65 protein-coding genes and 6 pseudogenes (2 of these 71 running past the window's edge) are annotated in these 57528 nt (G+C 33.2%); 2 read left to right on the forward strand and 69 right to left on the reverse strand.

What is annotated here, in order from left to right; translation table 11 throughout:
* From GAN53_RS05190 to GAN53_RS05265, 16 genes and pseudogenes are all read right to left on the reverse strand, one after another.
* A protein-coding gene (locus GAN53_RS05190) for a VirB4-like conjugal transfer ATPase, CD1110 family (RefSeq protein WP_412835130.1) crosses the window boundary here: on the reverse strand, positions 1 to 439 show its start. Its footprint begins 1964 nt before the window's first position; the window shows 439 of its 2403 coding nt (coding positions 1–439); the start codon lies at positions 437 to 439; the stop codon falls past the left edge of the window.
* Positions 351 to 761, reverse strand: coding sequence for a PrgI family protein (locus tag GAN53_RS05195; protein WP_000332188.1), 411 nt, complete (start codon positions 759 to 761; stop codon positions 351 to 353). Before GAN53_RS05195 ends, GAN53_RS05190 begins: the two co-directional genes overlap by 89 nt.
* A 1-nt stretch (position 762) precedes the next feature.
* On the reverse strand, positions 763 to 1053 hold the full coding sequence (locus GAN53_RS05200) for a hypothetical protein (RefSeq protein ID WP_004837741.1): 291 nt from the start codon (positions 1051 to 1053) through the stop codon (positions 763 to 765).
* 9 nt (positions 1054 to 1062) lie between these two features.
* Positions 1063 to 1926, reverse strand: a complete 864-nt coding sequence (locus GAN53_RS05205) for a VirB6/TrbL-like conjugal transfer protein, CD1112 family (protein WP_151409857.1) — start codon at positions 1924 to 1926, stop codon at positions 1063 to 1065.
* 10 nt (positions 1927 to 1936) lie between these two features.
* Positions 1937 to 2020: pseudogene (locus GAN53_RS05210) on the reverse strand (Maff2 family mobile element protein); the annotation flags it as partial.
* A 3-nt stretch (positions 2021 to 2023) separates the two neighbouring features.
* Positions 2024 to 3670: a recombinase family protein gene (locus tag GAN53_RS05215; RefSeq protein ID WP_007516570.1), complete on the reverse strand. Its 1647-nt coding sequence runs from the start codon at positions 3668 to 3670 to the stop codon at positions 2024 to 2026.
* A 3-nt stretch (positions 3671 to 3673) separates the two neighbouring features.
* Positions 3674 to 3898: a hypothetical protein gene (locus tag GAN53_RS05220; protein WP_007516568.1), complete on the reverse strand. Its 225-nt coding sequence runs from the start codon at positions 3896 to 3898 to the stop codon at positions 3674 to 3676.
* Between the two features lie 154 nt (positions 3899 to 4052).
* Positions 4053 to 4766 carry a hypothetical protein gene (locus GAN53_RS05225; RefSeq protein WP_009345654.1) on the reverse strand — a complete coding sequence of 238 codons (714 nt, stop codon included), beginning with the start codon at positions 4764 to 4766 and terminating at the stop codon, positions 4053 to 4055.
* 82 nt (positions 4767 to 4848) lie between these two features.
* A complete protein-coding gene (locus tag GAN53_RS05230; protein WP_007516562.1) occupies positions 4849 to 5919 on the reverse strand; it encodes a PDDEXK nuclease domain-containing protein in 1071 nt (356 codons plus the stop codon).
* A 443-nt stretch (positions 5920 to 6362) separates the two neighbouring features.
* The gene (locus GAN53_RS05240) at positions 6363 to 6890 is read right to left on the reverse strand and encodes a PcfB family protein (protein WP_009345651.1); all 528 of its coding nucleotides are present in this window, start codon (positions 6888 to 6890) and stop codon (positions 6363 to 6365) included.
* Between the two features lie 180 nt (positions 6891 to 7070).
* Positions 7071 to 7244, reverse strand: coding sequence for a hypothetical protein (locus GAN53_RS09760; RefSeq protein WP_019035175.1), 174 nt, complete (start codon positions 7242 to 7244; stop codon positions 7071 to 7073).
* Positions 7245 to 7317: 73 nt separating this feature from the next.
* On the reverse strand, positions 7318 to 8958 hold the full coding sequence (gene mobQ, locus GAN53_RS05245) for a MobQ family relaxase (protein ID WP_060793391.1): 1641 nt from the start codon (positions 8956 to 8958) through the stop codon (positions 7318 to 7320).
* A gap of 333 nt (positions 8959 to 9291) precedes the next feature.
* Positions 9292 to 9582: a DUF3847 domain-containing protein gene (locus tag GAN53_RS05250; protein WP_009346049.1), complete on the reverse strand. Its 291-nt coding sequence runs from the start codon at positions 9580 to 9582 to the stop codon at positions 9292 to 9294.
* Positions 9583 to 9822: 240 nt separating this feature from the next.
* On the reverse strand, positions 9823 to 11256 hold the full coding sequence (locus tag GAN53_RS05255) for an ATP-binding cassette domain-containing protein (protein WP_225791830.1): 1434 nt from the start codon (positions 11254 to 11256) through the stop codon (positions 9823 to 9825).
* A 294-nt stretch (positions 11257 to 11550) separates the two neighbouring features.
* Positions 11551 to 12768: a tyrosine-type recombinase/integrase gene (locus GAN53_RS05260; protein WP_001291561.1), complete on the reverse strand. Its 1218-nt coding sequence runs from the start codon at positions 12766 to 12768 to the stop codon at positions 11551 to 11553.
* 81 nt (positions 12769 to 12849) lie between these two features.
* Positions 12850 to 13053 (reverse strand): excisionase, encoded by a 204-nt coding sequence (locus tag GAN53_RS05265; protein WP_000814511.1) that lies wholly within the window; start codon positions 13051 to 13053, stop codon positions 12850 to 12852.
* On the opposite strand from GAN53_RS05265, the gene GAN53_RS09930 reads away from it, so the two are divergent.
* Positions 13037 to 13288: a hypothetical protein gene (locus GAN53_RS09930; protein ID WP_001845478.1), complete on the forward strand. Its 252-nt coding sequence runs from the start codon at positions 13037 to 13039 to the stop codon at positions 13286 to 13288. The two genes, GAN53_RS05265 and GAN53_RS09930, sit on opposite strands and share 17 nt — an antisense overlap.
* A 225-nt stretch (positions 13289 to 13513) precedes the next feature.
* On the opposite strand, the gene GAN53_RS05275 is transcribed toward GAN53_RS09930, so the two are convergent.
* Positions 13514 to 13744, reverse strand: coding sequence for a helix-turn-helix domain-containing protein (locus GAN53_RS05275; RefSeq protein WP_000857133.1), 231 nt, complete (start codon positions 13742 to 13744; stop codon positions 13514 to 13516).
* A complete protein-coding gene (locus GAN53_RS05280; RefSeq protein ID WP_000804885.1) occupies positions 13741 to 14163 on the reverse strand; it encodes a sigma-70 family RNA polymerase sigma factor in 423 nt (140 codons plus the stop codon). The genes GAN53_RS05275 and GAN53_RS05280 overlap by 4 nt, the downstream gene beginning before the upstream one ends.
* Positions 14164 to 14667: 504 nt before the next feature.
* Here GAN53_RS05280 and GAN53_RS05290 point away from each other — a divergent pair.
* Positions 14668 to 15021: a helix-turn-helix transcriptional regulator gene (locus GAN53_RS05290; protein WP_001227347.1), complete on the forward strand. Its 354-nt coding sequence runs from the start codon at positions 14668 to 14670 to the stop codon at positions 15019 to 15021.
* Positions 15022 to 15080: 59 nt separating this feature from the next.
* Here GAN53_RS05290 and GAN53_RS05295 read toward each other — a convergent pair whose 3' ends face one another.
* The 51 genes and pseudogenes from GAN53_RS05295 to GAN53_RS05550 all read right to left on the reverse strand — a co-directional run.
* Positions 15081 to 15248 (reverse strand): cysteine-rich KTR domain-containing protein, encoded by a 168-nt coding sequence (locus GAN53_RS05295; protein ID WP_032459511.1) that lies wholly within the window; start codon positions 15246 to 15248, stop codon positions 15081 to 15083.
* A 118-nt stretch (positions 15249 to 15366) separates the two neighbouring features.
* The gene (tet(M), locus tag GAN53_RS05300) at positions 15367 to 17286 is read right to left on the reverse strand and encodes a tetracycline resistance ribosomal protection protein Tet(M) (protein ID WP_000691727.1); all 1920 of its coding nucleotides are present in this window, start codon (positions 17284 to 17286) and stop codon (positions 15367 to 15369) included.
* A 15-nt stretch (positions 17287 to 17301) separates the two neighbouring features.
* Positions 17302 to 17418, reverse strand: coding sequence for a tetracycline resistance determinant leader peptide (locus tag GAN53_RS09935; RefSeq protein ID WP_001791010.1), 117 nt, complete (start codon positions 17416 to 17418; stop codon positions 17302 to 17304).
* Between the two features lie 244 nt (positions 17419 to 17662).
* Complete coding sequence (locus GAN53_RS05315) at positions 17663 to 18598, reverse strand: conjugal transfer protein (RefSeq protein WP_001863540.1); 936 nt, start codon at positions 18596 to 18598, stop codon at positions 17663 to 17665.
* Entirely contained in the window at positions 18595 to 19596 is a 1002-nt protein-coding gene (locus GAN53_RS05320) for a lysozyme family protein (RefSeq protein WP_000769868.1), read from the reverse strand. Before GAN53_RS05320 ends, GAN53_RS05315 begins: the two co-directional genes overlap by 4 nt.
* The gene (locus GAN53_RS05325) at positions 19593 to 21770 is read right to left on the reverse strand and encodes a CD3337/EF1877 family mobilome membrane protein (RefSeq protein WP_000804748.1); all 2178 of its coding nucleotides are present in this window, start codon (positions 21768 to 21770) and stop codon (positions 19593 to 19595) included. The genes GAN53_RS05320 and GAN53_RS05325 overlap by 4 nt, the downstream gene beginning before the upstream one ends.
* Positions 21771 to 21772: 2 nt before the next feature.
* Positions 21773 to 24220: an ATP-binding protein gene (locus tag GAN53_RS05330; RefSeq protein WP_000331160.1), complete on the reverse strand. Its 2448-nt coding sequence runs from the start codon at positions 24218 to 24220 to the stop codon at positions 21773 to 21775.
* Entirely contained in the window at positions 24204 to 24596 is a 393-nt protein-coding gene (locus tag GAN53_RS05335; RefSeq protein ID WP_000723888.1) for a conjugal transfer protein, read from the reverse strand. The genes GAN53_RS05330 and GAN53_RS05335 overlap by 17 nt, the downstream gene beginning before the upstream one ends.
* 88 nt (positions 24597 to 24684) lie before the next feature.
* On the reverse strand, positions 24685 to 25182 hold the full coding sequence (locus tag GAN53_RS05340) for an antirestriction protein ArdA (RefSeq protein WP_000342539.1): 498 nt from the start codon (positions 25180 to 25182) through the stop codon (positions 24685 to 24687).
* 116 nt (positions 25183 to 25298) lie between these two features.
* On the reverse strand, positions 25299 to 25520 hold the full coding sequence (locus tag GAN53_RS05345; protein WP_001009056.1) for a hypothetical protein: 222 nt from the start codon (positions 25518 to 25520) through the stop codon (positions 25299 to 25301).
* A 42-nt stretch (positions 25521 to 25562) separates the two neighbouring features.
* Positions 25563 to 26768 (reverse strand): MobT family relaxase, encoded by a 1206-nt coding sequence (gene mobT, locus GAN53_RS05350; RefSeq protein WP_000398284.1) that lies wholly within the window; start codon positions 26766 to 26768, stop codon positions 25563 to 25565.
* A 22-nt stretch (positions 26769 to 26790) separates the two neighbouring features.
* On the reverse strand, positions 26791 to 26943 hold the full coding sequence (locus GAN53_RS05355) for a hypothetical protein (RefSeq protein ID WP_000879507.1): 153 nt from the start codon (positions 26941 to 26943) through the stop codon (positions 26791 to 26793).
* A 2-nt stretch (positions 26944 to 26945) separates the two neighbouring features.
* On the reverse strand, positions 26946 to 28331 hold the full coding sequence (locus tag GAN53_RS05360; RefSeq protein WP_000813488.1) for an FtsK/SpoIIIE domain-containing protein: 1386 nt from the start codon (positions 28329 to 28331) through the stop codon (positions 26946 to 26948).
* A gap of 28 nt (positions 28332 to 28359) precedes the next feature.
* Complete coding sequence (locus GAN53_RS05365) at positions 28360 to 28746, reverse strand: YdcP family protein (RefSeq protein ID WP_000985015.1); 387 nt, start codon at positions 28744 to 28746, stop codon at positions 28360 to 28362.
* A 15-nt stretch (positions 28747 to 28761) separates the two neighbouring features.
* A complete protein-coding gene (locus GAN53_RS05370) occupies positions 28762 to 29076 on the reverse strand; it encodes a YdcP family protein (protein ID WP_000420682.1) in 315 nt (104 codons plus the stop codon).
* 323 nt (positions 29077 to 29399) lie between these two features.
* Entirely contained in the window at positions 29400 to 29648 is a 249-nt protein-coding gene (locus GAN53_RS05380; protein WP_009346075.1) for a hypothetical protein, read from the reverse strand.
* 79 nt (positions 29649 to 29727) lie between these two features.
* Complete coding sequence (locus GAN53_RS09765) at positions 29728 to 29877, reverse strand: hypothetical protein (RefSeq protein WP_009346097.1); 150 nt, start codon at positions 29875 to 29877, stop codon at positions 29728 to 29730.
* A 45-nt stretch (positions 29878 to 29922) separates the two neighbouring features.
* Positions 29923 to 30213, reverse strand: a complete 291-nt coding sequence (locus GAN53_RS05385) for a CXXX repeat peptide modification system protein (protein WP_009346044.1) — start codon at positions 30211 to 30213, stop codon at positions 29923 to 29925.
* Positions 30214 to 30229: 16 nt separating this feature from the next.
* Entirely contained in the window at positions 30230 to 32440 is a 2211-nt protein-coding gene (locus GAN53_RS05390) for a radical SAM peptide maturase, CXXX-repeat target family (RefSeq protein WP_009346040.1), read from the reverse strand.
* A 10-nt stretch (positions 32441 to 32450) separates the two neighbouring features.
* Positions 32451 to 33095, reverse strand: a complete 645-nt coding sequence (locus GAN53_RS05395) for an ABC-2 transporter permease (protein ID WP_009346091.1) — start codon at positions 33093 to 33095, stop codon at positions 32451 to 32453.
* Between the two features lie 3 nt (positions 33096 to 33098).
* The gene (locus GAN53_RS05400) at positions 33099 to 33980 is read right to left on the reverse strand and encodes an ABC transporter ATP-binding protein (RefSeq protein WP_151409858.1); all 882 of its coding nucleotides are present in this window, start codon (positions 33978 to 33980) and stop codon (positions 33099 to 33101) included.
* Positions 33977 to 34357, reverse strand: a complete 381-nt coding sequence (locus GAN53_RS05405; RefSeq protein WP_318655663.1) for a GntR family transcriptional regulator — start codon at positions 34355 to 34357, stop codon at positions 33977 to 33979. Before GAN53_RS05405 ends, GAN53_RS05400 begins: the two co-directional genes overlap by 4 nt.
* A 173-nt stretch (positions 34358 to 34530) precedes the next feature.
* Positions 34531 to 35049 (reverse strand): ClbS/DfsB family four-helix bundle protein, encoded by a 519-nt coding sequence (locus tag GAN53_RS05410; protein ID WP_004830103.1) that lies wholly within the window; start codon positions 35047 to 35049, stop codon positions 34531 to 34533.
* Between the two features lie 62 nt (positions 35050 to 35111).
* Positions 35112 to 35231, reverse strand: a pseudogene (locus GAN53_RS09955) (conjugal transfer protein); the annotation flags it as partial.
* Between the two features lie 73 nt (positions 35232 to 35304).
* A complete protein-coding gene (locus tag GAN53_RS05420) occupies positions 35305 to 35523 on the reverse strand; it encodes a helix-turn-helix domain-containing protein (protein WP_004830100.1) in 219 nt (72 codons plus the stop codon).
* Between the two features lie 310 nt (positions 35524 to 35833).
* Positions 35834 to 37693 carry a group II intron reverse transcriptase/maturase gene (ltrA, locus tag GAN53_RS05425; protein ID WP_151409831.1) on the reverse strand — a complete coding sequence of 620 codons (1860 nt, stop codon included), beginning with the start codon at positions 37691 to 37693 and terminating at the stop codon, positions 35834 to 35836.
* Positions 37694 to 38417: 724 nt separating this feature from the next.
* Positions 38418 to 38546, reverse strand: a pseudogene (locus GAN53_RS05430) (Maff2 family mobile element protein); the annotation flags it as partial.
* 1 nt (position 38547) lies between these two features.
* Complete coding sequence (locus GAN53_RS05435) at positions 38548 to 38859, reverse strand: single-stranded DNA-binding protein (protein WP_000373440.1); 312 nt, start codon at positions 38857 to 38859, stop codon at positions 38548 to 38550.
* Positions 38860 to 39048: 189 nt separating this feature from the next.
* Complete coding sequence (locus GAN53_RS05440; RefSeq protein WP_151409832.1) at positions 39049 to 39324, reverse strand: hypothetical protein; 276 nt, start codon at positions 39322 to 39324, stop codon at positions 39049 to 39051.
* Between the two features lie 18 nt (positions 39325 to 39342).
* Positions 39343 to 40812 (reverse strand): annotated as a pseudogene (locus tag GAN53_RS05445) (VirD4-like conjugal transfer protein, CD1115 family); the annotation flags it as partial.
* Between the two features lie 137 nt (positions 40813 to 40949).
* Complete coding sequence (locus GAN53_RS05450) at positions 40950 to 41753, reverse strand: class I SAM-dependent methyltransferase (protein WP_151409860.1); 804 nt, start codon at positions 41751 to 41753, stop codon at positions 40950 to 40952.
* Positions 41754 to 41834: 81 nt separating this feature from the next.
* Positions 41835 to 43295 (reverse strand): MobQ family relaxase, encoded by a 1461-nt coding sequence (gene mobQ / locus GAN53_RS05455; protein WP_151409861.1) that lies wholly within the window; start codon positions 43293 to 43295, stop codon positions 41835 to 41837.
* A gap of 245 nt (positions 43296 to 43540) precedes the next feature.
* Positions 43541 to 43858 carry a DUF3847 domain-containing protein gene (locus tag GAN53_RS05460; RefSeq protein ID WP_151409862.1) on the reverse strand — a complete coding sequence of 106 codons (318 nt, stop codon included), beginning with the start codon at positions 43856 to 43858 and terminating at the stop codon, positions 43541 to 43543.
* A gap of 94 nt (positions 43859 to 43952) precedes the next feature.
* Entirely contained in the window at positions 43953 to 44672 is a 720-nt protein-coding gene (locus tag GAN53_RS05465) for a class I SAM-dependent methyltransferase (protein ID WP_151409863.1), read from the reverse strand.
* 82 nt (positions 44673 to 44754) lie between these two features.
* Positions 44755 to 44946 (reverse strand): transposon-encoded TnpW family protein, encoded by a 192-nt coding sequence (locus GAN53_RS05470; RefSeq protein ID WP_151409864.1) that lies wholly within the window; start codon positions 44944 to 44946, stop codon positions 44755 to 44757.
* A gap of 80 nt (positions 44947 to 45026) precedes the next feature.
* Positions 45027 to 46865, reverse strand: a pseudogene (locus GAN53_RS05475) (recombinase family protein).
* A 60-nt stretch (positions 46866 to 46925) separates the two neighbouring features.
* Positions 46926 to 47264, reverse strand: a pseudogene (locus tag GAN53_RS05480) (type IV secretory system conjugative DNA transfer family protein); the annotation flags it as partial.
* Positions 47257 to 47991, reverse strand: a complete 735-nt coding sequence (locus GAN53_RS05485; protein ID WP_151409843.1) for a phage antirepressor KilAC domain-containing protein — start codon at positions 47989 to 47991, stop codon at positions 47257 to 47259. The gene GAN53_RS05485 and the pseudogene GAN53_RS05480, both read right to left, overlap by 8 nt.
* The gene (locus GAN53_RS05490) at positions 47988 to 48473 is read right to left on the reverse strand and encodes a PcfB family protein (protein WP_002840782.1); all 486 of its coding nucleotides are present in this window, start codon (positions 48471 to 48473) and stop codon (positions 47988 to 47990) included. The genes GAN53_RS05485 and GAN53_RS05490 overlap by 4 nt, the downstream gene beginning before the upstream one ends.
* Positions 48466 to 49293, reverse strand: a complete 828-nt coding sequence (locus tag GAN53_RS05495) for an ATP-binding protein (RefSeq protein ID WP_151409844.1) — start codon at positions 49291 to 49293, stop codon at positions 48466 to 48468. Before GAN53_RS05495 ends, GAN53_RS05490 begins: the two co-directional genes overlap by 8 nt.
* Positions 49290 to 50063, reverse strand: a complete 774-nt coding sequence (locus tag GAN53_RS05500; RefSeq protein WP_151409845.1) for a replication initiator protein A — start codon at positions 50061 to 50063, stop codon at positions 49290 to 49292. Before GAN53_RS05500 ends, GAN53_RS05495 begins: the two co-directional genes overlap by 4 nt.
* Positions 50064 to 50146: 83 nt before the next feature.
* A complete protein-coding gene (locus GAN53_RS05505) occupies positions 50147 to 50428 on the reverse strand; it encodes a CD1845 family protein (protein WP_001267200.1) in 282 nt (93 codons plus the stop codon).
* A gap of 63 nt (positions 50429 to 50491) precedes the next feature.
* Positions 50492 to 52405: a lysine--tRNA ligase gene (gene lysS, locus GAN53_RS05510; RefSeq protein ID WP_151409865.1), complete on the reverse strand. Its 1914-nt coding sequence runs from the start codon at positions 52403 to 52405 to the stop codon at positions 50492 to 50494.
* A gap of 11 nt (positions 52406 to 52416) precedes the next feature.
* Positions 52417 to 52890, reverse strand: a complete 474-nt coding sequence (gene greA / locus GAN53_RS05515; protein ID WP_151409866.1) for a transcription elongation factor GreA — start codon at positions 52888 to 52890, stop codon at positions 52417 to 52419.
* Positions 52877 to 53854 carry a tRNA dihydrouridine synthase DusB gene (gene dusB, locus GAN53_RS05520; protein ID WP_151409867.1) on the reverse strand — a complete coding sequence of 326 codons (978 nt, stop codon included), beginning with the start codon at positions 53852 to 53854 and terminating at the stop codon, positions 52877 to 52879. Before dusB ends, greA begins: the two co-directional genes overlap by 14 nt.
* Positions 53835 to 54620: a type III pantothenate kinase gene (locus GAN53_RS05525; protein WP_151409868.1), complete on the reverse strand. Its 786-nt coding sequence runs from the start codon at positions 54618 to 54620 to the stop codon at positions 53835 to 53837. The genes dusB and GAN53_RS05525 overlap by 20 nt, the downstream gene beginning before the upstream one ends.
* A gap of 69 nt (positions 54621 to 54689) precedes the next feature.
* On the reverse strand, positions 54690 to 55187 hold the full coding sequence (locus GAN53_RS05530) for a DUF5673 domain-containing protein (protein ID WP_151409869.1): 498 nt from the start codon (positions 55185 to 55187) through the stop codon (positions 54690 to 54692).
* Between the two features lie 28 nt (positions 55188 to 55215).
* A complete protein-coding gene (hpt, locus tag GAN53_RS05535) occupies positions 55216 to 55770 on the reverse strand; it encodes a hypoxanthine phosphoribosyltransferase (RefSeq protein WP_151409870.1) in 555 nt (184 codons plus the stop codon).
* Positions 55760 to 57139: a tRNA lysidine(34) synthetase TilS gene (gene tilS / locus GAN53_RS05540; protein WP_225791831.1), complete on the reverse strand. Its 1380-nt coding sequence runs from the start codon at positions 57137 to 57139 to the stop codon at positions 55760 to 55762. The genes hpt and tilS overlap by 11 nt, the downstream gene beginning before the upstream one ends.
* Entirely contained in the window at positions 57108 to 57428 is a 321-nt protein-coding gene (locus GAN53_RS05545) for an FtsB family cell division protein (RefSeq protein ID WP_151409871.1), read from the reverse strand. The genes tilS and GAN53_RS05545 overlap by 32 nt, the downstream gene beginning before the upstream one ends.
* Positions 57421 to 57528: the final stretch of an RNA-binding S4 domain-containing protein gene (locus GAN53_RS05550; protein ID WP_151409872.1), read on the reverse strand. It continues 138 nt past the right edge of the window; only the last 108 of its 246 coding nucleotides appear in the window; its start codon lies beyond the right edge, outside the window; it ends in the stop codon at positions 57421 to 57423. The genes GAN53_RS05545 and GAN53_RS05550 overlap by 8 nt, the downstream gene beginning before the upstream one ends.

Here is a 57528-nt window from a genome sequence, read left to right on the forward strand (position 1 = left end):
GAAGCTTTAACATCTCCCTAAACTCTTTTCTTACATCGTCATAGAAATCTCCCTTATCAGCAATTTTAATTGCATCTTGTAGGTCTTTATTTCTTCCTAATTGATTTACATATGAAAGTTCAATGTGGACACTCGGATCAAAAGAATTTAAAAAGTTGGCAAATTGGTTAAAGATTAAATCTCTATCTTCTTCCAATGCCAACTGGTAATTTATATCTTGAAATGAAATTGTCTTTGAATAATTTTTTTCATCTAACTGGCAAATGCCCTCTGGTAACATTCTTATATATGGAATAGTATCTTCAACAGTAAATCTCTTTTTCTCTTTATTTAAAATTACACTTAGAAGACTATTTGTTGGATCTTTCTTTGTTTTTAGCTTTCTTACTTCCTTTCGGTCTTTTTTTAATTGTTTTTCCCTTAGATTTAAGTCGCTGATTTGCTTTTTTCTTTGCTTCAAGGTATGCCTCCTTTCTTATTCTCTTAGTTGGTTGATAAAACTTATGAAGATAGAAAAACTTAAAATATTTTTCAAAGGTTAAGGTGTCTTTTTCATATAAGGTTATAAAAAAGATTGGCAGAGTTACTATTAACATTACAATAATAGAAACATCATTAGGTAGATATTTCTTCATAAATATATAGGTTGGTATGCCAATTAGTCCTGCCACAGAAAAGCCTATAAGTTGTCTTTTAGTTAAGTTAAAGGCAACCTTTGTTTTAATCTTGTCCAAATCTTTTGGTATTGGTACATATGCCATTTTAATCTCCCTCTACTTCTTCTTTGGAAAGTTCAAGTATATGGTCATAATTAGATATTGTTTCTTCTTCTAGGTAGCTAATTCTTTCTTCTAATTCTTCTTGTTTTTCTTCATTTCTATCATTGTATTCTCCTTGATACATAACAAATTCATTGTGACATCTTCCGAGTCTATTTATTCTCCTCTTTAAGTTTCTAATTTCTTCATTTCTTTTCTTCTCTTTTAAGATTTCATAAGTTCCTCCCAATAAAATTCCAAGTCCCAATAAAGCACAATTTTTCTTTTTTAACATTTATTCCTCCTAGTGCGTATTCATAATACTTTTTGCAACTGTTCCACTCTTAAACATCATAAGTCCAAGTAGTAGAGCATATCCTAATATACTAAACAAGCTTGCGTGAATATCTGTAATCTGTACCGTTCTAATTAAAACGGTGTAGATACCTAAACATATCATCAAAAACAAACCTTGTAGTCCCAAGGCAAAAAGTCCCTTGATATAATTTGTTCCAATCTGACCCCATTCTTTATTTCCCATAGTCGCAAATGGTATGGATGATACTGATGAGTAGACATATATTTCAAACATACGCCCATATACTATTAAGGTAATAGTTAAAGATATACATTGAATTGCAATCCTCACTAGGCTTGTTTCAACTAATATCATTAAAAGCTCACCTATTTCTTTTTCTTTTAATGTATCAACCATTGTAACTATTTGATCTCCTGAAACAGTGGCAGAAGTAGTGATTACCCCTGCCGCTTTGTTTACAAGATTTTGTGCCACATCAAAGACTGCCATTGAAAATTCAAAGGCATGGCTTGCAAGGTAGACTGCTATAAACATCTTTATAATGTATTTGAAAAACTCAAAAGTATCTGTATCGTGCATATTATTCTTTTGCATAACCATATTTATGAGTTCAATACATAAAACTGCTGTTATGATAAGACCTGCTATTGGAACGATCACATTATCATTAATGTTTTTTATGAAGTTATACACTTCTCCATTCCAACCCATTGGTGTCTTCCCAACATCAGTTGCAATAACTCCTACCTTGTCATTTATATCTAAGAACATGGACTCAAGATTTGCTTTGATACCTCCGAGTAGCATATCCTTAAAAAATTCAGTTAGCTTGTCAAAGATACCAAACATAGACTTTCTCCTAATTTAAAGCATTTGCAAGTAGTGGAATTAATTTGATACCAATTAGTACAATTCCTCCACCAGCCATAAGCTGCTTTATGCCTAATTAGAGATTGTAAAATACTTGTAGTGTGTCTGTATTTCCTATGAAATTGTAGTAAATATCAATTGTTTGGGTGATTTCTCCATTCACTACTTCTTTTTCGTGAACATAGATTTTTGAGATGAGTTCGTTTAAGGTTTCTTTGTCCAGCTTCTTTATATCCCTATGTTTTTTTATGAGTTCAATCCATTTTTTAACATTAATATCTTCAAGATCTTCTTTAACAATCAATTTTTGATTATCTTCTATTCTTTGGTTAAGATAGTCTTGTTCGTTTTGTGATTTTTCAAGAATTTTTTGGAAGTTACTTTCACTTATCTTATTGTCTAGCCAGTCATCATATAATCTTTCAATCTTTTTAGTTAAGTCTTCTACTCTTATTTGATCTTCGTAAATCTTATCCATAATAAATTTTTGTTCTTCTTCATTATCAATTTCTCGTGATTTTTCAAGTGCTTTTATAATTTCTTTTTCATCTTTTAATGCTATTTCTGCATTTTTTCTAATATCCTTAAGCACTATCTCATAAAGAGTATCGTAATAAATTCTATGTTGACTACATAATGATTTTCCATATCTTCTATAAGTGTTACAAGTGAGTAACTTTTCTCTTTTTTTCGATTTGTTTCTTCCAAGATTTAAAGATTTTCCACAATCGGGACATTTCACAATTCCTGCAAATATACTTTCTTCTCCATTTTTAAATGGTCTTCTCCTGCTCTTTAATTTTTCATTTGCTATATTATAAATATCTTCAGAAATAATTGGTTCGTGTGTATTTTCTACTATTATCCATTCCTCTTTGGGTTTATCGGATAACCAACCTACTTTGAATTTATAATTAACTTTTTGACTAGCAATATGACCAATATAAACTGGGTTTTCAATAATTTCTTTTAGGGTTGTGCAGTCCCACCAATACTCTCCACCATCTACGGTCATTTCTAACTTAGTTTTTTTATTTCTAAGTCCTTTTTTTCTATTCCACCAGGTAGGTGTAGGTATTTTTTCTTCAAATAGTCTTCTTCTAATTGCTTGTACTCCATAACCACTAAAAGCAAGATCAAAAATTTTTTCAACAATCCATGAAGTTTCATCATCGATTACTAATTTATGTGGATCTTCATTGTCTTTCCTATATCCTATTGGAGCAAGACAACCAATAAATTTTCCTTGCCTTGCTCTTGTCATATAGGCAGATTTCATCTTTTTAGAAACATCTCTTGAATAAAACTCGTTTAAAACATTTTTAAAAGGAACTATTTCGTTGTTTTCTTGAAAGGTATCTACTCCATCATTTAAAGCTATATATCTGACATTGTTCTTTGGGAAGAAATTTTCTGTATAGTACCCAGTCTGCAAATAGTTTCTTCCAAGTCTTGATAAGTCCTTAGTGATTACTATATCCACTTTTTTATTTTCAATATCTCTAATTAGTCTTTGAAATGATGGTCTATTTGTATTTAATCCAGTATATCCATCATCTATATATACATCGTAAATACTCCAACCCCTTGATTTTACATAGTTTTCTAAAAGTTCCTTTTGGTTTTGTATGCTGGCACTCTCTCCTTTCTGCTCATCATCTTTAGATAGTCTGCAATAAATTGCAGCTTTGAATGAAAAGTGATTTGAATTTGTTTGTATCATTTCCTATTCCTCCTTATTTGAGTTTTCAGAAATAACACAACTTTCTCTAAAACTATTTTTATTATAGCACTCTTTTTTATTACTATCAATATTATATTTGTTATACTCAATTTCATTAGTATTATTTAATTTGCTTGATTTTTTTATTAGTCTTAGAAAAGCGTCCGTATCTGTTCTTCTATCATCATAATTTCTTTTTACAATGTATTTTGTTTGTCTTTTTGTCATAGCTTATCCTTTCATACAATAAAAAAAAGGCGATTAGATTTTTAATTTTCTAATCGCCTTTTAAGTGTCATATTTACATTTTTATTATCTCTGGCATACTTTGATACCTTTTTAGACTTAAAGTCTTTAATAATGCCTTTCCACCTCTTTTTACCTATAAAGATTCTCCTACGTCATAGTTCATTTTTTTATTCCCTCCTTGATGTCTTAGTTTTTCTTTGTCTTCTTCATACCATTTTAAGATTGTCGCATAGTGGTTTTGATAGGTCTTGCCACTACTTTTCATGTATCTTGATAGTTTATTTATCATTATTTCTGTGTGTGAGTTTAATTTTTCTTTAAGGGTCTTATATTCTTCTTTGCTTAACCTTACATTTTTGAATTCTCCATAAAAAATGGGGGTGGACTTTTTATCTATCTCTCCCTCTCTCCCCTTATCTATACTAACCTTATCTAATCTACCCTTATCTATACTGGGTTGACCACTTGACAACCTTTGGTTAACCAGATGACAACCAACTTTTTCTTCTGAAATATATGCTCCATTGTCCGTTTGATAAAGCTGCTGTTTCTGATCGATATACATTGTTGGCTTATATCTGTCTTTTCTAATAAAGTTATTTATCTTCCAATGAGTAATGACGATAATTCCCTGATCAAAGACTATCACAAAGCCTTTGGCAATAAGTATTTTTAGGTCATCTTCATTTGCTCCGATAATCTTGATGATTTTCTTAGGGTTATTTACAAAACCGTCATCATCTGCTCGCATTGATAAATGAAAATACAGACATTGACTACTTAGTGGCATATCCAAAAATAAGTCGCTATCCACTATCTTTAGTGAAAACATTCTTTTATCTGCCATGCTCTCCTACCTTTCTTCAAATAAAAAAAGACGATAGTTTTTACTTCTACCGCCTTGTGTACATTTATTATGTTTTTAAAATTTATTTTAGTTCGTTTTCAATTTCTTCTATGGTTGGTAATGCTCCCTTTAAACTTTCAGGAATTAAGTTTTGTAGATGATATTCTGAAATTCCAATAGGCTCTCTGGAGCTTTCAGAAGCATATTTTGCCAATACATTATCCTTTGTCTTACAGATTAAAAGACCTATTGTTTGATTATCCCCATCTCCCTTTAATATATGGTTTACAGATGTTACATAGGTTCCAAGTTGTCCTATATCCGCAGGTTTAAATGCGGAAATTTTAACCTCCACAACTACATAGCAATGTAGCTTAATGTTGTAGAATAACATATCAATAAATTCTTCTGAATTTCCAACTACAAGTCTATATTCTCTGCCCACGAACGAAAAACCTGTCCCTAGCTCCAATAAGAATTTTTGAATATTATCCATCAAAGCGTCTTTCAATTCTTTTTCATCATAATTTTGCCTTATAGATATAAAGTCAAAATTATACGGATCTCTCGTCATTTCATTGGCTAAATCACTTTGTGTAGCAGGCAAATTATTTGTGAAATTTGTTATTGCTTTTCCTTGTCTTTCAAATAGATCTGTATCCAAGAAATTTAAAAGCACCGCTCTACTCCAGCTATTTTCTAATGTTTTAGATATAAAGAAAAATGCTTTATTCAAATTTCCCTCACATCTATCCATAATATATCTTTGATGTCCCCATGGGATACTAAAAATCATATTAAAATCTCCACCGACTTTAGATATTTGTAAATCGTCCACAAGCTGTGGACGATTTAATGGCGAATACATTTCATAAAATTTCTTCATATATTTTAAATTAGTAACAGAAAATCCTTTAACATTGGGAATTTCATTTTTTAAATCCGAACTTAATTTTTTATAGAATCCGCTTCCCCATCTGCTTTCTGCCTTTAAGTTAATAATTTCTTCTCCTAAACTATAATAAAACTTTAGCATTTCAGAATTGACCGAAACTGCTGCTTTAAGTTGTCTGCTTGTATATGATCTTTTTATTTTCTCAAGCATTTTTATATATTCACCATCTCCTATAATATCTAAATCTTTTTTATCCATTCTAATCACTCCAATCTGATTCTTTTTATTTTATTCTATCTCTTTCACCAATGGTGGGAGTTTTAATCTTTTTATCACAATCAGCTTACGGTAAACAAGCTCATTTTATCATTACACATTTAGTTTAATTAATGTGATTATACCAAAAATGTTAAATCTTTTCTATCTCTCCCTCTCTCTCTTTATCTATCTCTATATCTTTCTCTATCTCTTGTCGGACATGGGTTGGACTCATTAAGGACAATGTCCTCTGTTTATTTTGTCTGTAAAAAATTCTTTTTTTAATTTTATCCAATAATATCTTTTGTTTGTTGCCATATCTGCTCCTTTCTTGATTTTCGATAATCGAAATTCTTGATTTCCGATTTTCGGAATTCTTGATTTCCGATTTTCGGAAGTCTTGTTATTTTAGTTATTTAAGGGTGTAACTTTTCGTTACTCCCTTAGATTTCTCTGGTCATATCTTTTTTACTTGGTTTTACTTTTTCTTTTACTTTTCTTTTGACTTTTTCTTTTGTCTTATCCTTGTTCTTGGATAGGTCTTTGTATTTCTTTATTTGTTTTAGGATACTTTCTTTTTCTTTTTTATTTTCCTTGGCTATGACTTGCTTAAAGGCATATTCCATTACTTTTATGTCTTTGGCTTGGAAGAATATTTCATAGTTTTTGCTTTCTTTGTTTTTCATTACTGAGAAACTTACTCCAAGTTTGTTTAGTTCTTTTCTTAAGTCTTTGAGGTTGCTTTGATCTATGCTTATATTTTCTAGTTGTCCTTTTTTGTAGAGGTCTTTTATTTTTATTTCATCGCCAATAAGGCTTTTTAGGTTTCCATTTGCTTTTTCTAAAGTATCATTCATCTTTTTTCTAATTTCTTTGTCTAATTTAATTGATTCTTTTGCTGCCTTTATTGTGTATGATATTATGGTTTGTGCTGCTTGCCCTGCTTCTTTGCTTATTTCTTCGTTTATCATGCTTTATCTCCTTTGTTTGAATTAAAAAAAGGGAAGTATAGGCTTTAATTTTTCTATACTTCCCTTTGATTGTTTTTATTTTATTGTTCTTGGTGGTGGAATGCTTTATTTTGATGTTTTTATAGCTTACTTAGGTATTTGTACCTTTTCTTTAAAATAGCTTACAATGCCTTTCCACCTTTAGTAGTTTATGTGCGTTCTTTTGTCTGATAGATAGTTTTTCATGTTGGAATATATAATCTGTATTTCTTCATTGTTCATCGCTTTTATTTCTTCTGTGCTTTTATAGGTTTTGTATGTTCCATCTTGATCTGCTTTTATGAGTTCATCTATTAGCTCTTGCCTTTTATTCATCTCTATTACCTCCTAGATCTGCCTTTAGTTGTTTGGTCATATTATAGCTTGGATAAGATATTTTTACCAGGTCTTATCTTTCTTGATCCATTTTCTTGTTTTTCATCATTTCTCTGTATTCATTATCTTTAATAACTTGGTCTTGGAATTTTTTAATCTGTGCTATTACACTTGGTTTTTCACCTTGTTTTATTAGCTTATCTATTTCTATGGATAAATCTATGCCAAGTTCTTTGTTTACAAAATCTACTGAATATTTTATATGATTAATTTCCTGGTATTCATCTTTTATCTTGTCTTTTTCTCTATTTATTTCTTCAAGATTTGCCATTAAAAGATTTTTTTCTTCATTCCATTTTTTAGGACTTAGTTTTTCCTTATCTGATAGGAGTTTTTTTAATTTCTCGCTTACTACCTTATATTGGTCTATATCTTTCTTATGTTTGTTATAGAATGTGTCTTTTGTGAATATATTTTTCTTTTGATATTCTTCATAAACTCCTTTTTTGTCTTTGTATATTTCATAGTATAGAATTTTCTTTTCTACATCTTCCATTTCTTTATGGATTGTCTTTGCTTTTTTATTTATTTTGTAACTATTAGACTTTAAAGTTTCTATTTTTGTTTGTAACTGACCTATGGTTTCTATGTTGTTTTTTCTTAAATAGCTATATGCACTCGTTAGCTTTTTGAAGTCATACTTTTCTTTATTGGTTTTGGCATATCCTTTTAGATATTTACTTTTTTCTTTTTGAATTTCTGAATAAGTTAATAGATAATTTGTTAGATTAAAAAGTTTAGGGTTGTCTATTACCTTATCTCTTTCTATATCCTTAAATTTTTCATAAGCAGTAGACAAGTTATCTAATAGATTTCCTATCCAATCCTTTAATGTTTTTATCTCTTCTTTTATTGTTTTTACAAGTTCATTATATTTTCTTATTTCTCTATTATAGTTTCCCTTGTCAGTTTCTATTCCCTTTCTTTCCATTGCACTTGCTGCTGATCCTAAATGGATTGTCGGTAGATAATCAGAATTTTGTCTTTTAAAACTCCTATGGTCTACTCTTTTTTCTATCTTGTTTTTTGCAAGATATTCATTACAAAGGTCTGAAAAATTTTCTCTCCATTTTTCTACATTGCCTTTATCGTTCCATGTTGTTAGTTCTACTTTTCTTGTCTTTGGTTTTCCATTTTTGTTTAAAATCTTTTCTCCTTGTTCATCTAGGATATATTCTTTTTTTGACTTTGCTAAGAACTCTCCTTTTTCGTTTATGGGTCGCATTATGGTCATTATATGACAATGAATATTTCCATTTTTATCTTGACTCTCATCATGAATTGCATAATCTACTATCATTCCTTGTGATGTTAGATTTTCTTTTATAAATCTTTCAACCAGGTTTTTATTTTCACTTAAAGTTAATTCTTTTGGTAGTCCTATTATGAATTGTCTTGCTAGTTGTGCATTAGAATTTTTTTCTGCCATTTCTACTTTATTCCATAAGGTAGACCTATCATTAAATTCTTTTGGTATATGATCAGGCAATATTATATTTTTTACTAATACTTTTTCTTTTCTTGTATAGTCATGGGTTACTCCGTCCCATTCATTTTTTATTTTTTCTCCACTTATATATGCTGCACTTGCTACTGCACTTTTGCCTTTTCCTCTTGATATTATGTTTACTGAAAAATGAAAACTGTCTGCCATTTTTATCACTTCCTTTCTTTTTTGTTGTTTTAGGTGGAGGCTTAATAGATTTTTTATAGCCACCTTGTGAATGAGCGTTTTGAAATGATAGAATAGAAAAAGCCGACTACTGAATTAATTTTTGTTGTTTCAGTATGTCGGCTTAATTGTTACTTTCATTTCAAATTTTAAAAGTCAAGGGCGAGCGTTAGCGAGTTTATTTACCCTTGACTTTTAAAAAGCGAATGGTTGTTGCTCCCTGCAAGGGTTTGGCTCCGCAGGACGCAAGCACCCTTTAGGGTGTATAATTGCGCCCTTAGAAAATCTAAGGGATATTTGATTATTTTATTTTTCTTAATTTTCTCTCATTATTTTTAGTGTTTCTTTGAATTCTTTTGTCTTTGTTGCTTCTTCTAGTAGGATTTTTATTTCTTCATCTGTTAGTTCTTCTGCATTTTCTATAAGGCTTTCTAATATTGCTCCTCTAGTTATTAGCCTATGAGTTCTTTCTTTTCTTCTTTTTATTATGTCTTGTTTTAATATCTTCTTTTCTTGATTTTTTAGTTGCCTTAATCTTTCTTCTGTATCATCAATTTTATCTTTTATTTCTTTTGACTCTTGTCTTATTTGATCTAAATTTTTCATACTGATCTCCTTTCTTGTATTAAAAAAGAGATAACATTTCTGCTATCCCTTTCAAAGTTTCACTATTAAAATTTTATGTCTTTTGAAATATCATCTATGTATCTATAATGATTTTCTATTTTTTATTCTTTCTCCATTTGTTCCATTATTTTTTTATTATTTTATAATAATTTCCTCAAATTTAAGATTTAAAAAGGCTAAGTTTTTCTTACCAATATATCTTATATTGAATTAAAATTGCTACCTTAAATATCTTTCCGATTGTCGCATATACATATTATAATACTCTCCTTTTTTTGCCATCAATTGTTCATGTGAACCACTTTCTTTTATTTTACCATTTTCTAAGAAGTATATTGTATCCATTTTATATAAATTAGACAGATGATGAGATATTAATATTAGAGTCTTATCAGAGCATTTCTCCATCAATAAATCAAATATTTCACTCTCAGCAAGAGGGTCTATATTACTTAATGGTTCATCAAAAATGTATATTTTTTTGTCTTGAGAAAAAATTCTCGCTATTGCAATACGTTGCTCCTCTCCTCCCGAAAATAAAGTCCCTTTATTACTAAATTCTCTAGATATTTCTGTGAATATCCCGTTATCACAATTTTCTATCCTTTGCAACATTCTTAGTACTCGTAGCACTTCTATTACATTCCCAAAATCAACATCTTTCTCTGTTACTTCTTTCATTAAAACATTATCAATTATAGGTAACGAATACATTTTGAAATCCTGAAAAAGAACACTTATATTGTCCCTTATAATATTTATTTTTAAATCTTTATATAATTCATTTTTAAAATATAAACGACCCGATGTGGGATCATATAATCTACACAATAATTTTATTAATGTAGATTTACCTGCTCCATTTTCACCAACTATAGCAACTTTCTCTCCTTGCCTTATTTTCATATTTAGGTTTTCTATGGCATATACATTTGTTTCTGGATACATATAACTAACATTTTCTAACTGTATCTCAAGATTTTTCTCATCAACATAATCTACTTCACCATCATATACTTTTACATTGTATTCCAAAAAATTGAATAGATTTTCTAAATACAAACCATGTTCATATATTTCTGGAATAACCCTGAATAATGTGCTGATATACTCAATCAATCGCTGGTTACTGCCGGCTAGTGCTACAAAATCTCCTATAGAAATTAATTTAAAGAAAACTTTTCGTACAATATAAATTACTGTAATCAGATTAACGCCTTGAACAATCAAGTTCTGAAACACTAATACATATGAGTATTTTTTAGAAAAACTTTTAATTATTTTAATTATATTTGACAAATTATAGTTAAATTTCATTTTAATCAAAGATACGAATCCAGAGTGCATTCTTACATCCTTAGCATATTCTCTATCAGTACTAATTTTAAGAAAATAATCCACTTTTCGCTCTAATGGTGTTATTTTTTCATAAAAATCATATTGCATACTTATAGCTTTTTTATTTAAAAATAAGGACATTAATACACTTGAAAATGAAAATATAATTACAATTGGTTCCATAGTTATTATTAAACCAATAAATGCACCAATTCCTAAAATTGATGTCACAAAATTTGAAAGTGTTTCTTGAATATCTTCTATTCTTTTCTCTATCTGATCTTTAGATTTTTTAAATTCATCGTAATATTCCATTTTTTCAAAACACTCTAGCTCAAATTTAACACTCTTATCAAGCAGTAATTTTTGAAAATGACCCACTATAATTCTTTTGTTTTTAGCTATAAAAAACTGCTCTATAAATATATTTCAAATAAACAAAGTATAAATTTCTAATTATCTTTTTATATTTTCTTAAATGCTCGTAAAGCCTTATTCTATGTGCTTTCGAGTATTTTTACTGTAGGAAGATACTTCACGTTTCTTTGCATATTTCCTCATGTCTTAGCTGTCAGAAGTGGTAAATAAGTAGTAAATTCATTTGTACTACTAAGCAACAAGACGCTCCTGTTGCTTCTCTTTATTCAAGCGTTTCATTTCTGCCATTGCAGAATCGAATGTTGCATGTGCGTAATAGTTCAGCGTCATGGCTATATTAGCATGTCCCATAATGTACTGTAATGCCTTTGGATTCATTCCTGCATTTGCATAGTTGGTACAGAATGTATGTCGCAAACTATGTGGAGTGATGTGTGGCAATTTATCCTCGTTATACTTATTGTATTTCTTAACAAGACCTTTCATCATGCCGTTGTAATCACTTGCCACTTTTGGATAGTTCTTTCTATTAAGAAAGAGGAAATCACTATATCCATCAATCTCAACACGCTTATCATTCTTTCGATTCGCTAACACTCGCTTAAATGCTTGATAGGCTTCTTCAACCATAGGAACTTGACGTTCGCCACTTTTGGTCTTTGGTGTTTCAATGTAGTACCCAATTTCAGTATCTCTCAATAGCTGATGGTCTATATTGACAAGACGATTCTCAAAATCTAAATCTGGAAGTGTCAAACCACCAAACTCTGAAATACGAAGACCTGTTTTTAAGAGTATCAGAATTTCATCATAATTTTTGCTGTAGGTTTTATCAGCTTTTGCAAAGGCTAACAGTTTTTCTTCCTGTTCTTCTGTTAGTACGGTCTTAGGGACAGTATCATCATCAAGAACTGCTTTCAGTTGAAAGTCAAATGGATTCTTCCGAACACAATCATCTTGTATAGCAATATAGAATGAAGCCTTTAAAGAACGTTTGTAGTTATTGATGGTTTGATAAGCATAACCATTTTCACTCATTCTAATAGCCCATTCTTTAGCGTCTGATGGCTTAATACTGTCAATACTTCTTACACCTAACTTGTCTTTCTTCAAAATATCCATAAGATATTTGCGTCCAGTTTCAGTGTTTTTTCTAACCTTTGGTCTTTGAGCGTTCTGTTTTGCGTAAAGCTGGCAGAGTGTCATTTTCTTTCCTACAACATCAATACCATCATGAATGTCTTTCTGTAACTCTGCGATTTTCTCTCTAAGTGAGATACAATCACGCTTTCCTGCTGGTACTCGGTCTGTAGCCACAAGTTTCCACGAGTAAACAAATTGCGGTTCTCCAAATGAATCTATATATTTGTATAAGTATCTTCCGTCTTTTCGTTGGCTCTCTCCAGTCTTTAAGATTCGACCTTTATTGTCACGTCTTTTTTCTGACATGGCATTTGCTCCTTTCCTTTATGGAAAGAGCCTTGATACGACTTAATACTATTTTATCATATACAAGACCCTTTGGCGACGCTAGATTGCGTCCAATGTATCTATAATTTTTTCAAATTGTTTTCGTTTAATCTGAATACGATTGCCATTCATAATCAGCCAATTTGCATTTTTATTTTCCTCTGCCAAGCGTCGTAGCTTGTTTTCGCCAATACGAAAATATTTTGACGCTTCTTCAATGGTTAGGGTATAACGTTCCCAAATAGGAATGTCAGTCTGCTTCATAAAATCCTCCTTTCCAAATCACTTATTTGGATTTCATAAAAGTTGTTTTACCAGCAATCGAACAGCTTTAGCAAAGCTCACGGGAGTTCCACCCCTGCATGGTTCTCATGTAGCCATACTCATTGCCTGCGACGGTTTTATCACGCTCGGACTATTGACTGTATGGGAGTATCATTATCACGATAAGAATGTCGTTGCAGGCAATCCTGCTAAAGATTGCTTCTCGGATCACTAACATGAATCGCTCGCTATCTTTATAAGATAGGTCATGGCGGTTAGTTCCGTTGGCTCTTTTCTTATCGAAACGTATTCGATTACTTTTATTCAGTTTTCAAAGAACAATGGCTCGTTAGCCTATCAAAACACATTGAAAGCTCAATATGCTTTGGTGGAATAACAAACCTCCCTGTTCGGGAAGCGTGGAATGGTTTAGCACGCTTCCACGAAAGGAGAGAGGATATTACTTAATTTCAAATGACAAAATCTTTGTAATCAGTCTGGTTTCCATTCTTCCACGTAAGACTTCATCAACGACCATACTTTGATTGCCATATTCATCTTTCATAAGTCGTAGGGAACGCTTCGTTATGTACCCTCTGTAATGATGTAGAATCTGGTTAATCGCTTCGGTATCGCCATCTGTTGCCTTTACAATGAGAGGAAAGGGAATCATAGGATATTGTGTTTTCATTCTTCAAATTCCTCCATAAACTTTTTAATTAAGGCTAGTCCACTGGTTCTATGCCGATAGACAGTAGAACGGTTCAATTTCAACAGGTCTGCAATTTCTGAATCGCTCATGTCCATAAAGTAAAACAGCAGTAGAATTTCACGTTTCTTGTCTGGCAACTCACGTAATGCTTCACTCAACAAATCATTTTCAACGCCTACTGATAACCCATTGAGTGTAAAAATCTGAAAGTCAGTTGAATAGTTATCTGTTGTCGCAAACTGGCTAACAAGATAATCGCCAACATCCGAAAAGGACACCTCACGCTTTGCAATCCTTGAAAGATAAAGCATATAATTCTTTCGCTCGTCTTCCATAGCACGTTTACAGATATAGTCAAACTGATTTTCTATTGTGGTCTGAAAAGAAGATGGTTTCATGTTTCTCACCCCCTTTCTGTCTAGGAAAGGAAGTGAGCCTTGCTCGTTTATCTCCTTTCACTCTTAGTCCCAATGTGAAAGGGGGATTTGTTGCATTACTGATAAATAAACTTTGTAAAAAAGTTCTGAATAGCCAAAAAAGCATATAAACAGATTTATTTCTCTGTTTACATGCTTCTGTTATTCTATCTATATGATTTATAAAACCACATTGGTGGACGTACTTATCTATTGCAGATAGACGACTTTTTTTGACAAGAACCCAATGTAAGGAAATTTATTGTATATGATGTACTTCATGGCGACGTTGACCTCCAACAAACCGCCATTTGGAAGTAATATACAATATTTTAACAGCGTAAATAGCACTACCATATAACGGTTTTTTTTATTGGCGTTTAGTAGTGCTTTTTATTAAATATAAACCTATAAACCATATAACACGTTTTTCTATACCTGTTTTTAATTCAGTAGGAACAATAAAATGTATAGAGGTGGTCTACTATGCGTAAAAAAGAAGATAAATATGATTTTAGAGCCTTTGGTTTAGCCATTAAAGAAGCTCGATTGAAACGAGGTTTAACTCGTGAACAAGTGGGAGCATTGATTGAAATTGACCCACGGTACTTAACTAATATTGAAAATAAAGGGCAACACCCCAGCATACAAGTTCTTTATGACCTTGTATCGTTACTTCATGTTTCCGTTGATGAATTTTTCTTACCTGCTAATAACTTGGTAAAAAGCACCCGACGATTACAGATAGAGAAATACATGGATAGCTTTACAGACAAAGAACTATCCTTAATGGAATCTTTAGCCAGCGGTATCAACGAAGCAAGAAACATCGAAGACTAATTAAAAGAATCCATACATAACGGAAAGAGCCGATAAAATGAGATTGTATTAATCTCATTTTATCGGCTCTGCGTCTTTGCGTCTGGCTCTGTAATCACAGTTACTTTGAACTGCTTTATTTCAATTAAATTTTCTTGTCTGCATTTCGGACAATAGAGGAGGAATTTTTTTAATTCAGTATCTTCCCTTATCTTTAATCGTGTTTTATTTCCACATACAGGACACAATATCCACTTGTAGTTTATAATAACTATCTCCTCCTTTACACTTTAATTCAAATCTTTATTAAAAAATATTTCATCTTATTTAACAAGAAACCATATTTATATAACAACATAAAATACACTAAGTTATTTTATTGAACATATATCGTACTTTATCTATCCTACTATTTGGACGACGGGGCTGGCAAACAGGTTCACCGGTAGTAACATGGTACCCTTTTAACTCTGTTAAACAAACACTACGTCCATTTGTAAAGAAAGTTAAATCACTACGATATTCTTGAATACATCGAGCAGGGATTTCTCCACTAAGAATGACCTCATTATTTTTCAATTGAGTGTCTACGATGTTCGCACAATATTTAGGAGCATCGTTGTATGCTCGTGAAAGATATTCCTGTGGCGCATAAATTTTAAAACTAAGATATGGCTCTAACAATTCTGTTCCAGCTTTTTTTAAGACTTGTTCCAATACAATAGGAGCAAGCATTCGAAAATCTGCTGGGGTACTAACAGGGCTATAGTATAAGCCATACTTAAAACAGATTTTACAATCCGTCACATTCCAACCATATAATCCTTGTTCGCAACCATAGCGTATCCCTTCCATAACTGCATTTTGAAATGATTGATTTAAGTATCCAAGAGAAACCGAGCTCTCATACTGCATTCCACTTCCCAACGGAAGCGGTGATACAGATAAACCAATGGAAGCCCAGAAAGGATTTGGCGGCACTTCGATGTGAATGGTATATTCTGCATTTTTTAACGGTCTCTCCATATAAATGACTGTAGGCTCTTTTAGTTCTATCTCCACATGATACTTTTCTTGCAACAGTGCACTAATCACTTCCATTTGTACTTTCCCTAAGAAAGAAAGTATAATTTCATGTGTCGTAGAATCCACGTAATATCGTAGAAGCGGATCACTATCTGAGATTTCCAAAAGGGCATCAAGCAACATTTCTCTCTGTTCAGGTTTACTCGGTTCAACAGTTGTTTGTAGTAGAGGGTGCGGATTTTCAATCTTTTTTCTCTGTGGCAATAGTTTTGTATCTCCAAGAACACTATTTAACTTCAAAAACTCATTTTGCAAAATAACAATTTCTCCAGAATAAGCTCTATCAATCTTACATAATTCACCATTTATTGAAGTATACATTTCTGTAACTTTTATTTTTTCTTTTTCTGATACTCTAACCGAATCTCGTAAATGTAGTACTCCACTATAAAGGCGTATATATGCAAGACGTTGTCTTTTTTTTGTATATTCAATTTTGAAAACATTTCCGCAAAGTTCAGACGGACCTCGATGTGTTGATGAATAAAATTTATTCGTAATCACTTCTATAAGGTTATCAATCCCTATATTGTTTTTTGCACTTCCGTGATAAACAGGGAACAGGGAACAATTATGAAATCTTATGCTTTCCTCTTGTTCGAGTTCCAATGCTTCTAATGATTTACCGGACATATATTTCTCTAAAAGGTCATCGTTTCCCTCTATTACCGTATCCCATTGTTCAGATTCGGTAAAGTTCGTCACACACATATTAGGATACAGTTCTACCTTCTGTTTGATTACAATTTCGGCAGAAAGTTTCTCTTTAATATCCTGATAAACCGTTGATAAATCAATTCCATTTTGGTCAATCTTATTGATAAAAAAGATTGTGGGAATCCCCATTTTCCTAAGTGCATGAAATAATATACGAGTTTGTGCTTGTACGCCATCTTTTGCAGAAATCAGTAGAATTGCCCCATCTAAAACTGATAATGAACGATATACTTCTGCTAAGAAATCCATATGTCCTGGCGTGTCTATGATGTTCACCTTCGTATTTTCCCACTGAAAAGAGGTTATTCCTGTCTGAATTGTAATTCCTCTCTGACGTTCTAAAAGCGTATTATCCGTCCTCGTTGTACCTTTGTCCACGCTTCCTAATTCTGTAATCGCTCCACTGTTATATAATAAGCTTTCTGTTAAGGTAGTTTTTCCTGCATCAACATGAGCTAAAACTCCAATATTAATAATTTTCATGTGATTTTCCTCCATTCAAAAACCCAAAAGGGCATAAAAATCCCAGTGATAAATACTTTTATCACTGGGATTTTTATGCATAACCATAGGTATACAAAGCATACAGATATTCTCTGGATACTTTAGAATCACATGATAAAGGTATTCTTAAACTGGGTACAAAAAACTAAGCCCTCCTAAAAAAGGACATCTAATTATTTGTTCCCGCTATCAAATTGACAGTTTATTTAAGAATACCTTGCCGCATATTTATTAACTCCTTTTAAATAGTCACTTAAATAATAGCACGTAAGAGCATATTTGTAAAGGAATCTCCAATTTTTTATCAAAAAGAGTACATGATTACAAAGTATCTGTAATCATGTACCAATATTTGTTATTTTACAATCTTCCAATTACTCCCGTTCTTTTCAAGTACCAAATCAAATTGAGATACCTGCGTTGCTTTGGTCTGCTGGTCGATATACTCCACTGTCAGCGATACCGTGACTTGATTATCCTTACGATTGTGAATAGGATTTACCAGTTCTTGAAAGATGTACTCTTTTCCGATTGGTTTTAATATCCCGTCATTCACATAGTAGGAAAGTTCACTGGCTGTCGCTGTAGGATAGAGCTTGAAGAACGTCGTTAAAAACTCATTGATTTCATTGGTTGTAATGGAATCAACCGTCCCCTCACTTTCAATGGCTTTTGGTTTATAACTTGATTTCTTAGGTATGTTGGTAATGGTCGGATTCTTAACCAGTACCATATTTCCAGAACCATCTACATAGACACTCACTATATAAGCAGAGTGGACGGTCTTTGTATTTTCTCCCTCTGTAATGAGCTGGTCTACACTGTAGGTTACATTAAACTCATTGTCGCCAGTTGGCTCTACCGTCCATATCTGAAATCCTCTTACAGAAGACGATACAGGAATATCTTTGCGTACTGTATCAACATTGAGAGCTTGAAGTTCATCTGTCAGATAGCCTTTTAGACTTTCCATTCGATTATCAATGGACTTATCGGATTGCTCCCATGAATAGTAGACTTTCGCAAAGTTCTCTACAAAATTTTCTACATGATGAGTATCAACGTATTCCTTTTCTATGATAGTTGTTTCGTGAATAGTATGAGTATCTATAGCTGTAAAGTGCTTGAATATCGCAAAGCTGAAACTAAGCCCTAAAAGTACCCACAAGGCAATCACAACCTTTTTATGAGGATTGACCTTATAGTAGACACGAGGTTTCTTTTCCTTTGGTATCTGTTTTTCTTTATTCTGATTTTTTCTAAATTTCATCATTAAATCTTCCTTTCTCATTGTTTGATTCGTCCTGCTCCCACTAAATGCTGTTGCCAGTAGGGGCTTGTTAAGTCGGCATAACCGATTGGGTCGCCTGCATGAAACATACGGTTATTGCCAAGGTATATCCCAACATGAGTAATATAAGAGCCAGCGTTATAGGTAGAATGAAAGAAAACCAAATCGCCAGCTTGTGCTTCCGATAGTGGGATATGCTGGGTCACATCATATTGCTGTTGTGCGGTTCGTGGTAAGTTAATTCCAGCTTTTCCATACGTCCATTGTGTCAGTCCGCTACAATCAAAAGAAGTAGTCGGGGAAGCTCCACCGTAAACGTATCGCCAGCCCTCATATTTCAGTGCTTCGTCCATGATGGCTTGTACCGTATCATCATCAAACTCTGTTGTGACAAGATACTGCGTTACCAGTTGCACATAAAACATATTGCCATAGTTGTATCGCCAGCCCCCATTGATAGGTATGGCTATGGGATTGGGGTAAGACACTTTTTCGCCACCTGAATACTCTTTTGAGAAACTTTGAGCCAGTTCAAAGGTATATTTATTTCCACGATTAGCCACATACCCTAAGAAACCACCACCATAATTGTAGGACTGGATAACCGATTCTAAATCTACACTGAGCCTTTCGCTACTGGCTAATAATTCACTGAAATACTTCACACCTTGCTTAATGGATTCTTCTGTACTCAATGAATTAGGTGGAAGACCGAGGGATTCCGAGGACTGCATAACATCTTCCGCAGTACCGCCCGATTCCACCTGTATAATCGCAAGAAGTATGTTGACATATTCTTCAACGCCATATTCTTTGGCATATTTTTCTACCATAGGCTTATGAGCCAGCACTTCTGCGGAAACATTCACACCTCCATAATGAATATTGGAAATTCCGCTGTCCTGTTCATCTGAAAATAAAATGGCAACAAACAGAAGCAGTGAGAAGACCATCAAGAATAATCCAGAACCACCAATCACTAAAGTTTTCAACTTCATGGTTTCTTACCGACTTTCTTAATGGTGGCGGTTTTGATTGGTGGTCTACTTCTTGTATTTTGTAGTGGTACTCTTTGAACAGTAGACGGACGTTCTTTTGTGATTGGACGTTGTGAAGTTCTATCTGCTGTAGTGGTTGAAGTTGCTGGCTTTTGAACGGTTTTTTCTTGAACGGTATTGCCTTGGCGTTCCACTTTTGGACTTGAAAAATCGGACTTAACTGCTGGACGCTCTTGTTTGGCTTGTTGAGATTCCTTATATGAAGTCTGAATATTAGACTGTTTTGAGGTCTGTTCATCATGATATTGTTCTTGTCTTGTAGTCGGTCTTTCATGAACAGAAGAAGCAGGCTGTTTTTTCTGTTTGACCTGTTCCATTTCAGAGCGACGCTTCGCAATGGTTTTTCGCCTTTGTTCCTGCTGTTCCTTGCGTCCACTGGCTCTGTCCGCTTTGGTTTGAGAAATACTACTGGTTAAATCACGGACATTCTCTTTTACTTTGGATTTTCCTTGATATACTGCATATCTTGCATTGGTCGGCAAATCTTTAACCTGTTCTTTCAAACCACTAGCAGTGTCTACCATTCTGTCTTTGGTATCAGCTACTGTACCGATGGTTTGACCGATACGTTTTCCAAGTGTTGATTTTTCCTTTCCGTCTGGTCGGGAGTGATCTGCTTGTGTCCTTGCAGAACTCCCCGAACCCGACTGTCCTTTTTTACCTGTAACAATGGCAGACCCAGCCCCTAGAGTAGTCATGGAACGTCCAAGTTTCCGCTGTAGACGGTGCATGTGAGCGTGCATAAGCATACGAGGTTTTCTCATCACACGACTTCCCACACTTTGAGAATCGTTACTCTGTAGAGAAAACATACTCATTAAATCGCCCAGCTTGAAGTAGATTCCTGCAAAGGTCACAATCTGTAGAAAAGCAATCAAAAAGAACGGATAACCAGCCGATAAGGTATAGAGCATGGTTGAAATACTAAATGCTGTCGTAATAATCAATGTGATTCCAGCTCGTGTCAAAATGGTATTAAAGAGCTTTGTTATGGCTCGTTTTGACATACCATCAAATGATGGAATCATGCTTAAAATAAAGCTCACAGGCAGAAACATAGCATAGATGATAAAAAGTACCTGCGAGAAAATCATGATTCCTGTTAATAGGAATACAAATATGGAAATCCCAATATTGAAGACAAATAGGAAGAAGACTGTACCTAAACGGTTAATGGTCTTTGTAATGGTTAGATTGGTATTGCTTCTGTCTTCAATTTCTTCCGCAACAATTTTTTCTCTGTCTTCGCCATTGTTGGAATCTGGGCTGGTGGAGAGCAGGCTTTCCACACGGTCAATACCGATACTTTCAATGTCTGAACTGTTGTATTGAAGCAGTAGCCACGGTTGCTGAACCTGTATGGAAAACAGGCTATCTCTGATTAAGTCCACGCTGTCCTTGCCTTGACTATCGGAATGGGGCATGACAATCTTCGTGCCAAGTGATAAACTGGCATTACTGATGTCTGATGAAAAGTCATTGATTTTTTTAATGTAGTCGGGAGCGTAGGCAATAAAGGAAGCCGATAGGATAAACACCAGCACAAAATTCATAATGGCATGAATTGCCTTTGTGGTTTCTCTCTTTATCAGTCCCGTATAGGCAACATAAACCCCAAGAACCAAAATCAAGAGTAAGAGGAATCCAACATAGAAACCCTCTGTTGAAAATCCGTTTGCACTCACACCAGCTAAGGTCTGCATATTCTTACCAATGGAATCTGCTGTAGCGGAAATGAAGTCTAAGGAATAGGCTTCCTGTACTAAGTAACCTGTCGCATTGGAAACATACAAACTGATTGTCCAAATAAAATTGGTAATGGCATATAGTCCATACATGACCTGTTTTCCAATCCCGTCCGACCAGTTCCACGGAAGCCAGCCCCAGCTATTATCCACATAAAAATCCAGTTGATAGTTTTCAAGTGGGTATCGGCTGTATTCATTTGCCACATTGACCGTATCATCTACCAAGCCCGCAGCTTGAACCACCGTTCCCAGCATGGCTAAAAGAAAAATGGCAATCACAAGTGTGAAAGCCACTGTCATTGCCACTTTACCTAGACGTTTCAGCGTCCAGTTTGATTTTATTCTGTTTACTATTGATGGTTTCACATTTACACCTCTTTTCGCACAGGTGGTCTGGTATCAAAGGCATGGAGCAGTTCTTCAAATACAGGGTGGAACTGTATCACACCGACACGACCATATAAATCACTGATAAGGCATTGCCCGTTTTCCAAATCACGCAATCGCTTCTGATTGTTTTCGTCCTCTGGGTCTACACCAAAAAAGGCTAAGGTCTTTTTAATCTCGTTAAGGTCAGTGGAACGAAATGCAAATTTTAAGCCGAGGTTATTTTTCAGTTTTTCATCTAAGAGGTCGTCTGTATTTTGGGTCACGAAATATACCCCAGCGTTCATAGCACGACCAGCCCGAACCAGCTTCATAGATAGTGTTTTTCCTTGTGCTACCTGTAAAAAGCTCCATGCTTCGTCTAAATCTACAATCTTGAAAATGCTTCGGTCTGTATGGATAAAGTCTAAAGCAAAGGTACTAATGACAATCAGCATAGCAACGGATAAAAGCTCCATAGTGGTATATTCCTCAAAGGAAGTTTCCTTGTCGGGAAGTACCAAGTCCGCAACCTGTATAATGTTCAGTTGTTTTTCTAAGCTGATAGACTGCTCCACATAACCATTACTGAATAATAAATGTGCAAAGTCATAGTCTGTAAAACTTTCGATATGGTCGGCTATACTGGTACTTAGTGGCGTATTCTCAACCCGTAATTCCTCAATCACTTTCATCAACCCTCGTACTTCACTATTGGTTACTGCACGAATGGCTTTTCTAAGGATTGGGAAGCGTTCCCCATCACGAGAGGAAATCCCCGTAAGGAATGTCAGAATATCAATAGCCAGTGATTCAGAATCTTTGGGATTTTTCATAATCACATAAGGGTCAAGTAAGCCTTTGTTTTTCTCATCAGAAGTCAGAGTGACGATATTGATTTCATGGGAAATCTCTGGCAAGGTTTCTTTCCATCTGCCACGTTCTGCTTTTGGGTCTACAATCACTGCTTGTGCCCCATAAAGCACCGCATAATAGACGATAAGGTTATTCGCAAAGGATTTACCACCACCCAGCGAACCAACAAAAGCCGACGCTAACGCATTGGTTACTGAACCCTTAACCCCTTGACTGGCAAGAGCAGGTTTCAGATAGACATTGCGTCCAGTATCTAAGCTGTAGCCAACATAAATCCCCTCATTTTCCCCCAGCATTTGAGTAGCACCAAAACCTAAACCAGCGAGGAAATCAGAGGTCACGTATTGAATATAATCATTCATATAACGCTTGCTGGCAGGTAAAAATTCTTCATGTAAGCCGAGCATATCCCCAAATGGTCGTACCAGTTTTACGCTTAAATCGTCATAAAAATCTTTCACTTCATTACAACGACGTTTGAGTTCGTCAAGATCATTTGCTGATACCCTTACCACATAAGACAGCTTGTACATAGATTCCTTGCTTTGGTCTAAATTGGTTTCCAGCTCATTCACACTTTCCAGAGCTTCCGCCACATTGGAGCTGGTTTCATTATCACTTTGCCAAGCGTGGTTATCCAAGTCTTTCAGTTCTTTCTTTTTATTGCGGACAGTAGATAGGGCTTTACGATTCGCTACAATTTCCACATTCATTGACGTATCAATCGGGAATGTAAATTGCTGTTGCTGGTAGTAGAAGATTTCAGAGGACGGGAAGTCCAGTTCTCCGACAATGCTGTTAATGGTAAAGTAAGCTACATAGACGGTTTCATCTTCCTGCTGGATTTTCAAATATCGCTGTTTTTCTTCCACCAAACAGCGAGTAGGCTTAATCAAGTCATAGTATTTAATCAGCGTTTCATTATCCAGCTTTTTCTTTGATAGATGGTACTCATACTCTTCATAGGCAGTGCCTGTCTGTCCGTAAAGGTGTTCAATCAGATAGCCGAAGTCGTCCTTATCTAACCTGCGGATTTTGAAACGACGAGAGATTTTATTTTCTAAGAGCTTTTCCATCTTCTGAAAACGCAGGATTTCATCATTACTCATACTAACAAAATCGCCCATCAGCTTATGGTTCACATCATAGACAAAATCAGACAAAGCATTTTTTGCTTCAACGGTAAGACTTTTCATAGAAAACTCCTGATCGTTGAGAAGCAACTTAAAGCCGATAAAGAAACGGTAGTTCACTTGATTTTCGCCAATCATGGATATTAAAGCGTCTGTCTGTTGGTCGATTTTGTCATAGGCAACCGCTTTGAGCTTGCCAGTGACTTCATTTTTGGAACGCTCTTGTGCAGAACGTATGCTGGATTCTGTACTGATTTGTAAAGCATGAATTTTGCCATCACGATTTTGTGCGATAAGCTGTCTGAAAGAATCATGCACTTGTATTTTCTGTTCTGGACTTAGAAATGAGTAATTGTAAGGAACAAGCTCATAGTAAGCATAACATTCCCCGTCTTTATTCCAGACGAGATTGTTTTCAATGTATTTAATTGGATATGCCATAAAATTCACTCCTAACTGCTGTAATGGCTTCTTGTGGCTGGTTTCTGCCAAGCGTTACTTTTTTTCCTGCATAGGTCAGCTTTGGTCGCAGTGCATAAGCAATGACAGACTTCAAAAATCCATAAGGCTTTTTACCATCAAAAGTTTTTGTAGACATAAACCATGTGAAAGCCACAGGAATCCCAAAGTATTTGAGAAATGCTCCCTCTATCATGGAAAGAGGGGGCAAGTTGCCAAGTATCATCACTGCAAAGAGTGACACGACAAACCATGTCATTTGCGTAAAGGTTATGGGAAACGGAAGTCTAAAATCATTGATAGAATACAGTACCTTTTCCACAGACCAGATACTGGTATAGCTTCGTATTTTCTTCATGTAATCAATCCTTTCATAAAAAATAGGGGTAGCTGATTGAGCCACCCCGTAAAATAGAAAATCTGCCAGTAGTAATGTACCGACAGATTTAATAGACGATTTCAAAAATCCCATGATTGGTTGAGATAAACGTTCCTGAAAGGTCTAAATCCCGACCATAGGCTTGATAATCAATATAGTTTTGAAGACTAGCTGGTACTTCGCCTAAAGCACCCGTTTCTTCAATGTAGTAGCGTGCCACGTCATACATATCATCACAATCGGAATGAATGATAATATCCTCTTGATGTTCGCTTAGTTCTTCAATGCTTGAAAAATGAGTGAGCAGAGCAGATAGCTCCGATTGTAATTCTTCGGGTAATTCCGATACCATTTCCCATAGTCGATTGAGTTCGCCAATGGAAGTGTATTCGTCAACCGTAAAGGGTAACTCGTAGTCATGAATGGCGTATTCCTCATATTCATCATTCAAGCCGATTTTCTCTTTGACTTCCTCAAAGTCAATGGGAAAGGTAAACCACGCACCGACCAATTCGCCCTCATTGTATTTGCCTAAATTCGCAATATAGACTTGCATATCGTCCATATATTCACGTCCTTTCTTTGTAGAGATTCAAAAATCCCTACCGCACTTCGTTTGGTGTACCATTCCTTTGCGGAACATAAGAAAACCACTTATATTCCACAAAAGAACGGTTTTATTTAAGCACCAATAATGCGATTGAATAGCTCTAGTAAAATGTCTTTTACTCCAGCAGCGTTGAAGACTAAGCCAACCGCAATAATCGCAATAATTAAAAAGCCAATCAGTTTGCTAAACTCACGCTTGAAGCCAAGATACAAGCCAATCACAACGATTGCTAAAAGCACCAGTGATTGAGCGTTTGATAGAAACCAGTTATAAAGGTTTTGTCCAAAATTCATAAAAATGTTCTCCTCTCTATATTCAATGAATTTGTATTTGAGTTATTTTTTTGTTGTTATCACGTCCTGTTCTTTTACTGACTGTTGCTTCAAAATCTGCTTGTGTCGGTCTGTCAGTTTCGCATGGTCGAGAATGTCTTTTACAACCTGCGTCTGGTTGATTTCATCAAGTTTAATCGCAACCTTTAAGGTCGGGGCAACTTGATGAGATAGCCAGTTCAGCGTCCTTTGGAAGGAGTAAGGCTCTGGTTTTGTGGTTAGTTTTAATCGTTCACGATTGTTCCCAATAAACCAAGCCCATTCTTCATTCAGTTTCCAATCAGAACGAGGTTTGGAATCGTCTTTATCTACAAAACGGATATACCGATTGATAATTTTAAAGGCGGTATGCTCTGGATTGTCATAGACGAGTAAATCACGGACTGCATAATAGGCACGCTCATTTTTCAATCGAATCTCAAAACGGTTTTTTACTTCTGCGTCTTCAATGGGAATATCATTTTTCTTGTACTGCTCGTAGTCCTTTTCATAGATACAGAAATAAACTTCACTTTGTAATGAACCGATATAGAGGGTGTTTCCCATACATTCCTTTTCCTCTTTGCGTACCAGTTCGCCACTGCGATAGCTTTTAAAACTGCGGAAGACGGAGATACATTCTTCCTGTTGGCACTTTTCAGTGAGTACAGGGATATTCAAAATCCCTGTCTTATCGTTAATGGCAAGGTCAAGGCGTTTCATCACACCGCCAGCCACCAAAACGTCCATAAAGAACTCATACCAGCTTCTTTGTTGTGCCAGAAGATAGCTTTCAAATTGTCTGCACCCACGACCTTTCAATTCCACCAGAACTCCTTTGTCCAGTTCATGGGAGCAAAGGACGAATATGTCGCCTAAAGCATAATGCTCTGAATAAGAATAGAAACCATAGTCCTCATGAAGAAAATAGGACAGTTTCAGTTGTAAGATGTTTTCGACCACCTGCTGTACGTCTGTTGTCGGAAAGCGAATCCTTACATAATCAAACAGCATTTCAAGGGGAGCGTCGGGATTGAAGCGTTCCAGAGCTTCCCAAAGGGACTGCTGTAAATCCTCTGATGGCTTGACTTTTCCTGTTTCAATATCGCTTAGATACTGCCTTGTAATACCAGTCGCAACAGCTAAACGGTTTTGAGATAGTCCATAAGCCAAGCGTTTTTCTTTTAAATGCTGTAACCAAGTTTGTTCATTCAGTAAAAATCCCTCCAATCAAAAAGGCGTATGTCAACTTTTAAAGCCCATTTGACATACGCTGAAATTTTGTAAATCCCTTGTAACCAAAGGATTTTCTAATGTTTTTTTGACTGTTTCCTGTCGATTTGTACCCCCCTGTTAGATACGGGGGGTTAAGTGCTGGCGTGGCTATTGCCACACCAGCCAGCAAGATCAGTCCACACCTGCGACTTCCGCTTCGCACGTCGCCTGCGTGGACTGTCTGCTGTTGGATAACTTTTTAATTTCCTCCAAGAAATCATATCCTTTTGGTACAAGGGGAGTATAAAACTCTGATATGACACTTGTTCCTACATCAACATAGCCACGACCTTTGATTCGCTTTAAGAAGAAATCCTTTTGTACGTCACTGCCAAACATCATGCCATAGCCCATTTCAGACATACGACCTAAAGCCACTCTGAAATTAAACTGATCACGGATTCCGTCGCCTAAATATTTTGCGTCTGGACGTTGACAAGCCAGTATTAGAAAGAAGCCAGCTTGACGACCTAACATGACAATCTGTTTCAGCTTATTCATAACTGCGGTGTTTTCTTTTGTTCCCAGCATTTCCATGAAAGCGACGTATTCATCAAAGATTAAGAAGTGTGCCGGGAGACCTAAGTAAGCATAATTTTTGCCAGTCTTATAGTTCTTCATCTGCTTCATTTCCTCACTACGTTTCATCATTTCTTCATAGAATGTTTCAATGCAAGAAAGCAAGTCTTCTTTTCTATAGTAGACATTTGCCATCACAGAACCTAAGTCCGCAAGGTCAGCATTTTTCGGGTCAAGAATATACAGTTTTGAATCTGTATGAAGCAAGGCTTCAATCAGTGTCAGTATAAAGTAAGTTTTACCGCCACCTGTACCACCAGCAATCAACATATGAGGGAGCTTATCATATTCCCACCATACGTTTTTCATTAAGCGAAGTTTACCATCTTTAGCTTCTACTTCATCAATAGAAATACGACTGGCTATGGTGTCATAGAGCAAAGTATATTCCACATAGGAATCCTTTAACTCTTTATCCGTCAGCTCACAGTACAAGCCACTCTCTAATTTCTTTTCCAAGTGTAAGAGTTGGTCTTGATATTTTCCCAGCGTGATTTCCACCCGTATCTGTATCAAGCCATTTTTAAGTCGATAATACATTTTAGGGAAGTAGGTTATCTTTTCCTTTGTACGACCAGCACTATCTTTAAAGAAACCCTCTGTTTTGACCTGTTCAGATTCATACCACTTGTTTTCAAGTATCATCTTTGCCAGTTTTTGACGGTGGTAAAGTTGTTTAACCGTATCATAGCGAACCCGTTTGAATACAAACGCTACCAGCAAGCAGATAAGAATTGCGACACTGAAACTGATAATTAAATAGGGAATGTCAATCTTATCTGCTTGTGATAGGTTAAAATCCTGCCAGTTGATCTGCTGGATTGTCTTCACATGAAACAGTCCGACAACCAGCAGGAAAACAGGCAGGAGTGACGCTATCGTAAAATGAAAGACTAAATCTTTACCAGATGGGCGAATCCTTTTACCACGCTGTTTCATGCGAAAAAGTCTCCTTTCTACCTAGCGACTATTTGTCTTGTGTCGGTTCTTTCTTTGCTTGTGGTTGAGCTTTGAATGAACTAGAATCCTTTGTCAGCACAATATCGTCTGCCTTGATATACCAGTCAACATCTGCTCCTTGATAGGTGGCAGTAGCAACGGTGTCCGCAATGGGATTGATAAGTTCCACCCGTGCGTTATAATCAAACTCTTTCAAAGGCACGCTGGCAGGAATACTTACTTGAATCATGCGTCCTTGTCCTTTGGATTTTAAGTCATAGGTACGTTCCTTGATTTCATCTGAAACCGACCCGTCTTCATTTTGGATTCTCACTTCACGACGTAGAGCAGAGAATTTCAATTCTCCAAAAGTCGTGTCTTTATCTAATACAATGCCATTTGCTAATCTCATCATTTTTCCTCTCTTTCTTTATTCTTTTATCATGTCGTCAGCATGTAAAAGGTAATTTGTAAAACCACGAGTGCCGATTTTGTAGCCCTCTGCGGTAATACGTGGATTGACTAACTTCACACGTTCCTCAAAGCCGAAATGTTTTTCGCCAGCTTCAGCAGGAAGCACCACCACAATATCATCTGCTCTTTGAACATCAGAATAGAGATTATAGCTTCTTGATAAGACAGTTAGCCGTCCGTTGATTCTTCGCTGAACGACTTTATCCTCGCCAGCAAATTCTAAATTGCCGAATGTTTTTTCCATGTTGGGAATCACAAATTTAAGTTCCATATTTTTACCTATCCTTTCTTTTTTATTGGCTGAATGAATGTTTGATGGTCTTAAAGAGTGGGGAACGACCTTTTGATTCTTGATTTTTTGTTTTCATAAGTTCACTTCCTTTCAAAATCGGGTAAAAAAATAGACACCTCATTTTTTGAAGTGTCTACCTATTAAATATTCAAATTTTATTGGAAGTATCTTTATATCTTCACTTTTCAAGGATAAATCGTCGTATCAAAGCTCATTCATAAGTAGTAAATTAGTAGTAAATTGAGTGGTTTTGACCTTGATAAAGTGTGATAAGTCCAGTTTTTATGCGGATAACTAGATTTTTATGCTATTTTTATCATTAAAATAATCATATTAGTAAAGAAAATTATAATTATATTTGTTATCAAAGCATCGTATTCAACTTTATTTATTAACATATTAAAAACATACTTAAACAACAAAATATTTATAATGGCTTGAACACTTTTTAAAACGGCATTTGCTATAATCAATGGAATTTGACTAGGTGTACATTCTTTTATTATTTTAACCACTTTTATGTTATAAACTATGCTTTTTTTCTTTTTCATTTCCACACCACAATTATTTAATTACTTCTTAAAATGAAATAAGAAAGCTCATTTACGAGCTTTCTTATTTTTTTAACACCTAACCTATAAACCATCCACCTGTACAACCTTTGCACCCTGAGCTACAGCCTGTACAAGCATTTCTACAACCCTTACATCTGTCATGATATCCACAAGCAAAAGGTACTATGTCAGGTGTATTTGGCTTTGTGTAAAGCATAAAATCCATACAATGCCCTCCTTTCCAAATATATTTATAATTGAATTAATGCAATTATAGCAATGTTAAAACGCAGGATTCATAATCTACCCTGAACCCCAAATCTTTTTGCAATTTGTATTTTTCACAAATTTCATTCCACCATTTTCTACAATTTTTATCAGCATATAAAAGCTCAGTCTCAACATTTGCAAATATGCTTTCGTCCATATCAAATTCACCAACTATATTAGGATTATTTCTTATAATCAAGTCAATAGTTCTAATCGAATTAAATTTTTGAACTCTAATCATAAGATTTTTTACTTCTTCTGATGTTAATTCTATATTCCTCTCACAATCCATTTTTATACCTTCTCACTTAATAATTCCATTTATCAGCAATTGCTCTCTCATCATTAAAAATCATTTTTGAAACATAATCATTGTATTTCAATATCTTAAGATCATCTGGAATATATATATTTAAAACTTCATTATTTTCTTGCAATAAGTTTGCAAAGTATTTCTGTGCATTTGCCTCTACGAATGATATTTTGCATTGAGTAGATGAAGGAACATTTACCTCACCTGTTGTAATTTTATTATCTAATAAACATCTCTTACATGCATTTGCATCACATTCTAAGCACATTGCCGACTTGCCCCTAAAATATTTACGCTTTTCAGAGAAATCTATTCCATCTTTTAGATTCCCTATATTCCAGTCAGGATTAGTAAAATAGAATCCTGGGCATACATAAAATTTACCATTTGGAGCCAGTGCAACTGAATTTATCCCTGCTGCACAATCCCTAGTCTCGTTCTTTTCTAGCATTATTCTGTCACTCAAAACATTTATCTGTAGAAAAACACCTCTTTCAACAAATAAATCTACAACATACTCACATAATCCATGCAATTGATCTTCATATAGTGTAATGTCACTATCGTTCCACAAATTCATATCACTAATAAACAGATTTATTCGTTTAATTCCGTTGTTGCAAAACCTCTCAATTGTGTTTTTTAACTTTCTAATCTCATTTTTTCTCAAAATGTAGTTTATAACTGGTGTCTCTATATTTTCTGAATATTCATCAACTACAGTTATAGATCTTTGCGGATTTTTAAAAATTCTTCTCCTGTCTATTTCAAAGAACACTTTCTTTTCACTATCTAAATCAATTTCATAACTACCCAGAAAAATAGGCAATACTTCATTGTCTAGACAAAATTTCAAAGCATTATCATATAAGTCCTTAGACATATAATTCCCCTCATTATATCGCTTTGTATAATTGCAAAAAGAAGGTGCATCATCTGATGTAATAAAATAAACATATTTAAGTTCATTATGTTTTGAAAACAACACCTTTTCAATAACTCTATCTGATGTCTTCCCTGTCTCTAATTCATATCTTTTCCAAAAATATTTATTTGCCCTCACATTAGCCTTATGCATTTCGCATATATGCTTTACTCTGTTATATAAAGAGCCATTCTCCTGATAATTTTGTGCTACACACCAACCACAATCAGTTCCAACATTACAATTATTACATTCTTCATCACTTACAGAAGTCCAAGTAGTTCCACATAAAGCTCTCAAGGCATTATAATCTACACCTTTATCTATACTTCCAACTATCATTCCCTTTTTATCATCAGAACACATTTCTAAAAATCGTATACACGGATAAATATTCCCATCTGTATCAAATGCTAAGCTCTTATATCCAGCTCCACACCTATTTTGATTCAACGAATTACTAGCAAGTGGTAACCCTCTTCTTTTTTCAAAATACGCTACACTATGGGTCAAATATCTACCACTTTCAAACATGTAATCCGCAAGTTCTTTAAGTTGATTTTCAAATATACTTGGATCTTCTTCTTTCCAAACATCTTCATAAACTAAATTCGACTCAACATTTTTAAATCCAAGATCCCATAAGTGAATTATACTATCTTTTAGATATACTAAATCCTCACTTGAAAATGTCGATTTTTGAAATATTTCATCCTCATAGTCTTGTTTGTATTTGTAAAACGATTTAATAACCTTGTCATAAGAACCTTTTCCATCCCTAGTAATTCTTGTTAAATCATGTTTTTCTTTAGTTCCATCAATACTGAATCCAAATCCAGCATGATACCTGTGCTTTTTTAAATAATCTTCCATTATTTTTGAATCATATAATGTCCCATTTGTGGAAAAGGAAAATTGAAGATTATTAAACCATTTATGCCTTTTGCTATATAGCAACAGACAGATATAATCGCTTATTTTATCTATCAATTCCATTTCTAATAATGGTTCTCCACCAATAAAATCAATCAATAAATTATCTGATAAGTTATTACAATATGGATCATTCACAATAAAGTCTACTATTTTTTTGGCTGTTTCAAATGTCATCTTTTTGAAATTATTCTTCCCAACCATATAACAATATGTACATTCCAGATTACATTCTTCTGTTACACACATAGTTACATTTAAATAATTACCTTTTTCCCATGATATTTTAGAAATCCTATCATTTCGAAATGATCTACTAAGTATTGAATTTATGTCTGCTATAGCCATCATTTTCCTCCTAAGTATCTAATTTTAGATTTTCCATTCTTTTTGAATTCAATACGCATGATGTTATTAATAACATCAAATATATTACACAAAGTGCAACATTTCCACCTGACTTAGAAAATCCAAGTTTATTAACCACAAATATCTCTATAGCTACAAGCACAATAGAGCCAATTAGCCCTATTACTAACCACAAATCACCTTTATCTAAATCAATAAAGTACAAAGCCAAGTAAAATATTGATACCATTTGTAGAATAAAAGCTAACAAAATATTTAATAAAATAATAAAATCCGAAAAACCATAATCAAAATAATGCTTACCTGCATGAATTGATATATAATTCAGGATTACTAACATTAATACAGACAGAAAAATAATAACTATTTGACTTACATATTTTGACAAAATTATGTTTTTCTTTTTTATCGGTAACATGAACTCGTATTTATACAATTTTAAATCATAATCTTTTCTCTGTGATAAAAGTATTAATAAACTGTTGGAGAATATTACAACTGCGCAATATGCAAAAACAAGCATTTGCGTGCTAGAAAAAAGATTTATCAAAATCCAAATTGTAAGCAAAAACGCATTCATTACACATATGTTTTTAATATTTTTATAATATATTTCTAATAATAGACCTTTCATATATTAGGATTCTCCTCCCTCTGTCAAAATCAGCAAAATTTCATCAAAATTAGGTTTATTTACAACAAATTCTTTATACTTATTCTTTATCTTCGATATATCTTTTACTAAAATATTTACTCTCCCATATTCTCTCCTATATGAAATTATGTCTGTTTTATCGACTTTTTCTAAATCCGTATCATTACAACGAAGTATCCCATAGTTATATAACAATTCATCTTTTTCTTCGCTCAACACGACTTTACCATTATCCATAAAAACTATATAATCAGCTATTTTTTCCAAGTCTGTTGTAATATGTGATGATATATATACCGAGTGTTCTGGGTTTTCTATAAATTCTAATAATATACATAAAATCTCATCTCTACTTACTGGGTCTAACCCTGAAGTAATTTCATCTAATATGAGAAGTTTTGTTTCATGAGACAATGCTATAGCCAACGATAACTTTTTTTTCATTCCAAATGAAAATTGCTTAGTTTTCTTGTCTATTGGCAAATTAAATCGATTCAAATAATTTTTAAAACTATCTTCTTCCCAATTACTATAATTAAATTTCATTACCTCATTTATCTCATTAGGCGTTAATAATAATGAAAAGTTTGGGTCATCTAAAACAACACCTATGTGTTTTTTAATATCTACTTGATTACAATCTTCAGTACCAAATATCTCTATTTTTCCATCATCTTTTTGAAACATTCCAAGTATACAAGAAATAGTAGTACTTTTCCCCGCTCCATTTCTTCCTATATTTCCTACAATAGATCCATAAGGTACTTCAATATTTATATTTTTCAAAGAAAAATCATTTGTTTTATTCTTTTTATTTAATCCAGATACCTTTAATGCTAATTTATTTTCATATGAATCCATCATTGCCCCTCCTCATATATCTTTTTTATTAAATCTATTAAGTCATCTAACGAAATAGAACTTGATTGTATGCTCTTGACAATTTTTTTAGCTAAATCTTCCACTTCTTTATATGTTTCTATTTTTTGTAATTCAATATTTCTTGCTGATATAAAACTGCCTTTGCCGTGAATAGTTTCAATAAATCCATCTTTTTGTAAATTTTCATAAGCCTTTTGAACTGTAATCACCGCTACCTTAAGATTTCTAGCTAATACTCTCATAGATGGTATAGAATCTCCAGTTTTCAAATCTTCATTCATAATTTGTTTTTTTATCTGATTTTCGATTTGTTCATAAATCGGTTCGCTAGAATCGGTATTTATAATAATATTTATAATGCACCTCCTGTTTCAGAAGTGTACTTATGTGTACTTATCGATTTAATAATACCACCAATAAAAATTTTTTTCAACCCCCTTAATTTCCCAATTTTGAGTATAAAAAAAGACGATATAGTTTTAATTTCTATCGTCTAAATCAAATTATTCTAATATACGTCAAATTTATGTTACTAAAGTACTAATTTCTTCCATTTTCTAACCTTAGTTCTAAATGTACCAAATGGTGCTACTGTATTTACATGAATAAATTTATACACTTCCCAAGTTGCTGTTTTTGTTGCTTCATCTGCCCATTTTCTCATATGAGGTTTAAATAATTCTTCTTCTGTTAGCTCATCTATCATAAGATAAATATCTTCAATATTTTTTGTTAATTGTTCTTTTAGTTCCTTTAAAGATTTATGAGCGTAAGCTTCTGTAAACCATTGATATAATTCGGCTAATTGATTCCACTTGAATTTATCTGATGGTGTTTTTACTTCAAGTCCTTTTTTCTCATCTTCTTCCCATTTCAATACTAAAGCTGTCCAACCTACTTGATAGGCAAGATTTTCTGCTGGTGTCCTATCAACTTCGTCTACTCTTTTATCTTTTAATTCTTCTGGGATATTATCAAACTCTGAAATATATTTTGCAAAAGTTTTTTTAATCTCATTTTTTAATTCTTCCTTACTTTCATAAGACCTCATATGCCTACCTCCATGGTTTGTATATAGATATTTTGCCAAAAATAATTATATCTTAATATTTAATCATAATCTTCCAGTAACTTGTAATTCTTATGTTTTGTGATATCAAATTTATCAGATAGTAAAAGTCTTACTACTCTTATCTGGTATATACACGTGCCTCCATCCATTACTGTTATTTCAATAAAATTTTAGAAACCTTTATTAAGATTTTCTTTGATCCCTTGTAAATCAAGTGTAAAGAACTATAAGAATTTAAATCTCTTGTTCAAATTCATCTTCAAAACTAATAATATCATTAGGAGTGCAAGATAGAGCCTTACATATTCTTTCTAAATTCTTAAATGTAATTGGTTTATCCTTGCCCATTTGTGCCATAACATTTGTTGTAAGCCCTGCCATAGCTATTACATCAGTTTTCTTTAAACCTTTTTTTGCTAACTGTATCCATAATGGTTTATAGTTAAGTGCCATAATATCCCTCTTTTTATGTTCATTAGATTTATTTAATTATAGCATAAATATTGATTTCATTCAATCTTACATTGATTTAGTGATTTATTTTAGAGAATTTGTTGTGTTATTCCGTCCTTATTTTGCCATAAATTGCTTAATACCTTGAGATTTAGCACCAGATAGTGATAGGTAATCCTTTGATGTTATCTCCGGATTTTCCCCCACTTCACACCGTGCATGCGACTTTCACCGCACACGGCGTTCCATCACAAGAAAGATTTTCACGTTTTAACTAAGACTTACACACTTCGTAACAAATTATTTTTTTCTAAATTAGTGGCAATCCTGCCATTTTTCTAAGCTTATTACATTTCTCGATCTGCTTGACCGTTAAGCCAAGCTCTTTTATATATTTTTGGATTGTATCTTCTTTTGTTGCATGGATAAGTATATGAACTGCTTCTGTAACAAGAATTAAGTTGCTATAACTGTCTGTACCGCCTTGTTCAAGCGGTATCTTGTGATGGCAATGTATATCATTTGGTGTAAGTTTTACACCTGTTACCCCACATCTGCCATATTGAGCTGCAAAGAGCGAGATTCTGTTGTCTGCAAACTCTATACTCTTATCAAGTACAGGATGTCTCATCAACCAAACAAGTGTATCTACATCAATTTGCAGATTTTTATGAATAAAAGCTCTGCCCTTTACAGTGTATTTATTTACAACCTTTTTCTTGTGTTTTGCGTCCTTTGTCCTAATATATCCAACTGGAATTAGCGGATGTCCATTAAGGAAGCGAAGCTGTTTACTTTTTCCATATTTTTCTTTGATAAATCCTTTGTTTAGCGTTCCACTGGTTTTAATATCAAGTCTGTTGTTCATCTGCTTTTTAATGTGAAAGGCTATTTTAGCAAAGTCCAAACTTACATTTGTTGCTATTTGGTAGTAATTATGCAAGCCTGAAACAGTGGCATTATACTTGGCTATTGCTTTGTACTGTTCCTTTTCGTTTGCAGGTCTTTTTATATCCGCCACACATTTAGAAATATTTTCTTTTGCATTTTTCAGTGCCTTATCACTTATATGCGACTGTACAACAAACTTTTTGCCTTTTGGTTTAACCTTCAGCTTGAAACCTAAGAACTCCGAATACCTTTGTTTTAGATTTGTTATTTTAGATTTTTCTTCACTTACATTTAGTTTTAATCTGTCTTGCAACCATTTTGTAACTGCCTGATAGGTTCTTTTTGCATCGTAGTAATTACGGCAAAATATCTTAAAATCATCAGCATACCTTACAATATATATTTCTTTTAGGTTGCTTGTTCTTAAAGCTCTGTAAGTATGGCTTTTTATCTCTGTTCCTTGACTGTTCGTTCTCTGTTTATATGGATAATGCGTGGGCATTGTCAGCCATTGAGATGAAACCCACCAATCTAATTCGTTCAAGACTACATTAGATAGTAGCGGTGATAATATTCCGCCTTGTGGTGTTCCCTTTGTTGGTGTAATTACCTTTTTATCGGGCATAACTATGTCTGCTTTAAGCATTTCCTTAATGATACAAAGTAACTTTTTGTCATGGATTCCTAAATTCCAAAGCTGCCTTATGAGCTTTGCATGATATACGTTATCAAAAAATCCTTGTATATCAATATCGACTACATAGTGTAAGTGCTGTATCTGCATTAGTCTTGCACATTCTGCAATAGCGTGTTCCGTACTCCTGTTAGGTCGAAACCCATAGGAGCTGTCATGAAACTTGGCTTCACATATCGGCTCTAATATTTGCAAGATACATTGTTGTACAATTCTGTCTACAATAGTCGGTATTCCTAAAGGTCTTATTTTCCCATTAGGCTTTAGTATCTCCACTCTCTTTACAGGGCGTGGCTTATACCAATGAAACTGTTTTTGTATGAGAGAAATGTATTCTTCTTCATTTAGCCTTGATAGATGTTTTATTGTTCTGCCATCTACTCCGGCTGTATGACTGCCTTTGTTCCCTTTGATACTGCGATAGGCAAGTTTTATATTTTCTCTTGAAGTTATCAACTCCATTAAATTTGAAAATACTTTATTCTTACTGCTATCTTCATATAAATCATCAAGGACTTTTTGCAAGTCATAGTATTCCGTATAACGGATTTTGCTTTGTTTCAGTGTTTGTTTCGAAGTGGACACAGTCACCATCTCCTTTCGGATTTGATTTTCTTTGTCATACTCGAAGCTGTGTTTGTCTTAATTTCAGTTCTTGTACTTTCCTGTGACTGGTGGCTATCCCTCCACGAACTTATTATTTTCGCTTCATAGGTACTGTGCCACCGCTTTCACCAAGATAAAGAACGGTTATATGCTGTTTTTACAGTCATTTTCCCATTCAACACTTCTTTAGCATTAGACTGCTTCCGTGTTCTTGGCTTACCACGTTCCGACAATCTTATCATTGAATACGTTTAGGTTCTTCCTCTAAGCCTGTGTTTAGTTTTCACCATATCGCCTGTAACGATATATGGATTTTCATAACAACCATTCTTACTCATCCACAAACACCCCATCTTTGATGGGAATTGCCGTTAGGCAAATTCAAACGTTTAGACCCTTACATTCGGAAGTACGTCAGTGCTTTGGTATACACATTCTCACCATGCGTATTCGACACCCGACATATAGGTAGCACCGTCCACCTCTGGACAGCTTTCGTATCTGATGTTAATATCAGTCTTACGGCTACTCTCTGCCGACTTCACCGAGCTTTTGACAATGAAATAGTCTAATATTCATTGCCAATCGGAGTATCAGTGTAGGCATTTCAGGGCGTTACCCCGTCATTCTACCTATCAGATTGCCAGTTCTCCTAAGTTTTGAACTTTCAGTCCTTCGACTTAGTGCATAAGCTTTTCACTTATGAACGTGTCGCACGGTTATCATTACCATAACCTTCCATTAAGTTAATAACTCCCCATGCTCCTAAACCTGCACCAATTGCAGTTACAAGTGTCTTTAAAACTCCAACTCCAGCTGTAAAAAATTCCATATTATTCCTCCTCGTTTTCTTTCTTATTTTCTATTTTATTTAATGATTTAACTATAAAATTCTTGTAGACCTTATCTCCTTTTTTGTTTTCTTTGAAATATCCAAAGACATGGATTAGATCTCCTTTTTCAAATTCTTTTGCAATTTCTACCTTTTCTCCATATACTGAGCAATTTGTATATTCTTTGCCTTTTCCATATTTTTTTACAAGAGCAAAATTTGCTACTTGAACACTTTCTCCATCTTTTTCAAATTCTGAAAATTCAGCTTCCTTAACTAAATTTGCATTAATATTTATCATTTCTCTATCCATTAATTTCTTCTCCTTAATCTATAAATTTCAATTAAAAAAGCGACTGAAATTATATTTCAATCGCTAAATGCTTTATATATTAAATTGTTTAAGTGGGACTTCTTATCCTTACCATTTTTACCTCCTAATTTTGAGTATAAAAAAAGACGATAGAGTTTTTAATTTCTATCGCTCATTAATACCTTATTTCTAGTCTTCTAAAATTGATACTTCAAGGTCTATCGCTTTAAATGTAACAGTTATTCCTACTTGGTCCTTTACTGTTTTTTCAAATAGCTCAGCTACATCATATGGGGACATATCATATATATCTTCATACCATTCATTACTTTCATCGTACATTGTCTCACATATTGCTTCAATATAATTTTTCTTATCCCTTGTGAGTTCTGTATCACTTTCCAGAATAAACTGCTCCCCATTTATATTTAATATAATTAAAGATGATTTTCTATTTTCACACATTTTACTTTCTCCATAAAATCAAATGTTTAACCTATTTATCTTATAACTTGATTTTAACCTTACCTTATCTCTATTTGTTAAATACTCTTCTACATCAAACAAGTTTTTCTTATCATAATCTTCCAATAACTTATAATTCTTATGCTTTGTAATATCAAATTTATCAGACAAGAAAGGTCTTACTCCTCTTAGCTGATATATACACTTACCACCATCCATTACAGTTATTTCATCTTGGCTCATAAGTTCCTTCCCAGTCTTTTGGTAATTTAAGCCAAAAGATTTTTGGTTGGATCTTGTTTCTGATGTGTTATATAGGTCTATGGTTTCTTTTCCTAAGGTTTCTGATAACTCTTTTACTGTTGTTTTTTCCTTTCCTCCTAAAAAGAGTGTTGAATCACAGTTGCCAACTATTGTATCTGCATGGTCTTTATATATTGCTTTTAATTGAGATTGCGCTTGCAGAATTATACTTGCTGATATTTCTCTTGAACGAATTGTTGCTATTAGTTTTTCAAATTTAGGAATTAAACCTATATTTGCAAACTCATCAAGTAGACACCTAACATGAACAGGAAGTCTTCCACCATACACATCATCTGCCTTATCACATAGTAGATTAAATAATTGGGAATACATTATTGATACTACAAAGTTAAAGGTATCATCTGTATCTGATATTATTACGAATAAAGCAGTTTTTCTATCTCCAATTTTATCAAGCTCTAGTTCATCTTCACTCATTAGTTCTCTAAGCTCTCTTATATCAAAAGGTGCAAGTCTTGCTCCACATGATATTAGAATTGACTTGGCAGTTTTTCCTGCTGCCAGCTTATATTTCTTATATTGCTTAACTGCAAAATGACTTGGATCTTTCTTTTCAAGAGCTTCGAATAGCCTATCAATTGGGTTCATATAGGTTTCGTCATCTTCTCTGACTTCACTTGCGTCAATCATATCTAAAAGTGTCTTAAAGTTCTTTTCTTCTTCAGGTGCTTCATAATAGATATAACCGATGAGAGCAGTGTAATATAGCTTTTCAGCCTTTACCCAGAAATCTTCTCCTGCCTTTTCTCCATCTCCCTTGGTGTTAGCAATAATTGTTTGGACAAGTTTTAAAATATCTTTTTCACTTCTCAAATATGCAAAGGGATTGTATTTCATAGATTTTTTAAAGTTTATTGTGTTTAATATCTTTATGTCGTATCCATTTTCATAAAGCATTTTCCCGCACTCTAACACAAGTGTCCCTTTAGGGTCTGTTACTACATAGGAAGAGTGCATTTGCATTAGATTTGGCTTTACATAAAATCTTGTCTTACCTGATCCAGAACCACCTATTACTAATACATTTTTATTTCTAGCGTATTTAGGATTTTTAGGTCTTGAGTTCATTGTTAGTCTTTCGGTATTAGTTATTAGTACATTGTTTTCAAACTTAGGATCAATATATGGAGCAATATCCTTACTTTCTCCCCAGGAAGCGTTTTGTCAAATATCTTTTTATATTTATGGACGCTTTTTCTATAAAGAACTTTAACTTTTAGACAAGAAAAAACAGTAAACCTTTTTTGATTTACTGTTTTCCTGTTAGCTTTATTAAAATTTATTAGTTAGATATTGGGTTAGAAACTCAAATGTATAATTTTTGTTCTGTTTAACTTATCCGCAAAATACATATATATTCTTGTTTTTAATTTCAATCCCTTACAATGCTTTAATGCTCCATCAAAAAAGCCTGTAACTTCTACTAACCCTGTATTCGTGCAGCTTGCAAATTCTTTTGGGTCATCTACGCTAAAATACATTTGTGCATCTTCATTTCCCGTTTGTTTTACATATTTATTAGCAATCTCTAATCCCTTGGAATTTGTTGCGTCAAATATCAATTCTCCGTTAGGAATCAATGATTTCATGCCCTTAATCATATCTACAATTTTTTCTTTATCAAAATATTGATATACTCCTGCAACTACAATCATTGTCGGCAAAGAAGTATCTATTTCTTTTATCCAATCAAGAGTAAACATATCCCCTGCTATCAATCTTTCATTATCGGCATTTCCTAATACTTTTTTTCTTACTATTATGACATCCGGCAAATCGATTTGATAGAAATTAACTTTAACATTTTTTATACGATTATATGATGTTTCCAATCCTGCCCCTAAAAAGACAATATTACATTCATTGTTTTTTTCGATGAAACTAATTATTTTTTTGTCAATCGTTTGTTGTCTGCAAACACTTGCCATATAAAAATATTCAGTAGTATTACTTTCTATACTGTTTGTGGGTATATGTTGTTTTAAGGATAATGCTTTTTCATCATAGAAAAAATTAGGAAATTTTTCAGACGCATAAACTCTTGCTACAAGAGGAATATATAGAGTATCTGCAACACCACTAAGCAACTCATTTTTGTTCATCTCCATGTCCCTCCTTTCTCATTTTATTTTGCAAGTTATGTGAAACTAATTATTTTTATTATACCACTTTCCCACTTAGTTTTATAGGTCTAACTCATTCCTCTTTACCTGTGATAGTCGCTTTTCGTGTCCCTCTAATTGCTCTATACAGGTCTTAACTTTTTCTGCTTGTTCAACTTCTTCTCGTATTTCTAATATTTGACTATATAGGCTCTTTTTCTCTTTCTTCAAAGTGCTAACTTCTGATTTCCATTTACTGATGGCTAAGGTCTTACTTTCTCCTAAATGCTCTTTCAGATGTTTCTTGGCACTTTCAAATAAAATGAGTTCTGCCGTATGCTCGTTATAAAAATCTTCCTGTTTGCTTTTCTTTGTCTTGATATAGGCTTTGTAGGTATCCTTGTACTTCAAATATTTTTCTGACTGGTCTATGAGTTGTGTTTTTTCATCAATCTTCTTCTCGGTATCTTTTAAGGCTCTTGTGGTCTTATAGTTCTTATCTCGTAAGTTTGTAATGCTCTCTTTTAATTGATTGATACTTGTAATGTTTTTCTCTTTGAGTAGCTGATAACTTCCAATATATTTTTCTAAGTCTGTATTATTCTTATCTGTATTTTTACGGATAAGATTTTCCAAAACTGATAGCAGATTTTCTTTGGGTGGGAGGGTTGACTTTGTATTTTCATGTTCTCTTTTTTCTTCTTTTCCTATTCCTCTTATCCAATTTAGCAATGCTTTTATTCTTCTTGAAATTTCTCTTAAAATCATATTTTGATGTTTGATTTCTCTATTGATATTTCCTCTGTCTGTAGCTATGCCTCTCTTCTCCATTTGGGTTGCTGATACTCCTAAATGAATGGTCGGTATTTGTTCTATACCTTGTCTTTGATAAGAGCGGTGATCCACATTATCCTGTATGCTATTTTCTTCAAGATATTTATTTGTAATGTCTGCCCATGCTTTTCGCCATTCTTCTGCTTTGTCTTGCTCATTCCAATCTGTTGTATTGATCTTTCTTGTTTTGTAATTACCATTTTTTAGTTTTACTTTTTCGCCATTTTCATCAAGGATATATTCCTTTTTTGATTTTGCTCCCCATGTTGTATCTTCATTTAGTGGTCGCATAGTAAGTAAGATATGGCAATGTGGGTTTCCATCATTTTTATCATGTAGAGCAATATCAGCACACATACCTACTTTTACAAAATTCTCTTTTACATATTCTCGTACAAGATTTATTTGTTTTTCTCTGTCTAATTCTTTAGGCAAAGCAACTTCAATTTCTCTTGCAAGTTGGGAATTTTTACTCTTTTCTATTTTCTCAACACTGTTCCATAAGATAGAACGGTTTACAAATTCCTGTGGTGCATTTTGTGGTAAAAGAATTTCTGTATGGGCTATTCCACCTTTTCTTGTAAAGTCATGGACTATACCGTCATATTCGTTTTTTATCTTTTCGCCGCTTCGATAGGCGGAAGCTGCTACTGCACTTTTGCCTTTGCCTCTTGAAATAATCTTTATGCAAAGATGATATATCGCCATAAGAAAAAACCTCCTTTCCATTTTTCGGTATGGTTATGGTGGCGATAGATAAGACTTCCTAAAAAAATCGGATAGCTTTTTATCCGATTTCTTTTGGGAAGTACACAAGGGGTAGGAAATTTATTTCCGTAGGGGAGTGTAGCTCCCCTGTATCAGCGTTAGCTGATATGCCCTCTGCTAAGAGCCTTCGGAGAACGCACGCACCTGTTAAGGTGTATATGTGCGCCCTTGTAAACAAGGGACTATTATTCTATCTCCGTTTCTTCATCTTCTTTTTCTGTATTTTGATTTTCCGTTTCTTCTCTGCTTTCAATGATTTTTTTAATTTTGATATTGGCTTCTTCTTTACGAATTAGAGATGTGATTAGCTGATAAAATTCATCTTTGCTTATGTTCTTGCTTTCAGTAAAGATACTTTCAAAGACTGCTCCCTTTTCATATATCCTTTTATCTCTCTTTTTTCTTTCTTCCTGTTTCTGCTGACTGATGAGCTTTTTTCTTTTATTTTGTAACTGCTTGATTTCTTCATCTGCCATTAAAATTTTTTCTTCTATGTTTTTCATTTCCTCGTTTCCTTTCTTTTTAATTTTAAGCAAAGAAAAAACAGTAAACCTTTTTGATTTACTGTTTCTGTGTTAATTTTTATTAAATTGTTAGTTAGTTGTTTTTCTTAAAAATTACAACTCCGAAAAATGGACAAATAGCTACAGTTTTTACTAATTCCATATTTGCTTTTTCTGACCAATGTTCCAACTCTTTCAAAGAGTAGAACCAATTATCTTTGGGACTGTTTTCTCTCATATCTTCAACTGTGTAAACTTCATTTTCTTTAAGGTATGGTTCTATATAATTTTTATATATTTCTTCAGGGGTGGTTTCTTTTAATAAAAATCTATATACTTTATTAAATAATTCAGTATCATTTTCTGTGTCAAATAAAAGCATGGTATCGCACAAATAAAAATATCCATCCGTTGTGAGTATCTTTGAAATATTTTCTAACGACTTTTCTTTATAATCCCATGGCACTTGATGGAATGCTAACATACTAATAACTTTATTAACACTTTGATTACAATTTAATTCTTCAAAACTTCCTTGAATGTATTTCACTTTTCCATTACTACGATTTATGGCTTCCTGTAAATTATCTGCATTTGGCTCAATACCTATAACTTCATCTGAAAAATTACTACAAACCTTTGAAAAATTTCCCCAGCCACAACCTATATCCATTACCTTATCGCTTTTTTTCAATTCAGCTAATTTAAGCATAAGATTAACTAATTCATCTTTACTTTCATAGGTCTGTCTTCCATCAGGACTAATAAGTTTGTTAATGTATTTATCTAATAATGCTGTCCAATTTTCAGCCATAACTTACCTCCCATTTATATTGTGTAAATTACTAAATATTATAGCATTTTTTAGGCATTTTTTCTACTGCCAGATTTCTCACTTACTCGCTACTATTTCCATTAGAATGTATTACCTTAAACAGTTTATCTTGAAATGTTTCCTTGCTATTTTTATCAAAATATATCTCTGTTACAAAGGTCTTTCCATTTATCTTTTTTGTAAGAATGCCATCAGGCTTTTGATGTTCTTCTGTCTGTATTTCTTTAATATCTGTTTTCTCATTTTCTGCCATTGAGTTCCTCCTTTCAACTTGCACAAAAAAAGATTTCCTGTGATTAGGAAACCTCTTTTGCGATTGATTGATATTTGGTTTTAGGTTGCTCTTTGTAGCTTCTTTTTTGCTCTATACTCTCTTGCTTTTAATTTCTCGTACTCTCGGCACTTTTCAAGATTTTTGGCTCGGTATTCTTTGTAATATGCCCTACGATATGCCCTTGCTTTTTCTTTCTTTGCTTCTTCTATTTCTTCCCTCATTTATAGCATTTCTTCTTTTGTCGGCTCTATCTGTTTTGTGAGTTCATTTTCAAATTTGCCGATATAGTTAAAATAAACCTCTATTCGCTGAACGACATATTTTGCTCTTTTTACATCTCTTTCATGTACCACGATTTTACTGATAAATTCATTGATAATGGTTGGGGTAAGTTCTTCAAAGTTTGAATAACTTTCTGCCAGTATGATAAACTTCTTTGCTCTTTGGTTTGCATTTTCACATTCGGATAAGCGTTCTTTGATTTCTTCTTTTTCTGCTTTTAAGGTGTAGTATTCTTCTGCATACTTTCTTGATAACTGCTCATAGCGTTCTGTATCCATATTTCCAAGTGCATTATCTTCATAGAGTTTATTCATCACTCTTTCTATCTGTTCCATTCGATCTGTGATTTGTGGCATACGCTTTTGATTTTTCTTTACTTCTTCGGTCTGCTCTTTATACAGACTTTTCTTTACAAGTTTTTCAAACTCTGCTTTGTTTTCTAAGGAATACTGTGCTATCTTTCGTAAGACTTCTGCAATATTTTCCATAACTTCATCGACATCAATACGATGTGGAGAATTGCATTTGGGGTGCTTTGCTTTTCCTTTGGCATATTCACTGCAATATGTTACATGCTGTACTTTTTTGTTTTTGTGTATGGTGCGAATGTGCATTTTTGTTCCGCAATCTTTACAGTACATCAAGCCTGAAAGTGCGTGAATTTCTCCATCTCCGTTTGGTCTTTTGACAGGTGCGTTTTTTAGCATACGCTCTACATTTTCAAAGGTAGTTCTATCTATTATCGGCTCATGGACATTTTCTGTTATTTTCCATTTGCTTTTATCCACATAATGGTTTCTCTTATCTCTGTAATGCTTTTCGGTCTTGAAGTTGACTACATCACCACAATACTCTTGTCTTTTCAGTATGCGTGTTATGGTTGCTTTGTTCCAGTTATATCTGTTTTCTTCATTTAGTGGTTTGTTTTTTGCTGTTCCTCTGCCTTGTTGTTTCATATAAAAGGTTGGGGTTAGTATTTCTTTTTCTTTCAGATAAACGGCTATCTGATTTCTGTTTTTCCCCTCCATAAATAGCCTAAAAATGAGTTTTACAACTTCGGCAGCTTCTTTATCGACTATCCAATAATCTTTGTTCTCAGGGTCTTTTATATAGCCGTATGGGGCTTCTGTTGCGACAGGCTTTCCGTTTGCTCCTTTGGTCTTAATTCCTGTCTTTACTTTCTTGCTGATGTCTCTTGCATACCACTCTGACATGATGTTGATAAAGGGAGCGAATTCCAATGTGTTTTGGTCAATGCTATCTATTCCATTATTAATAGCGATAAAGCGTACATTGTTTCTTCTAAATATCTCCATAGCGTTTCCGACTTGAAGATAATCTCTTCCCCATCTCGTCATATCTTTCATGATGACAATTCCGATTTTTCCTTGTTCTACATCGCTTATCATCTGTGTATAAGCGGAACGGTCAAAGAACCTACCACTTTCGTCATCGTCGATATAGTGGCGAATGTTTATCAGCTTTTTTTCTCTTGCATATCTTTCTAAAAATGCTTTTTGATTGACAATACTATTACTCTCGCCACCGTCTCTATCTTCATCACCAACTGAAAGGCGGGAGTATAGTGCTGTGATTTTGTTATGATATTCTATCATGGCATTATCCTCCTTTTCTCGTGTCTATATATCACTCCTGTTCAGTTAATATTATGCAACCCATCTTGCAGATCCATACTCTTTACCTTGCCTATATTTCTTTTTATTTTTTCCTTTACTATAAACTATTAACTTAACAAGACCAGCAACTGAAATACCTACTAACATGTCCCTTGGATTAAGGCTTGGTATATAAGATAAAGTTCCTATATCAGAAATTCCCACCATTAATCTATCAATAATATCTCCTCCTACATAAGAATTAATGTGCTTAGAAAAGATATTTCCAATGTAGCAAAATGATAAATAGGGAATATTTGCTAATATAAATTTCTTTGGGTTGTCTATTTTAATTAAGTTTTTAATATCAGAAAGAATGGCTTCTAATACCTTATTCATCGTAGAAACCTTCGCTATCTAATAAAATTAGTAGATAGTGTCTTCCCTTTGGTGTTATAAATGTTTGTATTCCTACAAGTGTACCTAGTGGATCAACCCATTCTTTAACTTCAAAATATCCCTTGTTCTTATCTGCATAAGGTAAGAGTTTCTTTTTCTTATCTCTATAAATTAATCCCTTATCCATTAGAAAACTTATAAATTGATTTTGTGGTATTCCTAACTCTTTGGCAGTATTTCTAAAGTTTGTAAGTAGGTTATAATCTACTAATTTGTCATAATAATCTGCCTTTGGTCTTAATTCGTCAATCTCTTCTTCTCTTTCGGCAATAATTCTATTGGCTACAAGAATTGCATCTGCAAGTAGCTCTTCGTTAGTTTTCTTTTCTTGACCAACTATATATCCTCCATTCTTTCTAATACTTGGTAAGACTTCTCTAGTTACCCAAGCTTTGAATATTTTTGCTTGTGATAGTTTTGATGAAAGGATAAGTGAATACAATCCTGATTCGTTAATTATTGAAATATTCTGTATTCCTCCAGGGGTGTTCCATTTCGTTACACCCTTGTCTTCTTCATCTACATGGTCATAAATAGCTTTTCTCGGATTGACATATCCCAACATAGTTGCTACTTCATTTGCTATAAAGAAAAACTCACCATCTTTTTCTATAACAGTGAGTTTCCCAAAATTCTTATTTTCAAATGTTTTTAAATTACTTATCATAAGCTTTGCTCCTTATGTTTATTTTTAACTTTATCTTTAGTAATGGTATCCTTAGCCATATCTTTAAACTTATTTATTGTCTTCGTTATTGAATCTTTTCTATCAGCCTTTCTTTCAGAAGCCTTAACTGCTTTTTTAAAGGCGTGTTCCATTACTTTTATATCCTTAGATTGAAAAAACACAGAGTGGTTACCAGTTTCTTTATCTTTCATAACAGAAAACTTCACTCCGTGTTTATTTAAAATTTTCTTTAGTTCTTTTAACTCAGGATCTTTTAGATTAATTTCTTCTAACTGTCCCTTTTTAACCATATCTTTTAGTTTTACTTCTTCTCCGTTATTTTTTATTACATTTTTTAAGCCTCCTTGTTCTTCTATTTGCTTGTGTACTTTCTTTAAGGCATCAAGAATTGCTTTACTTGTTGCTTTTGCAAGTCTTACTTCAAGATTAAGACTTGACCTTGATACTTCTTCATTAATCATCTATTTCACCTCCATATAAAAGTAACTCTTTGTATTTTCTTAACTTCTCTTGATGGATTTTTCTTCTAAAATCTTCTCCCGTAACTTTAACTGGTATTGTCATTTCAAGTATTCTTGAATATATTCTCTGATACTCAAGGTCAATGTTTGGATTTTGAATAATTTCCAATGATAAGTTTGTAGTAAAAATTGTCGGCCTACCCTTTAAGTATCTTGAGTTTATAATGTTATATACTTGTTCTCTTGCATAAGATGTATCCCTTTCAATTCCAAGGTCGTCTAATATTAACAACGGAATATTAGAGAGGTTATTGATAATTTCATTTGAATCTAGCTTAAATGCTGATTTTTGTATTTGGTTTATAACCTGAGATAAATTCATAATCTTAACTTTAACTTGCTTTCTTTCGATTAATTCATTTGCAATTGAACAAGCAAGATAAGTCTTCCCACTACCAACATCTCCATAAAATAAAAGTCCAACATTATCTTTTTTCATTTGTTCAAAGCTTTTGGCATAATTATAGGCAACCTTATAGGCTTGACCTTTTTCATTTAAGAATTTCTCAAAAGTATACTGGTGTTGGAGTGGCGATGAGAAACAATCTCTTTTCAATAACGATATTTTCATTAGTCTTTCTCTTTCTTCATTTTCCTTATCTCTTTTTATTTCACATTCACATTTAATTCTGGGAATAAACTTTGTGAATCCAAGGTTAAGTAATTCTCCATCGACTCTTTTACCACATAACTTACAATAAATATGTCCATTCCTTTCAACATCATTTTCTCTTAATACAAAATCTTTTAAGCCTTTCATAAACTCTCTCCTATATCGTAATTCATTTTTCTTGTTGAATTGTCGTTAATGTTTTTTGCCTGATCATTAAGATACCAATTGATTATCGTTGCCTTGTGATCTTGATACTCTCTGTTATTTGCTTTCATGTAAGACGAGAGCCTATCAATGTAGTCACTAATTCTGTTTCCCAACTCATTTGTTAAGTCCTTATATTCTTCATCAGTCAAAAATATGTTTTTATATATTCCATAAGGTTTTTGCCCTTTACTAAAATCATTCTTTCTTAACTCATTATTTCTAATATTGTTATAGTTACCTTCCGATTTTCGAAAATCTTGACTTTCGATATTCGAATCTCTTGAATTTCGATTATCGAACTTCTGGAATTTTGTTTTTCGAACTTCTTGATTTTTTAATTCCATATTATTAAATATGCTCATAAAGTCTTTAACATATATTCTATTAGGCTTTCCCAGTCCTTGTCTTTTCTTTTCAATCAGTCCTATTCCTGATTTAATATCAAGTTCAGCTATTAATTTATTTGCTTTTTCACTTGCACAATTAAATTGCTCTTTTATGCTTTCAATTGTGTAGTAAATAAAGACTTTTTCATCTTCATCTATCCAGCCATTTTTATATGAAAGACCCATTCGATTAAGCATATATGAATACAAAACTTTTGCTTCTATAGAAATGCTCTTAAAAATCTCATCTTCCATTAATACCATAGGTAACCTAATGAAGTTATACATCTCAGATTGCCTATTATAAAAATAATCAAAATTCATTCCTACCTCCTCTCTTTAAAATAAAAAAAGACGACAGAATTATTGCTTTCTATCGTCTACGGTTGTCTTATATTTATTTTTCTTCAAATTGATTTTATTGTATAGTTTAATAATTCTAATAATCCAATAACATATATACCTAATTTAGGTAATCCAAATGGACTAAATAAAAATGCTAATATTAGTGCTTCAATTACAATTTGCTTGTCTCCTTGAAAAATGCTAGCTATTCCAATTATAAAAATCAAAGTAGAAACTACGCTTAACAACGCAGTACTCAAACTTAATATGAAGGTTAAAAAAGCTATGAGCAAACTCAACACTAATCTTATCGGTAATAAAATTATTCTAATTATCCATCTCATACATACTCCTAAAAATTAAACTGGGATTCATAACAAACCCCAGTTTCATAATTAGCGTGTCCTTTAATATAATTTTGATCCTGCTGGAATATTATCATCCAGCATTATTAAGTTAAGTTTTTCTTCACCGTCATACTCACAAATTGCAGATATAATCATACCTTCTGAGTCGATTCCCATCATCTTACGAGGAGGAAGATTACAAATTGCAAGTAGTGTCTTTCCAATTAAGCTCTCTGCGCTGTAATATTCCTTAATACCAGATAAAATAACTCTTTCTTTTTCAGAACCATCATCTAATGTAAATTTCAAAAGTTTTTTTGACTTAGGAACTTCTTCGCAGTTTTTAACCTTTACAACTCTAAAATCAGATTTTGAGAAAGTTTCAAAGTCTACCATATCTTCAAATAATGGTTCAACTTTCACTTTTGAAAGGTCAATTTCTTCTGTCGTAAGTTTGTCGTAAGTTTCGTAAGTTTCTTTTGACAAACCCCCATTTTCTGCCTTTTCTAAGCCTATTGGCTTCATTGTTGGGAATAATAATACATCACGGATTGAGTGTTGACCTGTTAAGAACATTATTATTCTATCAATACCTATGCCAAGGCCTCCTGTTGGTGGAAGTCCAACTTCAAGAGCATTTACAAAGTCATAATCCATCATTTGCGCTTCGTCATCACCTTTTTCTCTTTTGGCAACTTGAGCTTCAAATCTTTGTCTTTGATCTGCAGCATCGTTTAATTCTGAGAAAGCATTGGCAACTTCTTTAGCATTGATAAATGCTTCAAATCTATAAGTTAATGACTTATCGTCAACTTTTCTTTTGGCAAGTGGTGATATTTCTACTGGATAATCTGTAACAAATGTAGGTTGGATTAGAGTTTCTTCTACATATTTTTCAAAGAATTCTGCTATGATTTCTCCACGACTTTCTTTAACTTCTACATCTTTTTCTTTGGCAATTTTAACTGCTTCTTCATAGGTTGTAATTTGGTTAAAGTCAACACCTGTTACATTTTTGATTCCTTCTATCATTGGCAATCTAATCCAAGGAGCTTTTAGGTCGATTTCTCTGCCATCAAATTCTATGACAGTCGTTCCAAGAACATTTGTTGCTACAGTTTCTATCATGTGTTCAGTAATTTCCATCATATCTTCATAATCAGCGTAGGCTTGATATAATTCCATTGATGTAAATTCCGGGTTGTGGGTAGCATCCATTCCTTCATTTCTAAACATTCTTCCCATTTCATAAACTTTGTCAAAACCACCAACTATTAATCTTTTTAGATATAATTCGTTGGCAATTCTTAGATACATATCAATGTCCAAAGTGTTGTGGTGGGTTATAAATGGACGAGCTGTAGCTCCACCAGCTATGGTATTTAGTATTGGAGTATCAACTTCCAAAAATCCTCTATTATCCAAAAATTTTCTAATTTCTGCGATGATTTTGCTTCTTTGAACAAATACTTCTTTTACTTCTGGATTTACTATCAAATCAAGATATCTTTGTCTGTAACGAAGATCTGGATCTTTTAGGCCATGCCATTTTTCTGGCAAAATTTGCAAAGATTTGGTTAGCAATTGTGGAATTGTTGTTTCAATTGAGATTTCGCCTTGGTTGGTTTTGAAAACTTTTCCCTCAACACCTACAATATCCCCGATATCGTATTTTTTAACTTCGCTAAATTCATCGCCTATAACATTTTTACGATTTACAATTTGAATTTTTCCAAGCTCATCTTGTATATCCATGAAGCTCATATTGCCATGGCCACGTTTTGCCATGATACGGCCTGCTATTCTTACAGTTTTGCCATCATATTCATCAAATTTATCTTTGATTTCTTTTGATGGAATACGACCTCTAAAGTTTACAATTTCATGAGGATCTTTGCCAGCTGCTTTAAGTTCTTCAAGCTTTTGCCTTTTGATTTGTAGCATTTCATTTAGATCTTGTTGATTTTCTGTCATTTCTGCTCCTTTTACTTAATTGCTTTTATAGTAAAATAAATTTTGCCATTTGGTGTGATTACTTCTACTCTTTCATCTTTCTTTTTGCCTAATAAGGCTGCTCCAACTGGAGATTCGTTTGATATGAAGCCTTTTACTGGATCGCTTTCTGCTGTTCCTACGATTTTATAATCGATTGTTTCGTCAAATTCTTCATCGTAAACTGTTACGGTGTTTCCAACGCCAACTTCATCAGAGTTTTCATTTACTTCGATTGTCTTGGCATTTCTTATCATATCTTCAACTTTGGCGATTCTAGCTTCTACTTCTGCTTGTTCGTTTTTGGCTTCGTCATAGTCTGCATTTTCTGATAGATCTCCAAAGCTTCTTGCTATTTTGATTTTTTCTGCAATTTCTGGTCTTCTTTTAGTTTTGAGATATTCAAGCTCATCTTCTAACTTTTCCAGATATTCTTTTGATAATATTACTTCTTTATTTTCTGTCATAATTTACCTCTAAATAATTTTTATATTCATCCAACAATTTAAAAATTTCTTCTTTGCTTTTTAAAGTGTTGACTTTTGCTCTAATTTTTGTAGCATTTGGCAAAGATTTCAGATACCAACCTACGTGCTTTCTCATTTGATTGACTGTAAGAAGTTCATCTTTAAATTTTAGTGTCAATTCATATTGGTCTTTTATTTGCTCAATAATTTCCTTGTAGGAAACTTTTTTGTAGGAACCATTTGCCAAATAATCTTTTATATATTTAAACAAGAAAGGATTTCCCATGATTCCTCTGGCAAGCATTACACCATCAGCCTTTGTCGTTTCCATAATTTCTATAAAATCTTCTACTGTAAAAACATCTCCATTGGCTATAACTGGTATTTTTAAGTATTCCTTTAATTTTTTTATGTCTTGCCAATTGGCTTTTCCCTGATAAAACTCTTCTCTAGTTCTACCGTGAATAATTACATAATCTATGCCATTATCCTCACAAATTTTACCTATTTCAAGGTAATTTTTGCAAAGTTCGTCAATTCCTGTTCGAAATTTTACATTTATTTTCTTGTCAGTAGATTTTACCAAAGTTTTTGTGATTTCATTTACTAAATTAGGATCTTTCATCAAAGCAGAACCCTCGCCATTTTTAAAAATCTTTGGCGCTGGACAACCCATATTAAAACTAATTTCTTTTACATTTTCTAATGGATTTATTTTTTCTTTGATTGCTCTTTCAATTTTTTCTGGATCTCTGCCAAAAATTTGTATGTTGGCTCTTTTTTCTTTTTCTGAAATGTACATTAGTTCATTTGTTTGTTTGTTATCATAAATTAGGGCATTTACGCTAATCATTTCAGTAAAAGTTTTATCCGCTCCATATTTTTCACAGATAATACGAAAGGCATTGTCGGTTACTCCAGCTAGGGGAGCTAGAAGAATTTCTTTATTTTTTAATTCGCTCATAAATCAATCTTAGACCATCAAGCATTAGGTCTGGTTCAATTTTGTTGATGAATTTGGATTCACTTGATATTAATTCAGAATATCCTCCAGTTGCAACGACATTGATATCGCCTTCTATACCATAATCTTCTCTTAATTCTTTTTCTATTTCAAAGATTAGTCCATCTATTAATGAAATGTACCCAAATACAATTCCGGCGTTTATGCTATCAACTGTATTTTTTGCTATGGCTGATTCTGGATTTCTAAGTTCGATTTTTGGTAGTTGAGCAGTTTTTCCAAAAAGTCCATCTTGGGCGATTTTTATTCCAGGAGCAATTGATCCTCCTAAATATTTGCCATCTTTGGTTACAACATCAAAAGTTATAGCTGTTCCCATATCGACAATTATTGATGGTCCGCCATATTTATTGTAAACTGCAACAGCATCAACAATCCTATCAGCTCCAACCTCTCTTGGAATATCGTAGTCAATTTTTATGCCTGAATCGGTTTGATAATTTACCAAAATCGGATCTTTGTCAAACATTTTTCTATTGCAAGATTGCCAAGAATACAAAATATCTGGAACTACGCAAGAAATTATCGTATCGTCAACACAATTCTTATCTATATCATGAACATTAAACATATTAAAAAGGGTAGCTACCAATTCATCGCTTGTGCGTTTGAGATTTGTAGCCACTCTATATCTAAATAACAATTCTTCTTTATTATAAACACCAAGAACGGTATTGGTGTTGCCTATATCTACTACAAGTAACATATTATCTCCTTTGTGGAAATCTTTTAAATTTAACTCTATTATAATACGTCAAAATCTTGTAATTTCAAGCTATTTGTTAAGTTTATATTTTCTAATAAGCCTATTTATTTCTTGTATGTCCTCACGAGTCACTCTTACAGATTCGTTAGTTAGTTGGTTTTTGGTTTTTACTTGCATTACTAAATCGCTTGAAGATGTATCAAAGCCCCATTTTTTTAATTCTTTATAATCGTAAAAATTTGAATTTGCCAATATTCCATTTTCTCCAATGCAAAGTTTGTTTTGTGAAAATAGTCCAAAGATAATTGCAAGTACAATCATTACAGCAGACTGAGCCATGTTGTTAAAATTATTTTGTTTAATACCCATGTATAAATTTACAGCTCCAGTTACTAATAAAACTACCAACAAACCAATTTCTATTGGGGAAACTTTTCTTTTAAATTCGCTGATTTCTCCTTGTAAAAGTCCTCTATTTTTTTTGCTTTTAATGATTTTGTAGGCGAAAAATACTATTATCGCACCATACATAAGCAAAATAAAGCTATCCATACTATTTTTTTTCATAAATCCTCCTTGATAAAAAACTTAATGTTTATTTTTCATAAACTGATTTTTTTAATACTCCAATGTAAGGAATATTTCTATATAGCTGATTGTAATCTAGACCAAAACCTACTACAAATTCATTTGGAATCTTAAATCCATACCAATCAGGCTTAATTTCAACTTCTCTTCTTTCAGGCTTATCCAGCAAGGTTATAATTTTTATATCCTTTGGATTTCTCTTTGATAGATTGCTTTTAAGATTTAGCAAAGTATTGCCAGTGTCTATGATATCTTCAACTACCAAGACATTTTTTCCTTGAATGTCAATATCCAAATCTTTTAAAATTTTGATATTTCCAGTGGACTCGGTTCCCTCGTAAGAAGAAACTGACATAAATTCTAAATTTGTGTCAACTTTTATATATTTTGATAACTCTGACATAAACATTACTGAACCCTTTAGGATCCCAACTAATATCAAAGGTCCCTCTTCATTTTCGTAATATTCGTTAATAATATTAGCTAGTTTTTTTATCCTTAAATTAAGACTATCCTCATCTATCAAAACTTTATCTATTATAGAATTTGTATCAATTATCATCTCTTACCTCTATTTTTATTATATTTTTATCTTCTTTATCAACCTTAAATTCTTCCGATTGCCTAAAACCTACTAGCCAAATAATCTTATCATCTGATAAAATAATTGGGATTTGATCCCTAAGATTTCTATCGATTTTTTGGTCTATAAAAAAATCTTTTAGCTTTTTATTGTGGTTAAAACCAAGTGGCTTAAAAGTATCTCCCTTTTTCCTATATCTAAGATTTAGCGGAAATTTTAGCTTATCAAAGGAAAAATAAGCTATATTTTTATTTTTTTCTCCCATAGAATTAACCAAAGTTGCTTTTATAATTTTTCCATTAAAATTAATTTCTTCATCCAAAGAAAGAAAAGCAAAATTTTCTAAGTTTAAATTGTTTTCAACTTTAGAAAGCTGATAAGTTTTGTAATTTTTTATAAATTCCAAATCATCTTTTATTATTTTTTTGCCAGTAGCTAAAGTCGTTAAACTGAGAAATTCATCGATATTTTTCTTGCTTATATCTTTTAAATTATTTTTTAACTTGCTAATAGCTTTTCTTAATAACCTTTTTTGGTAAAAATCTTCTAATTGGTCAAAATTTGATAGGTCAAATAAAATTTGTCTCTCATCTTCTAAAACTAGTACCTCTTTATATAAAGAATCGATACTCCTATCGACAATTTTTAAATCTTCTTTTAAAAGCATAGAAAGATTATAAATTGCATCTACAGCTTTGGGATTGATGGTGGAAAATTCAGGTATTATCTGGTTTCTAATGTAATTTCTGGTGTAATCATTGGATAAATTTGTTTTATCAATTGCATAAGCTATTAAATTGCTATCCAAATAAGAAATTATTTCATCTTTTGAAAAAGATAAAATCGGCCTAATGATATTGCCATTTCTAAAATCCATAGCAACCATTCCATCCAAACCAGTTCCTCTTATCAAACGCATCAAAACAGTTTCTGCTTGATCGTTTTTATTGTGGGCAATGGCGATTTTGGAATTTTCATATTGACTTGCCAATTCATTAAAAAACTCATACCTAAGCCTTCTACCGGCATCTTCAGCAGAAATTTTGTGAATTTTTGCATAGTCATCCATGCTAGCTCTTTTGACCCTAAATTCCAAATTTAATTTATGGGCAGTTTCTTTTACCAAATTCTCATCATTAATGGCTTCTTTTCTATGTAGATGATTAAGATGAGCCAAAATTATTTTAAGATTATATTCATCTTTTATGGATTTTAATAAATAAATTAGAAACTGACTATCAGGTCCACCACTAGCTCCAACTATGATTGTATCATTTTTTTCTATGAGCTTGTTATTTTGAATATTTTCCCTAAAGCTAGTTTGAACCTTTGTCTTCATCAGATTCATCGGTTTTTTCCTTTACCATTCCAAGCCTTTCTTCGGCAATTTTTTCTTTAAATTCATCTGTATTTCTCATCTCATAGTCTTTTTCTAATTCTTTTATTTTTACATCTAAATCTTCTAATTTTTTCTGGTTAGATGATAAGTCGCTATCAAGTTTTTTAATTTCATTATCCAAAGACCTATTTGCCAAGGCAAAGTAAATTGCAGCAATAAGAATAAGAGCAAACATAAATATTATAAAGCCAGTATTTTTTGTTCTCCTTTTTTTCTTTCTAACATTTCGCTTATCCATCTACCACCTCATACATTTCGCTTGCATCAGATTTTTTTGCCCCATCGATGATATTTAAGACCCTTACTTTTAGCTTATTATTGCCAAAAATCACCTCTAT

The organism is Anaerococcus sp. Marseille-P9784, assembly GCF_902500265.1.
GTDB lineage: Bacteria > Bacillota > Clostridia > Tissierellales > Peptoniphilaceae > Anaerococcus.

What these genes read in the sequence shown, in the direction of transcription:
- GAN53_RS05255 (WP_225791830.1), bottom strand. Translation starts at nt 11,256, where the DNA reads ATGGAATATTACGATGAATTTAAAAAATCTAAAGATCAGATAGAGAAA.
- GAN53_RS05230 (WP_007516562.1), bottom strand. Translation starts at nt 5,919, where the DNA reads ATGGATAAAAAAGATTTAGATATTATAGGAGATGGTGAATATATAAAA.
- hpt (WP_151409870.1), bottom strand. Translation starts at nt 55,770, where the DNA reads ATGATAATTGATACAAATTCTATAATAGATAAAGTTTTGATAGATGAG.
- GAN53_RS05335 (WP_000723888.1), bottom strand. Translation starts at nt 24,596, where the DNA reads ATGAAGAAAATACGAAGCTATACCAGTATCTGGTCTGTGGAAAAGGTA.
- GAN53_RS05460 (WP_151409862.1), bottom strand. Translation starts at nt 43,858, where the DNA reads ATGAAAAACATAGAAGAAAAAATTTTAATGGCAGATGAAGAAATCAAG.
- GAN53_RS09760 (WP_019035175.1), bottom strand. Translation starts at nt 7,244, where the DNA reads ATGAATAAAAGGCAAGAGCTAATAGATGAACTCATAAAAGCAGATCAA.
- GAN53_RS05410 (WP_004830103.1), bottom strand. Translation starts at nt 35,049, where the DNA reads ATGAGGTCTTATGAAAGTAAGGAAGAATTAAAAAATGAGATTAAAAAA.
- lysS (WP_151409865.1), bottom strand. Translation starts at nt 52,405, where the DNA reads ATGACAGAAAATCAACAAGATCTAAATGAAATGCTACAAATCAAAAGG.
- GAN53_RS05360 (WP_000813488.1), bottom strand. Translation starts at nt 28,331, where the DNA reads ATGAAACAGCGTGGTAAAAGGATTCGCCCATCTGGTAAAGATTTAGTC.
- GAN53_RS05490 (WP_002840782.1), bottom strand. Translation starts at nt 48,473, where the DNA reads ATGATTAATGAAGAAGTATCAAGGTCAAGTCTTAATCTTGAAGTAAGA.
- GAN53_RS05345 (WP_001009056.1), bottom strand. Translation starts at nt 25,520, where the DNA reads ATGAATTTTGGACAAAACCTTTATAACTGGTTTCTATCAAACGCTCAA.
- GAN53_RS05290 (WP_001227347.1), top strand. Translation starts at nt 14,668, where the DNA reads ATGCGTAAAAAAGAAGATAAATATGATTTTAGAGCCTTTGGTTTAGCC.
- GAN53_RS05330 (WP_000331160.1), bottom strand. Translation starts at nt 24,220, where the DNA reads ATGGCATATCCAATTAAATACATTGAAAACAATCTCGTCTGGAATAAA.
- GAN53_RS05340 (WP_000342539.1), bottom strand. Translation starts at nt 25,182, where the DNA reads ATGGACGATATGCAAGTCTATATTGCGAATTTAGGCAAATACAATGAG.
- GAN53_RS05435 (WP_000373440.1), bottom strand. Translation starts at nt 38,859, where the DNA reads ATGGATAGAGAAATGATAAATATTAATGCAAATTTAGTTAAGGAAGCT.
- dusB (WP_151409867.1), bottom strand. Translation starts at nt 53,854, where the DNA reads ATGAGCGAATTAAAAAATAAAGAAATTCTTCTAGCTCCCCTAGCTGGA.
- GAN53_RS05390 (WP_009346040.1), bottom strand. Translation starts at nt 32,440, where the DNA reads ATGGCTATAGCAGACATAAATTCAATACTTAGTAGATCATTTCGAAAT.
- GAN53_RS05545 (WP_151409871.1), bottom strand. Translation starts at nt 57,428, where the DNA reads ATGGATAAGCGAAATGTTAGAAAGAAAAAAAGGAGAACAAAAAATACT.
- GAN53_RS05220 (WP_007516568.1), bottom strand. Translation starts at nt 3,898, where the DNA reads ATGACAAAAAGACAAACAAAATACATTGTAAAAAGAAATTATGATGAT.
- GAN53_RS05365 (WP_000985015.1), bottom strand. Translation starts at nt 28,746, where the DNA reads ATGATGAGATTAGCAAATGGCATTGTATTAGATAAAGACACGACTTTT.
- GAN53_RS05380 (WP_009346075.1), bottom strand. Translation starts at nt 29,648, where the DNA reads ATGAAAAAGAAAAAAAGCATAGTTTATAACATAAAAGTGGTTAAAATA.
- GAN53_RS09765 (WP_009346097.1), bottom strand. Translation starts at nt 29,877, where the DNA reads ATGGATTTTATGCTTTACACAAAGCCAAATACACCTGACATAGTACCT.
- GAN53_RS05470 (WP_151409864.1), bottom strand. Translation starts at nt 44,946, where the DNA reads ATGGCAGAAAATGAGAAAACAGATATTAAAGAAATACAGACAGAAGAA.
- GAN53_RS05205 (WP_151409857.1), bottom strand. Translation starts at nt 1,926, where the DNA reads ATGTTTGGTATCTTTGACAAGCTAACTGAATTTTTTAAGGATATGCTA.
- GAN53_RS05260 (WP_001291561.1), bottom strand. Translation starts at nt 12,768, where the DNA reads ATGTCAGAAAAAAGACGTGACAATAAAGGTCGAATCTTAAAGACTGGA.
- GAN53_RS09930 (WP_001845478.1), top strand. Translation starts at nt 13,037, where the DNA reads ATGTCAGTCTGCTTCATAAAATCCTCCTTTCCAAATCACTTATTTGGA.
- greA (WP_151409866.1), bottom strand. Translation starts at nt 52,890, where the DNA reads ATGACAGAAAATAAAGAAGTAATATTATCAAAAGAATATCTGGAAAAG.
- GAN53_RS05400 (WP_151409858.1), bottom strand. Translation starts at nt 33,980, where the DNA reads ATGATGGATTCATATGAAAATAAATTAGCATTAAAGGTATCTGGATTA.
- GAN53_RS05240 (WP_009345651.1), bottom strand. Translation starts at nt 6,890, where the DNA reads ATGATAAACGAAGAAATAAGCAAAGAAGCAGGGCAAGCAGCACAAACC.
- GAN53_RS05200 (WP_004837741.1), bottom strand. Translation starts at nt 1,053, where the DNA reads ATGTTAAAAAAGAAAAATTGTGCTTTATTGGGACTTGGAATTTTATTG.
- GAN53_RS05500 (WP_151409845.1), bottom strand. Translation starts at nt 50,063, where the DNA reads ATGAATTTTGATTATTTTTATAATAGGCAATCTGAGATGTATAACTTC.
- GAN53_RS05275 (WP_000857133.1), bottom strand. Translation starts at nt 13,744, where the DNA reads ATGAAAACACAATATCCTATGATTCCCTTTCCTCTCATTGTAAAGGCA.
- GAN53_RS05465 (WP_151409863.1), bottom strand. Translation starts at nt 44,672, where the DNA reads ATGGCTGAAAATTGGACAGCATTATTAGATAAATACATTAACAAACTT.
- tilS (WP_225791831.1), bottom strand. Translation starts at nt 57,139, where the DNA reads ATGAATCTGATGAAGACAAAGGTTCAAACTAGCTTTAGGGAAAATATT.
- GAN53_RS05280 (WP_000804885.1), bottom strand. Translation starts at nt 14,163, where the DNA reads ATGAAACCATCTTCTTTTCAGACCACAATAGAAAATCAGTTTGACTAT.
- GAN53_RS05440 (WP_151409832.1), bottom strand. Translation starts at nt 39,324, where the DNA reads ATGTGTGAAAATAGAAAATCATCTTTAATTATATTAAATATAAATGGG.
- GAN53_RS05530 (WP_151409869.1), bottom strand. Translation starts at nt 55,187, where the DNA reads ATGAAAAAAAATAGTATGGATAGCTTTATTTTGCTTATGTATGGTGCG.
- GAN53_RS05265 (WP_000814511.1), bottom strand. Translation starts at nt 13,053, where the DNA reads ATGAAGCAGACTGACATTCCTATTTGGGAACGTTATACCCTAACCATT.
- mobQ (WP_151409861.1), bottom strand. Translation starts at nt 43,295, where the DNA reads ATGGCGATATATCATCTTTGCATAAAGATTATTTCAAGAGGCAAAGGC.
- GAN53_RS05320 (WP_000769868.1), bottom strand. Translation starts at nt 19,596, where the DNA reads ATGAAGTTGAAAACTTTAGTGATTGGTGGTTCTGGATTATTCTTGATG.
- GAN53_RS05525 (WP_151409868.1), bottom strand. Translation starts at nt 54,620, where the DNA reads ATGTTACTTGTAGTAGATATAGGCAACACCAATACCGTTCTTGGTGTT.
- GAN53_RS05315 (WP_001863540.1), bottom strand. Translation starts at nt 18,598, where the DNA reads ATGAGAAAGGAAGATTTAATGATGAAATTTAGAAAAAATCAGAATAAA.
- GAN53_RS05385 (WP_009346044.1), bottom strand. Translation starts at nt 30,213, where the DNA reads ATGGATTGTGAGAGGAATATAGAATTAACATCAGAAGAAGTAAAAAAT.
- GAN53_RS05195 (WP_000332188.1), bottom strand. Translation starts at nt 761, where the DNA reads ATGGCATATGTACCAATACCAAAAGATTTGGACAAGATTAAAACAAAG.
- GAN53_RS05420 (WP_004830100.1), bottom strand. Translation starts at nt 35,523, where the DNA reads ATGGCACTTAACTATAAACCATTATGGATACAGTTAGCAAAAAAAGGT.
- GAN53_RS05395 (WP_009346091.1), bottom strand. Translation starts at nt 33,095, where the DNA reads ATGAAAGGTCTATTATTAGAAATATATTATAAAAATATTAAAAACATA.
- GAN53_RS05495 (WP_151409844.1), bottom strand. Translation starts at nt 49,293, where the DNA reads ATGAAAGGCTTAAAAGATTTTGTATTAAGAGAAAATGATGTTGAAAGG.
- GAN53_RS05225 (WP_009345654.1), bottom strand. Translation starts at nt 4,766, where the DNA reads ATGGCAGATAAAAGAATGTTTTCACTAAAGATAGTGGATAGCGACTTA.
- GAN53_RS05485 (WP_151409843.1), bottom strand. Translation starts at nt 47,991, where the DNA reads ATGATAAGTAATTTAAAAACATTTGAAAATAAGAATTTTGGGAAACTC.
- GAN53_RS05250 (WP_009346049.1), bottom strand. Translation starts at nt 9,582, where the DNA reads ATGAAAAATTTAGATCAAATAAGACAAGAGTCAAAAGAAATAAAAGAT.
- GAN53_RS05505 (WP_001267200.1), bottom strand. Translation starts at nt 50,428, where the DNA reads ATGAGATGGATAATTAGAATAATTTTATTACCGATAAGATTAGTGTTG.
- GAN53_RS05370 (WP_000420682.1), bottom strand. Translation starts at nt 29,076, where the DNA reads ATGGAACTTAAATTTGTGATTCCCAACATGGAAAAAACATTCGGCAAT.
- GAN53_RS05215 (WP_007516570.1), bottom strand. Translation starts at nt 3,670, where the DNA reads ATGATACAAACAAATTCAAATCACTTTTCATTCAAAGCTGCAATTTAT.
- GAN53_RS05450 (WP_151409860.1), bottom strand. Translation starts at nt 41,753, where the DNA reads ATGAACAAAAATGAGTTGCTTAGTGGTGTTGCAGATACTCTATATATT.
- mobQ (WP_060793391.1), bottom strand. Translation starts at nt 8,958, where the DNA reads ATGGCAGACAGTTTTCATTTTTCAGTAAACATAATATCAAGAGGAAAA.